At 37.2% G+C, this 54924-nt stretch carries 51 protein-coding genes and 2 other annotated features; of the genes, 44 read left to right on the top strand and 7 right to left on the bottom strand.

Annotated features, from left to right (window positions below; all coding sequences use genetic code 11):
- Positions 1-583 (top strand): IS200/IS605 family accessory protein TnpB-related protein (locus tag KFD70_RS22655; RefSeq protein ID WP_431613421.1); only part of this gene is annotated, 583 nt, incomplete at its 5' end.
- A 305-nt stretch (positions 584-888) separates the two neighbouring features.
- On the opposite strand, the gene KFD70_RS22650 is transcribed toward KFD70_RS22655, so the two are convergent.
- Positions 889-1503: a PH domain-containing protein gene (locus KFD70_RS22650; protein WP_174098826.1), complete on the bottom strand. Its 615-nt coding sequence runs from the start codon at positions 1501-1503 to the stop codon at positions 889-891.
- A gap of 523 nt (positions 1504-2026) precedes the next feature.
- Here KFD70_RS22650 and KFD70_RS22645 point away from each other — a divergent pair.
- The 7 genes from KFD70_RS22645 (at position 2027) to ysxC (ending at position 11551) form a co-directional block, all read left to right on the top strand.
- A complete protein-coding gene (locus tag KFD70_RS22645) occupies positions 2027-2275 on the top strand; it encodes a hypothetical protein (RefSeq protein ID WP_336450265.1) in 249 nt (82 codons plus the stop codon).
- Between the two features lie 198 nt (positions 2276-2473).
- The gene (locus tag KFD70_RS22640) at positions 2474-3472 is read left to right on the top strand and encodes a hypothetical protein (protein ID WP_336450264.1); all 999 of its coding nucleotides are present in this window, start codon (positions 2474-2476) and stop codon (positions 3470-3472) included.
- A gap of 332 nt (positions 3473-3804) precedes the next feature.
- Positions 3805-5088: a trigger factor gene (tig, locus tag KFD70_RS22635; protein ID WP_336450263.1), complete on the top strand. Its 1284-nt coding sequence runs from the start codon at positions 3805-3807 to the stop codon at positions 5086-5088.
- A 268-nt stretch (positions 5089-5356) separates the two neighbouring features.
- On the top strand, positions 5357-6616 hold the full coding sequence (gene clpX / locus KFD70_RS22630) for an ATP-dependent protease ATP-binding subunit ClpX (RefSeq protein WP_018764399.1): 1260 nt from the start codon (positions 5357-5359) through the stop codon (positions 6614-6616).
- Between the two features lie 106 nt (positions 6617-6722).
- Positions 6723-8393, top strand: coding sequence for an ATP-dependent protease LonB (gene lonB, locus KFD70_RS22625; protein WP_336450262.1), 1671 nt, complete (start codon positions 6723-6725; stop codon positions 8391-8393).
- Between the two features lie 234 nt (positions 8394-8627).
- Complete coding sequence (gene lon, locus KFD70_RS22620; protein ID WP_336450261.1) at positions 8628-10958, top strand: endopeptidase La; 2331 nt, start codon at positions 8628-8630, stop codon at positions 10956-10958.
- The gene (gene ysxC, locus KFD70_RS22615) at positions 10955-11551 is read left to right on the top strand and encodes a ribosome biogenesis GTP-binding protein YsxC (RefSeq protein WP_336450260.1); all 597 of its coding nucleotides are present in this window, start codon (positions 10955-10957) and stop codon (positions 11549-11551) included. The genes lon and ysxC overlap by 4 nt, the downstream gene beginning before the upstream one ends.
- Positions 11552-11650: 99 nt before the next feature.
- Here the strand turns inward: ysxC and KFD70_RS22610 are convergent, their stop codons facing one another.
- Complete coding sequence (locus KFD70_RS22610) at positions 11651-12067, bottom strand: organic hydroperoxide resistance protein (protein WP_336450259.1); 417 nt, start codon at positions 12065-12067, stop codon at positions 11651-11653.
- 2 nt (positions 12068-12069) lie between these two features.
- Positions 12070-12522, bottom strand: coding sequence for a MarR family winged helix-turn-helix transcriptional regulator (locus KFD70_RS22605; protein WP_336450258.1), 453 nt, complete (start codon positions 12520-12522; stop codon positions 12070-12072).
- Between the two features lie 439 nt (positions 12523-12961).
- Here KFD70_RS22605 and hemA point away from each other — a divergent pair, with 439 nt between their 5' ends.
- The 8 genes from hemA (at position 12962) to ysxE (ending at position 21646) form a co-directional block, all read left to right on the top strand.
- A complete protein-coding gene (gene hemA / locus KFD70_RS22600; protein WP_336450257.1) occupies positions 12962-14299 on the top strand; it encodes a glutamyl-tRNA reductase in 1338 nt (445 codons plus the stop codon).
- Between the two features lie 16 nt (positions 14300-14315).
- Positions 14316-15149 (top strand): cytochrome c biogenesis protein, encoded by an 834-nt coding sequence (locus KFD70_RS22595; protein ID WP_336450256.1) that lies wholly within the window; start codon positions 14316-14318, stop codon positions 15147-15149.
- Positions 15150-15164: 15 nt separating this feature from the next.
- Positions 15165-16094 carry a hydroxymethylbilane synthase gene (gene hemC / locus KFD70_RS22590; RefSeq protein ID WP_336450255.1) on the top strand — a complete coding sequence of 310 codons (930 nt, stop codon included), beginning with the start codon at positions 15165-15167 and terminating at the stop codon, positions 16092-16094.
- A gap of 2 nt (positions 16095-16096) precedes the next feature.
- On the top strand, positions 16097-16855 hold the full coding sequence (gene hemD, locus KFD70_RS22585; RefSeq protein WP_336450254.1) for a uroporphyrinogen-III synthase: 759 nt from the start codon (positions 16097-16099) through the stop codon (positions 16853-16855).
- A gap of 30 nt (positions 16856-16885) precedes the next feature.
- Positions 16886-17875 carry a porphobilinogen synthase gene (hemB, locus tag KFD70_RS22580; RefSeq protein WP_336450253.1) on the top strand — a complete coding sequence of 330 codons (990 nt, stop codon included), beginning with the start codon at positions 16886-16888 and terminating at the stop codon, positions 17873-17875.
- A complete protein-coding gene (gene hemL / locus KFD70_RS22575) occupies positions 17875-19164 on the top strand; it encodes a glutamate-1-semialdehyde 2,1-aminomutase (protein ID WP_336450252.1) in 1290 nt (429 codons plus the stop codon). Before hemB ends, hemL begins: the two co-directional genes overlap by 1 nt.
- 172 nt (positions 19165-19336) lie before the next feature.
- Positions 19337-20401: a stage VI sporulation protein D gene (gene spoVID / locus KFD70_RS22570; protein ID WP_336450251.1), complete on the top strand. Its 1065-nt coding sequence runs from the start codon at positions 19337-19339 to the stop codon at positions 20399-20401.
- 219 nt (positions 20402-20620) lie between these two features.
- Complete coding sequence (gene ysxE, locus KFD70_RS22565; RefSeq protein WP_336450250.1) at positions 20621-21646, top strand: spore coat protein YsxE; 1026 nt, start codon at positions 20621-20623, stop codon at positions 21644-21646.
- Between the two features lie 27 nt (positions 21647-21673).
- Here ysxE and KFD70_RS22560 read toward each other — a convergent pair whose 3' ends face one another.
- Positions 21674-21868, bottom strand: a complete 195-nt coding sequence (locus KFD70_RS22560) for a hypothetical protein (protein ID WP_079999563.1) — start codon at positions 21866-21868, stop codon at positions 21674-21676.
- 287 nt (positions 21869-22155) lie between these two features.
- Positions 22156-22387: a binding site (T-box leader), on the top strand.
- Positions 22388-22426: 39 nt separating this feature from the next.
- On the opposite strand from KFD70_RS22560, the gene KFD70_RS22555 reads away from it, so the two are divergent.
- From KFD70_RS22555 to pheA, 24 genes are all read left to right on the top strand, one after another.
- Positions 22427-25072 (top strand): valine--tRNA ligase, encoded by a 2646-nt coding sequence (locus KFD70_RS22555; RefSeq protein WP_336450249.1) that lies wholly within the window; start codon positions 22427-22429, stop codon positions 25070-25072.
- A 115-nt stretch (positions 25073-25187) separates the two neighbouring features.
- A complete protein-coding gene (locus KFD70_RS22550) occupies positions 25188-26489 on the top strand; it encodes a bifunctional folylpolyglutamate synthase/dihydrofolate synthase (RefSeq protein WP_336450624.1) in 1302 nt (433 codons plus the stop codon).
- A 166-nt stretch (positions 26490-26655) separates the two neighbouring features.
- Complete coding sequence (locus KFD70_RS22545) at positions 26656-27615, top strand: stage II sporulation protein B (RefSeq protein ID WP_336450248.1); 960 nt, start codon at positions 26656-26658, stop codon at positions 27613-27615.
- Between the two features lie 200 nt (positions 27616-27815).
- Positions 27816-28391: a Maf family protein gene (locus KFD70_RS22540; RefSeq protein ID WP_336450247.1), complete on the top strand. Its 576-nt coding sequence runs from the start codon at positions 27816-27818 to the stop codon at positions 28389-28391.
- Positions 28392-28438: 47 nt separating this feature from the next.
- A complete protein-coding gene (gene radC, locus KFD70_RS22535; RefSeq protein WP_336450246.1) occupies positions 28439-29116 on the top strand; it encodes a RadC family protein in 678 nt (225 codons plus the stop codon).
- A 159-nt stretch (positions 29117-29275) separates the two neighbouring features.
- Positions 29276-30292: a cell shape-determining protein MreB gene (gene mreB, locus KFD70_RS22530; RefSeq protein WP_336450245.1), complete on the top strand. Its 1017-nt coding sequence runs from the start codon at positions 29276-29278 to the stop codon at positions 30290-30292.
- A gap of 41 nt (positions 30293-30333) precedes the next feature.
- Entirely contained in the window at positions 30334-31188 is an 855-nt protein-coding gene (gene mreC / locus KFD70_RS22525; protein WP_336450244.1) for a rod shape-determining protein MreC, read from the top strand.
- Between the two features lie 12 nt (positions 31189-31200).
- A complete protein-coding gene (gene mreD, locus KFD70_RS22520; RefSeq protein WP_336450243.1) occupies positions 31201-31743 on the top strand; it encodes a rod shape-determining protein MreD in 543 nt (180 codons plus the stop codon).
- A 35-nt stretch (positions 31744-31778) separates the two neighbouring features.
- Positions 31779-32465: a septum site-determining protein MinC gene (gene minC, locus KFD70_RS22515; protein WP_336450242.1), complete on the top strand. Its 687-nt coding sequence runs from the start codon at positions 31779-31781 to the stop codon at positions 32463-32465.
- A 2-nt stretch (positions 32466-32467) separates the two neighbouring features.
- On the top strand, positions 32468-33265 hold the full coding sequence (gene minD / locus KFD70_RS22510) for a septum site-determining protein MinD (RefSeq protein ID WP_336450241.1): 798 nt from the start codon (positions 32468-32470) through the stop codon (positions 33263-33265).
- Between the two features lie 172 nt (positions 33266-33437).
- On the top strand, positions 33438-34181 hold the full coding sequence (locus KFD70_RS22505) for a peptidoglycan DD-metalloendopeptidase family protein (protein ID WP_336450240.1): 744 nt from the start codon (positions 33438-33440) through the stop codon (positions 34179-34181).
- Positions 34174-35034, top strand: coding sequence for a M50 family metallopeptidase (locus KFD70_RS22500; RefSeq protein ID WP_336450239.1), 861 nt, complete (start codon positions 34174-34176; stop codon positions 35032-35034). Before KFD70_RS22505 ends, KFD70_RS22500 begins: the two co-directional genes overlap by 8 nt.
- A 67-nt stretch (positions 35035-35101) precedes the next feature.
- Positions 35102-36490 carry an Rne/Rng family ribonuclease gene (locus KFD70_RS22495; protein WP_336450238.1) on the top strand — a complete coding sequence of 463 codons (1389 nt, stop codon included), beginning with the start codon at positions 35102-35104 and terminating at the stop codon, positions 36488-36490.
- 77 nt (positions 36491-36567) lie between these two features.
- Positions 36568-36645: a sequence feature (ribosomal protein L21 leader region), on the top strand.
- 14 nt (positions 36646-36659) lie between these two features.
- Positions 36660-36968: a 50S ribosomal protein L21 gene (rplU, locus tag KFD70_RS22490; RefSeq protein ID WP_003200848.1), complete on the top strand. Its 309-nt coding sequence runs from the start codon at positions 36660-36662 to the stop codon at positions 36966-36968.
- Between the two features lie 11 nt (positions 36969-36979).
- A complete protein-coding gene (locus KFD70_RS22485; RefSeq protein WP_336450237.1) occupies positions 36980-37324 on the top strand; it encodes a ribosomal-processing cysteine protease Prp in 345 nt (114 codons plus the stop codon).
- A 3-nt stretch (positions 37325-37327) separates the two neighbouring features.
- On the top strand, positions 37328-37618 hold the full coding sequence (rpmA, locus tag KFD70_RS22480) for a 50S ribosomal protein L27 (protein ID WP_017150650.1): 291 nt from the start codon (positions 37328-37330) through the stop codon (positions 37616-37618).
- A 64-nt stretch (positions 37619-37682) separates the two neighbouring features.
- Entirely contained in the window at positions 37683-38231 is a 549-nt protein-coding gene (locus tag KFD70_RS22475; RefSeq protein WP_336450236.1) for a Spo0B C-terminal domain-containing protein, read from the top strand.
- Entirely contained in the window at positions 38231-39517 is a 1287-nt protein-coding gene (obgE, locus tag KFD70_RS22470; RefSeq protein ID WP_336450235.1) for a GTPase ObgE, read from the top strand. The genes KFD70_RS22475 and obgE overlap by 1 nt, the downstream gene beginning before the upstream one ends.
- 141 nt (positions 39518-39658) lie before the next feature.
- Positions 39659-40366, top strand: coding sequence for a response regulator transcription factor (locus tag KFD70_RS22465; protein ID WP_336450234.1), 708 nt, complete (start codon positions 39659-39661; stop codon positions 40364-40366).
- The gene (locus tag KFD70_RS22460; RefSeq protein ID WP_336450233.1) at positions 40356-41438 is read left to right on the top strand and encodes a HAMP domain-containing histidine kinase; all 1083 of its coding nucleotides are present in this window, start codon (positions 40356-40358) and stop codon (positions 41436-41438) included. The genes KFD70_RS22465 and KFD70_RS22460 overlap by 11 nt, the downstream gene beginning before the upstream one ends.
- Before the next feature lie 93 nt (positions 41439-41531).
- Positions 41532-42308 (top strand): ABC transporter ATP-binding protein, encoded by a 777-nt coding sequence (locus KFD70_RS22455; RefSeq protein WP_336450232.1) that lies wholly within the window; start codon positions 41532-41534, stop codon positions 42306-42308.
- Positions 42283-44196 carry an ABC transporter permease gene (locus KFD70_RS22450; protein ID WP_336450231.1) on the top strand — a complete coding sequence of 638 codons (1914 nt, stop codon included), beginning with the start codon at positions 42283-42285 and terminating at the stop codon, positions 44194-44196. Before KFD70_RS22455 ends, KFD70_RS22450 begins: the two co-directional genes overlap by 26 nt.
- 49 nt (positions 44197-44245) lie before the next feature.
- Positions 44246-46159: an ABC transporter permease gene (locus KFD70_RS22445; RefSeq protein ID WP_336450230.1), complete on the top strand. Its 1914-nt coding sequence runs from the start codon at positions 44246-44248 to the stop codon at positions 46157-46159.
- 95 nt (positions 46160-46254) lie between these two features.
- Positions 46255-47106 carry a prephenate dehydratase gene (pheA, locus tag KFD70_RS22440; RefSeq protein ID WP_336450623.1) on the top strand — a complete coding sequence of 284 codons (852 nt, stop codon included), beginning with the start codon at positions 46255-46257 and terminating at the stop codon, positions 47104-47106.
- Positions 47107-47149: 43 nt separating this feature from the next.
- Here the strand turns inward: pheA and KFD70_RS22435 are convergent, their stop codons facing one another.
- The 3 genes from KFD70_RS22435 to KFD70_RS22425 all read right to left on the bottom strand — a co-directional run bounded on the left by KFD70_RS22435 (position 47150) and on the right by KFD70_RS22425 (position 49597).
- Positions 47150-47797, bottom strand: a complete 648-nt coding sequence (locus tag KFD70_RS22435; RefSeq protein WP_336450229.1) for an MOSC domain-containing protein — start codon at positions 47795-47797, stop codon at positions 47150-47152.
- 115 nt (positions 47798-47912) lie between these two features.
- Positions 47913-48455, bottom strand: coding sequence for a transcription repressor NadR (locus KFD70_RS22430; RefSeq protein WP_336450228.1), 543 nt, complete (start codon positions 48453-48455; stop codon positions 47913-47915).
- Positions 48455-49597, bottom strand: a complete 1143-nt coding sequence (locus KFD70_RS22425) for an IscS subfamily cysteine desulfurase (RefSeq protein ID WP_336450622.1) — start codon at positions 49595-49597, stop codon at positions 48455-48457. The genes KFD70_RS22430 and KFD70_RS22425 overlap by 1 nt, the downstream gene beginning before the upstream one ends.
- Positions 49598-49771: 174 nt before the next feature.
- Between KFD70_RS22425 and nadB the strand changes: the two genes are divergently transcribed.
- The 4 genes from nadB to safA all read left to right on the top strand — a co-directional run.
- On the top strand, positions 49772-51298 hold the full coding sequence (gene nadB / locus KFD70_RS22420; protein ID WP_336450227.1) for an L-aspartate oxidase: 1527 nt from the start codon (positions 49772-49774) through the stop codon (positions 51296-51298).
- 19 nt (positions 51299-51317) lie between these two features.
- On the top strand, positions 51318-52151 hold the full coding sequence (nadC, locus tag KFD70_RS22415) for a carboxylating nicotinate-nucleotide diphosphorylase (protein ID WP_336450226.1): 834 nt from the start codon (positions 51318-51320) through the stop codon (positions 52149-52151).
- A gap of 29 nt (positions 52152-52180) precedes the next feature.
- Entirely contained in the window at positions 52181-53287 is a 1107-nt protein-coding gene (gene nadA, locus KFD70_RS22410) for a quinolinate synthase NadA (protein ID WP_336450225.1), read from the top strand.
- Between the two features lie 203 nt (positions 53288-53490).
- Positions 53491-54924, top strand: a 1434-nt coding sequence (safA, locus tag KFD70_RS22405) for a SafA/ExsA family spore coat assembly protein (RefSeq protein ID WP_431613420.1), incomplete at its 3' end; no start/stop codon positions are given.

Here is a 54924-nt window from a genome sequence, read left to right as displayed (position 1 = left end):
CTCCCTTCATTTTTCTATTATGGGTAAATCTACAGGACAAATCACAAAAATCATCGAAGTGGAAGTGATTCGCTTAGTGGACTTAGCGGAGCGGTATAACAAACCAATTGTACTAGAGAAATTAGATACGACCCAATCGAAAACAGGGAATCGATATGGAAATAAACATGTGAATCGGATGAAGAGTATGTTTGCATATGAGAAGATGACAAGTGCCATTCTGAATCGTGCAGATAAAAGGGGCGTGGCTGTCTTTCAAGTGAATCCCGCTTATACTTCAATCTCCGGAAAGATGAAATACATGCGAAAATTCGGGATTTCTATTCATCAATCCGCGGCCTTTATAATTGGTCGTCGTGGATTAGGATATAAAGAAAAAGTGCCTCGGGTTCTGAAATCTTATATTCCAAAGAAAGAAGCGCACCACTGGAGTCATTGGCATCAATTAAACAATCAATTGGATATTCGCACGCATCATTTCTATCAGCTATATGATGTAGATCAACCGCAAGAGGCATTACAAATCGAGCGATTACACTTGTTTGAAAATGAAAAGAAAAAACTAGCAAAACTATCTGTATGATAAAGAAGAACACTTTGTCCCAGATTTTTACGCTTATTACCAGAGCAGATAATAAGTCTAGGAACTGGATGCATGACAAAGTGTTCTAGCCTCGATATAAGAAAAAGTAGTTGTACCTATTTTGTTTGCCTTTCGTCGGAAGATAGAATGGGTCGTCTTACATTCCATATAGACACTACTGAACTCTATATCGTTGTATCCTCTTTGTTGAACGAGAGGAACTGTTTTTGTGAGGACAGAGACAGGAGAATCCCCCACCTCAAGCTCTTGTAGAGGTAGGTGGGGGTAGTTCAATTATCTTTAAATTAGTTATTAATAAATTTCTCAAACACGAATCCATAATCTTTCACGTTATATTGCTTCTTCGTATCAACAAGCCAATTAAACGCAATTTGGTTCATTTCTTTAAATTGCTCTGCTAAATTAACTTGTGCATTTGTAATGCGGCTAAATGTGTTAGAAGCCATGTCTAAGCTTTTATGAGCGTATTGTAATGTAATATCGTTCTCGTATGAAATCTCCTCGATTTTGAGAAGGGCTTTATATAGATCTTTTAATTCTTCGATATGTTTTTTATGAACATCAATGGAGTAATATTCATCACCCATATGGAACTTAATTTCTACATCTAAATCGATTGTGCCAGCAGTTTCTAGCGCTACATTTCTAATTTGATATTTACTGTAGCTAAAGCGACGTAGTGTGCGTTTTTTACTCGCTGCACTCGTGCCATCTAAGTGAATTAAACCTTTGTTTGTAAAGCAATATTCATCTGATTTTGATTTAATGAGAAAATAAATTTTTTCCCCATCTTCATGCATAACATAATCATCGGCATCGACTTTATCATAATCTTTCGGTGTGATTACAGAACCTACATCGCTTAGCCCAAGAACATCAGCAGCTACTTTTTTGAACATATGTATCATCCCCTTTTTGTGTTCTGAATTGTACGAAAATATACTATCATTTTTTGCGGAAAATTTATATGGTTTAAATGAAAATTTTGAAGGAGGGATTGTGAACGAATTACCGAACTTTGTTTAGAGAATAACTTTAATCCGAAATCATTTAGTAAATCAATTAGCTTACGAATAGACCCTCCGAAGAATCAGCAAGAAAAGAACGTTCATTTTGTAGATAACTATAGAGAAATTCCGTAAAAACCACTTTCAATTATGTTAAGTGGTTTTATTTCATATTTGAAATCTTACAATTCTGTAAGGTAGATGTAAGGAAGTTCGATGGTAACAAATGGTCAGTTCTTTATAATGGAGGTAACAAAGATGAAACGAGGAGGAATAAAAAATGAAAGGGTTAGTTGTAACAGCTTTAACAGTAGCTTTTGGATTTGTTGCATATGAGAAATTAATAGATGTAATTGATATCGTAAAACATTTAGTAGCATAGATAGAATCGTTATGAGAGGGAATGGGTAGATGAATGGAATGGTTATTCGGAATTATAGGTGTCTGTAGTGTTATACTATTGTTATTTGTCCCAAGTGGAATACTGAGCCCCACTACAAGTTTATTTTTTATGTGTTTACTTGCCTGTATTATGCTTATTATTATGTTTCTGATGAAACAAAGTAAGTCAATCTTCTTTTTTAGCATGATTGTTGTTACAATTATTGTTCTCCAAATCATTACTCTTTTCGTATATCCTACAATTATAAAAGCTTTCCATTGATTAGAAAATCCTCTGCGTTATTTGCTGAGGTTTTTTACTGTGTATAAAGAGGTTTTTTTGATGTAACTTTTTCATTTTAATTATAAAAGTTAAATATTTTCATATTTCAAATAAATGTATTTGGAATGTTGTTTTCTTAACAGTCATTTGTTATATTTACTTTGAAGAGATTTAAAATCTAAAAAAAGAGGCGGACGTATGGATAAAAAGGAAAATACGGTCGTATTGTTTCCACAGTTGTCGGATCGTTATATTGATCAAGGGTTTTTGGCGCTGCGGGAGCGAAAGTTCGAAGATGCATTGCGCTGTTTTGAAATATTGCGTCAGTATAATGGAGAAACAGAACAAACAGAATTAGCTTCAGTTATTTGTTTATTAGAATTAAAGCGAATGGAAGAATCGAAAGAACGATGTGAGGAGTTGCTTGAAACAGGGACAGTCTTGTTTGGGGATATTCTTGAAACATACGTTACAATTTTAGTTCAAACAAATGATTATGTAGGTGTAATTGAAACTGTTGAAGAGGTTTTGCAGAAGAAAGAATTGACCGTAGAGCAAAGAGAAAAATTAGCGCAACTTGCCCAGTTTGCTGAGAATATGCTAAGTGGTGAGGAAGCACCACCAATAGAATCAGATTTTGATTTGGAAGAATTCTCGGAGAATCTATTTGTGGAAAGTTTTGGGCAACAATTGCAAGTGATTAATGCTCTATTACTTAAAGATCTTGAAAAAGCTTTGCCAGCTTTACAGAAATTTCTTATTGATGAAACGCGACATCCGTATTTAAAAACTTCCATTATATACAAAATGGTAGAAAAGCGTATGGAAGAAGAAATAGAAGTAGAGAAATTTGGCGAAAGAATAATGATTATCCCAGCTCATTTGGGTCATAATGATGAGTATTCGAAAAAAGTTATACATATATTATCTAATCGATTAGAAAATGATCATCCTGATATATTTGAGGCAATTATTACATATTGGAGAGAAATGCAAACTAGTATTTTCCCGTTCCCGTTATTAATGGATAAGCATGAAGTATGGGCTGCTGTTTTAGAGAGAATCGGAAGAAAACGTTTTGGATTGATAATCGATGAAGAGGAACTGATGGCAGCGTATAATATTACGGTTGAGGAGTTTCATATTGCTTATCAATGGTTTTTACGTGTGGAAAGAGAAGGGCATTTACCAGTATAATTACGAAAAAGAATCGTTCAGTTATTGAAACGAGAATATTCTATGTTATAATGTAAGGGTTGCAAAAGGCTGAATTATGCCTGTTTGTAAGAGGAGAGAAGTATAATTCTCTTACTTAATATGTTTCATATTATTCTCGAACAAAATATACCGTGTTTGTCTTATAGACAAATAATAGATTGAGAATTACGTGGTTTAAAGCTTGTTGCTAGAAGGTTGAAAAACCTGAAACAATAGGCTTTCGCGCTTTTGTTGTTTCTAAAAAAGAAATAATGAAAGCTCAATCTGTAGAGGTATGTGCATACATTATTATAGTTGGAGGGAAAGAATAAATGGCTGCAAAATGGGAAAAATTAGAAGGTAACGTTGGCGTTTTAACAATCGAAGTTGATGCTAAAGAAGTAAACAACTCTATCGACGCTGCGTTCAAAAAAGTAGTAAAAACAATTAACGTACCTGGTTTCCGTAAAGGGAAAATGCCTCGTCCGTTATTCGAACAACGCTTTGGTGTTGAATCTTTATACCAAGATGCTTTAGATATTATCTTACCAAAAGCATACGGTGAAGCAATCGATGAAACTGGTATCTTCCCAGTTGCTCATCCTGAAATCGACATCGAGAAATTCGAGAAAAATGAAAACTTAATCTTCACTGCAAAAGTTACGGTAAAACCTGAAGTTAAATTAGGTGAATACAAAGGATTAGCAGTAGAAAAAGTTGAAACAACTGTAACTGACGAAGATGTAGAGAATGAATTAAAATCTTTACAAGAGCGTCAAGCTGAACTAGTTGTTAAAGAAGACGGTACTGCTGAAAACGGCGATACAGCTGTAATCGACTTTGAAGGTTTCGTTGATGGCGAAGCATTCGAAGGCGGAAAAGGCGAGAACTACTCTCTAGCAATCGGTTCTGGTACATTCATCCCAGGTTTTGAAGAGCAATTAATTGGTCTAAAAGCTGGCGAATCAAAAGACGTTGAAGTATCATTCCCAGAAGAGTACCATGCAGAAGAACTTGCTGGTAAACCAGCAACATTTAAAGTAACAGTTCATGAAATTAAAGCAAAAGAACTTCCTGAGTTAAACGATGAGTTCGCTAAAGATGCAGACGAAGAAGTTGCAACTCTTGATGAGTTAAAAGCAAAACTTCGTACAAACTTAGAAGAAGGCAAAAAGCACGAAGCTGAGCACAAAGTTCGTGACGAAGTAGTAGAAAAAGCTGCTGCTAACGCTGAAATCGAAATTCCAGAAGCTATGATCGAAACTGAGTTAGATCGTATGGTTCGTGAGTTCGAACAACGCTTAAGCCAACAAGGTATGAACCTTGAGCTTTACTACCAATTCACAGGTACTGACGCTGACAAGTTAAAAGAACAAATGAAAGAAGATGCACAAAAACGTGTAAGAATCAACCTTGTTCTTGAAGCGATCATTGAAGCTGAAAACATCGAAGTTACTGAAGAAGAAGTAACTGCAGAAGTTGAAAAAATGGCTGCAATGTACAACATGCCAGTTGACGCTATCACACAAGCTCTTGGAAGCTTAGATGCTTTATCTGAAGACCTTAAAGTTCGTAAAGCTGTAGACTTCTTAGTAGACAACAGCAAAGCTGCATAATAAAATAACAAGGCGCGATTTTAATCGTGCCTTGTTTTATAAATATAGATATAAATATATTTATAAAACTTTTCGATGAAGAAGGAAATGAGCCTTCTAAAGTCGAATATACATATTTCAAAAGTTTTAAAAAATTTTTATTTGTACATAACTAGTCATATTATTTGTATTTCTCGCCACGTAGTGACATAATATGTATTTACATACGATACATTTATCGTGTACATACGAAGGCAAGAGATTAGCACTTTGTAAGGGGTGTGAAAATATGTTTAAATTTAATGATGAAAAAGGGCAATTAAAATGTTCTTTCTGTGGTAAAACACAAACGCAAGTCCGAAAGCTTGTTGCTGGTCCAGGTGTTTACATTTGTGATGAGTGTATTGAGCTTTGTACAGAGATTGTGCAAGAGGAGCTTGCAAAAGACGAAGAAGTAGAATTCAAAGATGTACCGAAACCGGTAGAAATTCGTGAAATCTTAGATGAGTATGTCATCGGACAAGATAATGCGAAAAAAGCACTAGCGGTTGCGGTATATAATCATTACAAACGCATCAATTCTAACAGCAAAATCGATGATGTAGAATTGGCGAAAAGTAATATCGCGCTTATTGGGCCGACAGGTAGTGGTAAAACACTATTGGCACAAACATTAGCACGTATTTTAAATGTTCCATTTGCAATCGCAGACGCAACATCTTTAACAGAAGCTGGATATGTAGGTGAAGATGTAGAAAACATTTTACTAAAACTTATCCAAGCAGCTGATTATGATGTAGAGAAAGCGGAAAAAGGAATCATTTATATTGATGAGATTGATAAAGTGGCGCGTAAGTCAGAAAATCCATCAATTACACGTGATGTATCTGGTGAAGGTGTACAGCAGGCCCTTCTGAAAATTTTAGAAGGTACTGTGGCAAGCGTTCCACCTCAAGGTGGTCGTAAACATCCGCATCAAGAGTTTATTCAAATTGATACAACGAACATCCTATTCATTTGTGGTGGTGCGTTTGATGGCATTGAGCCAATTATTAAACGCCGCCTTGGTGAAAAAGTAATTGGATTTGGTTCAGAGAAGAAAAATGCTGATGTAAATGAAAAGCATGTTTTATCTCACGTGTTACCAGAAGACCTTTTACGATTCGGTTTAATTCCAGAGTTTATTGGTCGTCTTCCAGTTATTGCGAACCTAGAGCCACTTGATGAAGGTGCTCTTGTTGATATTTTAACAAAACCGAAAAATGCACTTGTGAAACAGTTCCAAAAATTATTGGAGCTTGACGATGTCGAGCTTGAATTTGAAGAAGGAGCACTGATTGAAATTGCTAAAAAAGCAATTGAACGTAAAACAGGTGCTCGTGGACTTCGCTCTATTATTGAAGGCTTAATGCTAGATGTAATGTTCGAACTTCCATCTCGTAAAGATATCGAGAAGTGTATTCTTTCAAAAGAAACAGTAGCGGACAATGCACCACCAAAGTTGGTGCTGCAAGACGGTACTGTGCTTGATACAAAAACATCTGCATAGTATAAGTGAGAAACAGCAATTTTTATAATTGCTGTTTCTTATTATGTTTAGCACGATTCCTCCCAGGAAATACTGAATGGTAAAACATAGCGGGAGGAAATGAATTATGAGCTGGACAAATATATTCTTACTTGTTCAACTTGTTTTTGGCGTAATTGTCGGATTGTATTTCTGGCATTTGCTTCGAAACCAGCGAACACAAAAAGTTTCAATTGATCGAGAATCAAAAAAAGAATTAGAACAACTTCGCAAAATGCGTGAAATCTCTTTAACAGAACCGCTTGCTGAAAAGGTACGCCCTACATCTTTTTTAGATATTGTTGGGCAAGAGGACGGAATTAAATCATTACAGGCGGCGCTTTGTGGACCGAATCCGCAGCATGTCATTATATATGGCCCTCCTGGAGTAGGAAAAACGGCAGCGGCGCGTCTTGTGTTAGAAGAAGCGAAGAAAAATCAAAAATCACCATTTCGTATGAACGCAACATTTATTGAACTGGATGCAACAACGGCTCGCTTTGATGAGCGTGGAATTGCTGATCCGTTAATTGGCTCGGTGCATGATCCGATTTATCAAGGTGCAGGTGCAATGGGACAGGCGGGGATTCCGCAGCCGAAAAAAGGTGCTGTAACAGATGCGCATGGAGGTATTTTATTTATTGATGAAATTGGTGAATTGCATCCAATCCAGATGAATAAAATGCTAAAAGTATTAGAAGATCGTAAAGTATTTCTAGAAAGTGCATACTATAGCGAAGAAAATTCAATGATTCCAACATACATACATGATATTTTTCAAAAAGGCTTACCAGCAGATTTTCGCTTAGTTGGAGCGACAACTCGTTCTCCAGATGAAATTCCTCCGGCTATTCGCTCTCGTTGTCTAGAAGTTTTCTTCCGTGAACTCGATACGGAAGAAATTCAAAAAGTAGCGAAGAATGCAGCAGAAAAAGTAAAGATGGAAATCGGGGAACAAGGTATTGAATTAATTGGAATGTATGCAAGGAATGGAAGAGAAGCCATTAATCTTGTGCAAATTTCTGCTGGAATGGCAATTAATGAGGAACGCTCATTTATTAAAGATGAGGATATTGAATGGGTCGTTCATTCTAGTCAGCTTACTCCAAAATATGAAAAGCGTATTTATCCAATTCCGAAGGTTGGTCTTGTGAATGGACTTGCAGTATATGGACCGAATACAGGAGCACTATTAGAAATTGAAGTAACAGCAATACCAGCTACGGAAAAAGGTACGATAAATGTTACAGGGATTGTGGAAGAAGAGAGCATTGGTAGTCAAACGAAATCAATCCGACGCAAAAGTATGGCAAAAGGCTCAGTTGATAATGTGTTGACAGTGCTGCGTTCTCTTGATTTGTTGCCAGAAGGATATGATATACATATTAATTTCCCAGGCGGCGTTCCAATTGATGGGCCTTCAGCAGGAATCGCAATGGCAACAGGGGTATACTCTGCTCTCCATCAAGTTTATGTGAATAATGAAATCGCGATGACAGGAGAAATAAGTATTCATGGTGAAGTAAAGCCAGTAGGTGGCGTATATGCAAAAGTGAAAGCAGCAAAAAAGGCGGGAGCAAAAAAGGTAATTATCCCTGCTGAAAATATGCAACCATTTTTATATACGATAAAGGGTATTGAAATTATACCTGTTCGAAAATTGAAGGAAGTTTTTGAGTTAACATTCGTACAGGAAAACTTGCATCGTGAAATCAATGTGCGTCATCAGGTTGATGAAGGTGACGTACAATCCATGTAATATGAAACCGAATAAGGTTGTAATAGACGATTTCATCTAAGGTGAGCAGCAACTAGAATATAATAATATTTGCCAGACTTCGTTTAAGTTTGTATGCTTAAGCGGGGTCCCTTTTTCTTTTTTGGAGAAAGAAAAAGTAGGGGATTTGCAATTGCAAGGAATCTCTGCAATTGCATCAAGATGTATTGTAATATAAAATAGTTGAACAGGAGTTTAATTTATTATGGAGGTGCTATGTCTAGTATGAATACGAACGAAAGAATTGTGCCCCTCCTACCATTAAGAGGCGTTCTCGTATATCCAACGATGGTTCTGCATCTTGATGTAGGACGTGATAAATCAATACAAGCACTAGAGCAGGCAGCAATGGATGAAAATATCATCTTTTTAGCAATGCAAAAAGAAATGAATATCGATGATCCAAAAGAAGATGACATATATAGTGTGGGTACAGTAGCGAAAGTAAAGCAGATGTTAAAACTGCCGAACGGCACGCTTCGTGTCCTTGTAGAAGGTTTACATAGAGCAGAAATAGTTGAGTTTATTGAAGAAGAAGATGTAGTAAAAGTTTCGATTCAAACGGTAACAGAAGAAGAAGAGGGCACTCTAGAGGAAAAAGCCCTTATGCGCACGTTGCTAGAACATTTCGAGCAATACATTAAAGTTTCGAAAAAAGTATCGAATGAAACATTTGCAACAGTAGTGGATGTAGAAGAACCGGGTCGCTTAGCTGATTTAATCTCTTCTCATTTACCGATTAAAACAAAACAAAAGCAAGAGATTTTAGAAATCTTATCTGTAAAAGAAAGATTACATACACTCATTTCTATCATTCAAGACGAACAAGAGCTACTGAGCTTAGAAAAGAAAATTGGTCAAAAAGTGAAACGTTCGATGGAACGGACGCAAAAAGAATATTTCTTGCGCGAACAAATGAAGGCGATTCAAACAGAACTTGGTGATAAAGAAGGTAAAGGCGGCGAAGTTGAAGGGCTTCGTGAAAAAATCGAAGAGGCAGGAATGCCAGAAGAAACGAAGAAGGCTGCTTTAAAAGAATTAGATCGTTATGAAAAGTTACCAGTAAGCTCTGCGGAGAGCGGTGTAATTCGTAATTATCTTGATTGGTTATTAGCGCTTCCGTGGACAGAAGCAACAGAAGATATGATCGATTTAGCGCATTCTGAAACAATCTTAAATAGAGATCATTACGGTCTTGAGAAAGTGAAAGAACGTGTGCTAGAATATTTAGCTGTTCAAAAGCTAACAAATTCTTTAAAAGGACCGATCCTTTGTTTAGTTGGCCCGCCAGGTGTGGGGAAAACATCTTTAGCGCGTTCGATTGCAACATCGTTAAATCGTAATTTTGTTCGTGTTTCCCTTGGTGGTGTTCGTGACGAATCTGAAATTCGTGGTCACCGTCGTACATATGTTGGAGCAATGCCAGGTCGTATTATTCAAGGAATGAAAAAGGCCAAGACAATAAATCCAGTCTTTTTATTAGATGAGATTGATAAGATGTCTAATGATTTCCGTGGTGATCCATCGGCGGCGTTACTTGAAGTATTAGATCCAGAACAAAACCATAACTTTAGCGATCATTATATCGAGGAGCCGTATGATTTATCAAAGGTAATGTTTGTTGCAACTGCAAATACACTTGTCAGCATCCCAGGTCCACTTCTTGATCGTATGGAAATTATTTCAATTGCTGGTTACACAGAGATTGAAAAGGTACATATTGCTCGTGAACATTTATTACCGAAGCAATTAACAGAACATGGCTTGCGAAAAGGAAATCTACAAGTGCGCGATGATGCGTTGCTTGAGATTATTCGCTACTATACGCGTGAGGCTGGTGTTCGTACACTAGAACGTCAAATTGCAAAGATTTGTCGTAAAGCAGCAAAAATCATCGTTACAGAAGAGCGTAAACGTATTATTGTAACGGAAAAAAATATTACAGATTTACTTGGTAAACATATATTCCGTTATGGACAAGCTGAAACGACAGACCAAGTTGGGATGGCAACTGGTTTAGCGTATACGGCTGCTGGTGGTGATACGCTTGCAATTGAAGTGTCTGTAGCACCAGGAAAAGGAAAATTAATTTTAACAGGGAAACTTGGGGATGTTATGAAAGAATCTGCACAAGCTGCATTTAGCTATATTCGTTCTCGTGCAGAAGAGCTTCATATTGATCCAGATTTCCACGAAAAGAATGATATCCATATTCACGTTCCAGAAGGGGCGGTTCCAAAGGATGGCCCATCAGCTGGTATTACGATGGCGACGGCGCTTATTTCCGCACTGACAGGTGTACCTGTAAGCAAAGAAGTAGGGATGACAGGTGAAATTACACTTCGTGGTCGTGTATTACCAATCGGTGGTTTAAAAGAAAAAACATTAAGTGCTCACCGCGCGGGCTTAACAAAAATTATTTTGCCAGCCGAAAATGAAAAAGATTTAGATGATATTCCAGAAAGCGTAAAAGAAAATCTTACGTTTGTGCTTGTGTCTCATTTAGATGAAGTATTGGAGCATGCATTAGTAGGAGTGAAACAATGAAAGTAACAAAAGCAGATATTGTTATTAGTGCTGTTAAACCAGAACAATATCCAGATGGTGACTTACCAGAAATTGCATTAGCAGGTCGTTCTAATGTTGGGAAGTCTTCCTTTATTAATAAAATTTTAAACCGTAAAAAGTTAGTACGTATTTCTTCTAAACCAGGAAAAACGCAAACGTTGAATTTTTTCTTAATTAATGAAATGATGCACTTTGTCGATGTTCCTGGTTATGGTTATGCGAAAGTATCAAAATCAGAGCGAGCGGCATGGGGCAAAATGATTGAAACTTACTTTACAACGCGTGAGCAATTAGACGCGGCTGTATTAGTAGTTGATTTACGTCATCCACCAACAAACGATGACGTGATGATGTACGATTTCTTAAAGCATTATGAAATTCCAACGATTATCATTGCAACGAAAGCTGATAAAATTCCGAAAGGGAAATGGCAAAAGCATTTGAAGGTTGTAAAAGAAACGCTTGATGTCGAGGTTGGCGATGAGGTTGTTCTATTTTCATCAGAAACAGGGCTTGGAAAAGAAGAAGCTTGGAAAGCCATTCATAAGTTTACGAAAACAAAAAACGTGTGACAATTCGTCGCACGTTTTTTGTTTCTTATTATAGTACAAATGCAAAGAGGGGATAAAGAAATAAGACAACTATCTTTACCGGACCTTATGAACACCTCTTTACAGTACATTTAATGTAACTTCAATATTCCCTCTAGTCGCTTTTGAATACGGACATACGCCATGTGCAGCTTCTACAAGTTCTTGTGCTTCAGCATGAGATACGCCAACTACACGTACATCAAGTACAACAGATAATCCAAAACCACCATCTGTATCTTTTCCAATGGAAACGTGGGCTGTTACTTCTGTACTTTCTACTTTTACACGTTTTGTACGAATAACTAGCTGCAGAGCACTATCAAAGCAAGCTGAATAGCCAGCTGCAAATAATTGTTCTGGATTCGTTGCTTCACCGCCCATACCGCCTAATGCTTTTGGCATCTTCACATCAAGGTTTAGAATGCCGTCTTCAGAAACAACTTTCCCATTTCTTCCACCTGTTGCAGTTACAGTTGCTGTATATAATTTTTCCATGTTTATTCCCCTTTTCTATCATTGATTGTTTTCATGGTTTCAATTAATTGATTTAATTGAATTAATAATGATCGATATTCTTGTTCTGTAATTCCTAAATTGGTAGCCATAGTTTCTGGCAATGAACAAGCTTTTTCTTTTAAAGCGTATCCTCTTTCTGTTAGTTCAATACACACTTTGCGTTCATCTTCCTTAGAGCGAACACGTGTAACTAATTCTAATGTTTCCATGCGTTTTAACATAGGTGTTAATGTACCAGAATCTAAAAATAGACGTTCGCCAATTTCTTTTACAGTTAATCCATCTTGTTCCCAAAGTACTAATAATGTAATGTACTGTGGATACGTAATACCCATTTCTTCTAAATAAGGCCGATAAAAGCGTGTTACCTCTTTAGAACAGGCATAAATAGAAAAACAAAGTTGATTATCGAGATGTAAAGAATTCTCTTTCATAAACATCCCCCCTTTTTAAAATTGTGCACAATTTAATTTTGTAAAATAAATATAACGAAAAAGAAATGAGATGTCAAATACATTGCAACGAAAAAATGTTGAGTAATGTGTCACATGAAAGAAATTGTTACATTTTGGAACAATCATACATATTTTTCTGTATGATGAAAGAAGATAAAAAAGATAGCCTTCCAATCCTTATGGAATAGTTTCCATCACTTGATTCTGACAGTTTTTTTTGGTAACGTACAAATAGAGTTATTATTTTATAATGATTATAAAGTAAGGGATTTATGCAGATGGGTAACGTATTTCCTGCTAGGTGTGAAAATCAGCAAGAAATAATTTGTCGATGTTCACACGATTGTCAGATTCATAACAGGAAAGTTGTATTATGATAGTAGATAGGTGATAAAACGGTTGAAGGGGGACATGCTGCGTGCATATTCTTGTTGTTGGTGTAAATTATCGAACAGCCCCTGTAGAATTTCGTGAGAAACTCACATTTCAGGCAGCAGAGTTAGAGCAGGCAATGACAACGTTACAAAATCAAAAGAGCGTGTTAGAAAATGTCATTGTATCAACGTGCAACCGCACAGAAATCTATGCTGTCGTCGATCAATTACACACGGGACGATATTACATTAAGAAGTTTTTAGCTGATTGGTTTCAGCTTGAGATAGAAGAAGTGTCGCCATACTTGTCTATTTTTGAACAAGATGGTGCGATTGAACATTTATTCCGTGTAACGTGCGGATTAGATTCTATGGTAGTTGGTGAAACGCAAATTTTAGGTCAAATTCGAAATAGCTTCTTAGAGGCGCAAGAAGTGAAAGCAACTGGTACAATTTTTAATGAATTGTTTAAACAAGTCATTACGTTAGCGAAGCGTGCTCATTCAGAAACAACAATTGGTGAAAGTGCAATGTCGGTTAGTTATGCAGCTGTTGAGCTTGGAAAGAAAATTTTCGGTGATTTAACAGATTGTCACGTTTTAATTCTTGGCGCTGGAAAAATGGGCGAACTTGCATTGCAAAACTTGTACGGAAGCGGAGCGCGTAAAGTAACCGTTATGAACCGTACGTTTACGAAAGCGGAAACAATGGCTGAGAAATATATGGGACATGCGAAACCGTTAAGTGAATTGCAATGTGCGCTTTTAGAAGCGGATATTTTAATTAGTTCAACTGGCGCTTCAGATTATGTGATTACGAAAGAAATGATGACAAGAGTGGAACGGATGCGCTGTGGTCGCCCGTTATTTATGGTAGATATTGCAGTACCGCGTGATATTGATCCAGCAATTGATGAGCTAGAGGGTTCTTTCTTGTACGATATTGATGATCTGCAAGGCGTAGTAGAAGCAAATCGTGCGGAGCGTTTGAAAGAAGCAGAAAAAATTGAACTTATGATTGAAGAGGAAATCGTTATATTTAAAGCGTGGTTAAATACGCTGGGTGTTGTTCCATTAATATCAGCTCTTCGTGATAAAGCATTGGCAATTCAAAGTGAGACGATGCAAAGTCTTGAACGAAAAATTCCAACGCTTAGTGATCGTGAGAGAAAAGTGATTAGTAAGCATACGAAAAGCATTATCAATCAATTGCTAAAGGATCCAATTTTAGTAGCGAAAGAGTTGGCAGCTGAAGGGGAAGCTGCGGAAAAGCTCGCTTTATTCGCGAAGATTTTTGATTTAGAAGTGCAAGAAGAGGCTGTGAAACAAACGGAAGAACGAGAACATAAACGAGCGTGGACATCATCCGTTCCATCTTTATAACTGGAAGGATGATCGGATGGGCTTTTTAAATAATAGTATTATTTATCATATCGCAATTATTTTATATGCTTGTAGCATTAGTTTATATTTTATAGATTATTTTCAAAGTAACCGAAAGGCGAATCGAATTGCTTTTTGGTTACTTGCAATTGTATGGATATTGCAGTCTATTTTTATGTTACTTCGGGCTACGGAATCAGAGACGCATCCGATTTTAACGTTATTGTCGGGAATTTATTTCTATGTGTGGTTATTAATTACAATGTCGCTCGTAATCAATCGATTTATGCGCATTGACTTTTTAGTCTTTTTTACAAATGTCATTGCGTTTGGCGTAAGCGCTTTTTCTATTTTTACTCCGCTTGGAAAAATGTCGCCGGTACTTGCGCATCAATTAGTTTCAGAACTTGTATACGTACATGTAGGAATGGCGATTATTTCCTATGCGGCGTTTACAGTATCGTTTATCTTTTCGATTATGTATTTATTGCAATATCGATTATTAAAACAAAAGAAATGGAATGCAAGATTAAGAAGGTTAGGAAATTTACCGAAACTTGAGTCAATGTCTTATGGACTAAATCTATTTTCTGTTCCTTTTTTCTTGTTAGCTATTTTACTGGGATGTATATGGGGATATACAAAGTTAGATAATTTCCATTGGTATGACACGAAAGTAATCGGGTCTTTTGTTGTTTTATTTGTATATTGCATGGGGTTATATTTACGAGGATCAGATATATTGCAAGGTAAGAAGATTATAAATTGGAATATTGCTGCCTTTCTCGTTATGCTAATTAATATTTTCCTATTAAGCAGTTTATCCAACTTCCACTTTTGGTATTTATAATGAGGAGAGAAAATTATGCGCAAAATTATTGTCGGTTCGAGAAAGAGTAAGCTAGCGTTAACGCAAACAAATTGGTTTATTGATCAGTTAAAAGCGCTTGGTTTACCATATGAATTTGAAGTGAAAGAAATTGTTACAAAAGGCGATGTTATTTTAGATGTAACACTTTCAAAAGTAGGCGGTAAAGGTTTATTTGTAAAAGAAATTGAGCATGCATTGCTTACGAAAGAAATCGATATGGCTGTACATAGCATGAAGGATATGCCAGCTGTGCTTCCAGATGGATTAACAATTGGATGTATACCAAAGCGTGTTGATCCACGTGACGCGTTCATTTCAAAAAACGGGGCATCATTTGAGGATTTAGCGGAAGGTGCAATTCTTGGTACGAGTAGTTTAAGACGTAGTGCACAGCTATTAGCTGCTAGACCAGACTTACAAGTGAAATGGATTCGTGGGAATATTGATACGAGATTACGTAAATTAAAAGAAGAAAACTATGATGCAATCATTTTAGCGACAGCTGGATTACAAAGAATGGGCTGGGATGATGATGTGATTACTGAGCATTTAGATGAAACATTATGTGTACCAGCTGTAGGACAAGGAGCTTTAGCAATTGAGTGCCGTGAGAATGATGAAGATTTATTGCAATTATTATCACATATCAATGATGCTGTAACAGAACGAACAGTGGCGGCTGAACGAGTGTTCCTTCACAAACTTGAAGGTGGCTGCCAAGTACCGATTGCTGGCTATGCAACACTTGCGGAGAATAATGAAATTGAATTAACAGCTCTTGTCGGCTCGATGGACGGTTCTGTTTTGTTAAAAGAAACAGTTACAGGTATGGATTCAGAGCGAGTTGGCCAAGAAGCAGCTGAGCGGTTAATTCAGCAAGGAGCAAAAGAGCTCATCCTCGCTGCAACTAAGGAGCAACAGTAATCATGGAAGCTCTTGCTGGTAAAACAGTACTGATTACGCGTGCAAAGCATCAAGTAAGACAAATGAGTGCAGCAGTGAAAAAAGAGAGCGGAATTCCAGTGGAAATTCCGCTTTTGCGTATGGAAGGTGTATCTCAGCAAGTGTTTCAAAGTGTATCGCAGCAGATACACTTATATGACTGGATTATTTTTACGAGTAAAAACGGGGTAAAGTTCTTTTTAGATGGTTTAGGAGAGAAAATTCCCTCTACTGTTCACATCGCTGCAGTAGGTGTGAAAACAGGTCAAGAATTAGAAAAGCGGGGTTATGAGGTTCGTTTTGTTCCAACATCGTTTGTTGCTGAAACCTTTGCAGAAGAATTTGTAAGAGAATTAAGCGGGAAGGAACGCATTTTATTTCCAAAAGGGAATTTAGCTAGAGATGTGATTCCGACTAAACTCCAAGAATTAGGAGTACTCTTAGAGGAACTTATTGTATATGAAACAAAAACAAATGATAAGAAACAACAAGATCTTATCGCAGCTTTAGAATCTGGTAAGATAGACGTGGTTACATTTACGAGTCCATCTACTGTTATAAGCTTTGTGAAATTACTCGAGGGTACAAACTGGAGAGAATGGACAAAAAAATGTACAATTGCTTGTATAGGACCGATAACAGAGCAGGAGGCAAGGCGTTATTTTGCCGATGTAATCGTTCCAAAAGAATATACAATAGAAGCGTTAATACAGTGCATTTCAAAATATAATCAAAATGCATAATCTAAATAAAAGAATGGGAGATAGAAATCTATGAGTTCTTTACAATTCAATCGTCACCGTCGTTTAAGACAAAGTGGAAATATGCGTGCGCTTGTGCGTGAAACATTTTTACATACAGAAGATTTTATTTATCCTATTTTTGTATTAGAAGGAGAAAATGTTCGTAACGAAGTTCCTTCTATGCCAGATGTATATCAAATCTCTTTAGATCTTCTGCAAGCTGAAATGCAAGAAGTTGTAGATCTAGGTATTCGTTCTGTTATCGTATTTGGCTTACCTGCTGAAAAAGATGAAGTTGGATCTTCTGCATTTTGTGAGCATGGCATTGTACAACGTGCAATTAAACAAATTAAAGAACAGTTTCCAGAGTTAGTAGTAGTTGCGGATACATGTTTATGTCAATATACAAGCCATGGACATTGTGGCGTTATTGAGAATGGAATCATTTTAAATGATGAATCATTAGAAGTTCTTGCGAAAACAGCGGTAAGCCAAGCGAAAGCGGGGGCAGATATTATCGCACCATCTAACATGATGGACGGATTTGTAACTGCGATTCGTCATGCTTTAGATGAGAATGGCTTTGCACATGTACCGGTTATGTCATATGCGGTGAAATATTCATCTGCATTTTACGGTCCATTCCGCGATGCAGCACACGGTGCACCACAATTTGGGGATCGTAAAACGTACCAAATGGATCCAGCAAACCGTATGGAAGCATTCCGTGAAGCTGAATCAGATGTAATGGAAGGAGCAGATTTCTTAATCGTAAAACCAGCTCTTTCTTACTTAGATATTATTCGCGATGTGAAAAATAATTTTAATTTACCGATTGTTGCGTATAACGTGAGCGGAGAATATTCCATGATTAAAGCAGCGGCGCAAAATGGTTGGATTAATGAAAAAGACATTGTACTTGAGAAATTATTAAGTATGAAACGTGCAGGAGCAGATTTAATTATTACGTATCATGCGAAAGATGCAGCACGATGGTTACAAGAAGGAGGCGCACAATAATGAAAAAGTTCGATAAATCGATTGAAGCATTTACAAAAGCGCAAGATTTAATGCCTGGTGGTGTAAATAGTCCAGTTCGTGCATTTAAATCCGTTGGCATGAATCCGCTCTTTATGGAACGCGGAAAAGGCTCTAAAGTGTACGATATTGATGGGAATGAATACATCGACTACGTATTATCATGGGGACCTCTTATTCACGGACATGCAAATGACCGTGTTGTAGAATCATTAAAAGCTGTTGCTGAAAAAGGAACGAGCTTTGGTGCGCCAACAGAAATTGAAAATAAATTAGCACAGCTTGTGATTGAGCGTGTGCCATCGATTGAAATTGTACGTATGGTAAACTCTGGAACAGAAGCGACAATGAGTGCACTTCGCTTAGCACGTGGTTACACAGGTCGTAATAAAATTTTGAAATTTATCGGTTGTTACCATGGTCATGGCGATTCTCTATTAATTAAAGCTGGTTCTGGTGTTGCAACGCTTGGTTTACCAGATAGTCCTGGAGTACCTGAAGGTGTAGCGAAAAACACAATTACAGTAGCATATAACGATTTAGAAAGTGTAAAATATGCTTTCGAACAATTCGGTGACGATATTGCTTGTGTAATTGTAGAGCCAGTAGCAGGAAATATGGGTGTTGTACCACCTCAGCCAGGATTTTTAGAAGGACTTCGTGAAGTAACAGAGCAAAATGGTGCTCTGCTTATCTTCGACGAAGTAATGACAGGATTCCGTGTTGCTTACAACTGTGGACAAGGCTATTACGGTGTGACGCCTGATTTAACTTGTTTAGGAAAAGTAATTGGTGGTGGATTGCCAGTAGGAGCATATGGTGGTAAAGCAGAAATTATGCGCCAAGTTGCACCGAGCGGACCAATTTATCAAGCGGGTACATTATCCGGTAACCCTCTTGCAATGACAGCAGGTTATGAAACATTAGTACAATTAACACCAGAATGTTATCAAGAGTTTGAACGTAAAGCGGAAATGTTAGAAAATGGCCTACGTAAAGCAGCTGAAAAACATGGCATTCCGCATTATATAAACCGTGCAGGTTCTATGATTGGTATTTTCTTCACGAATGAACCAGTTATTAACTACGATGCAGCGAAAACATCAAATTTAGAATTCTTTGCAGCTTACTATCGTGAAATGGTAGAACAAGGTGTATTCTTACCACCTTCTCAATTTGAAGGATTATTCTTATCAACAGCGCATAGTGATGCAGATATTGAAGCAACGATTGCAGCGGCAGAAATTGCAATGTCAAAATTAAAAGCGTAAAGAAAAAAAGGTTGTCAGGAGATTTCTGACAACCTTTTTTTGTTATGTCACATATTGTTGAAGCTCCGATAAGTGGTGCCTGCTGGTTGATATATGAAAAAATCGATAGGAGGTTCACATGTGCAGTTCGATTTTTTACTCATAAAATGACTCCCAGACACATAAATCTGTAATGACATACAGTTTGGGAGGGGGAAAAGAAGTGGCAACAGATCATTCATTACGTTTTTCATTAAAAGAATCGGTTTGGTTCCAAAAAGGACAGGAAGTCGAAGAACTTTTGTCAATTTCGTTAGATCCAGACGTTGAGATAGAAGAGCTTGAATATGAAGTAATTGTGAGAGGGCAGTTAGATTTGACAGGGGAATACGTCGCAAGGCAAGAGGATTCTACGTTTTCATTACGAGATTCATCTCCAGCGAAATCCATTGATTATGTAGAAACGAGAGAAGATGGTGTGAACGAACTTGTACACTCTTTTCCATTAGAAATTTCGATTCCGCGAAATCGAGTGAAACAAGTTGAAGAATTGTATGTTTCCATTGAGGAATTTGATTATGAATTAAAGGAAAACGGTTGTCTGCAATTATTAGCAGATATATCGATATCTGGATTATGCGAGGACGAGAGAATACAGAATGAAATGCAAGAGGAAGAGATAGGGCATCTAGAAGTTGCTAGAATTGAGGAAGCAAAAGTGGTGGATGAGGATAAAGCACCAGTGGAAGTGGAAGTGGAAGTGGAAGTGGAAGTGGAAGAAGTAACAGTCCATACAGAATCAGATGGATGGGAGGATTATGCATTTGAACCTTTCCAATTAGAGGAGCGTAAAGAACAAGAGTTAGAAGAAGAGGTAGAAGAGGTAGAAGATCTAGAAGAACCGGAAGAGGAAGAACGAGAAGAATTAGCAAAAGAAACTACACCACAGTTTGAATTGTTTGGCCGGAAAGATTTTAAGAAAGAGAAGGAAAAGAAATTAGAGGAAGAAGCCGAAGCGGCCTACTCGCAACGGGATGAAAATGCATTATACTTAACAAAATTGTTTACGAAAGAGCCGGAAGAAGAATTTACGAAATTACGTATGTATTTCGTGCAAGAAGGAGATACAATTGAATCGGTTGCGGAGCGATATGAAACGTCTGTCCAGCATCTACACCGCGTGAATCAAACCGATGAAGTATATTTAACTGCAGGACAGATTATATATATACCTGTGCCAAGAGTGAAGACAAAGTGAGTGAAGGAGCTTCTTCTTCACCTCTTTTCTTTTTATTATGCGATCGTGGGCAGTAAGACCACAACCTCAGGATTTAGAGAGGGGCGAGGAAGTTAGGTAGGAGATAAACCGCCCGTAAAAGCCCGGTTGGTGCAGGCTTATAATCAGTGAGGATGAAGAGATGCATACTGATTAAAGTTTCACTTTATCTTACGTTTTGAATGAGAAAGGATCATTCGTATGGATATAGAATTGAGAGATCGTTATGCACCGATAGTACAGCGGTATCAATTGGACGTCCATCATATGGAAGAGCATGGGAGTGTCATAAAAATTTATACGAATCAAGGTCCATATGCATTGAAGAAATTGCCATCTCATCGATTGAAAAGAAATAATTTAATGTATCATGTTCAATTTTTACGTGAGAAGGGATTTACGCATTATGTCCCGATTTACCATGCGACAGATGGAAATCATATTTTGAGCGACGAAACATATAGTTATTATTTAATGCCTTGGCTAGAGCGAGTAGAAGGAAGCGGAGAGGACAATGATCAATATCATAAAATGTTTCAGACGCTAGCGCTACTTCATCAAAGGACGGTAAAAGAAGAGAAGTATACGGAAGAGGCATTAGAGGAGCATTATACAAATATATCTGATCGTTGGGAGAAAGATGGGGAACTCTTAGAGGGATTCCTTGTAGAGTCTGAGGCAAAATGGTATATGTCTCCGTTTGAACTACAGTACTGTACGTATTTTCATCATGTGATGAGGGCGCGCGAATTTGCAACGAAACAGCTTTCCGAGTGGCATGAAGCGATGAAAGAGAAAGAAAAAACACGCGTTTCTTTTATTCATGGTAATGTTTCGATGAATCATTTTTTATTTGATTATGAACGAAACGGTTATTTTATTAGCTTAGAAAGGTCGGGATTTGCAACACCAGTTCAAGAACTTGTCCGTTTTTATTCCCGCTCATTGAACACGTATCCAATTGCGAGAAGCGATCGCTTTGAATGGTATCAGGTGTATCAAAAGAATTTTCCGTTTACAAAAGAAGAACAACTTCTTATGTTTGCTTATCTAACATATCCGTCCCCATTTATTAGGCAAATTCAATCTTATACAAGTAAACAGCAGAGCCGTGGTGAAAAGAAAGAACTTCAAGGTGTGAAAATGTTACAACAAGCGCATTGGCTTGTAAGTAATATAGAATATTTCATTTCACAATTACAAGCTGCGCAGCAAGGAAATGAATAATAGCCGTAGTCTCAAGTCGCCGTGAGGCTACGGCTGAAAATGTAAACGGATTGTTGCTACAACGAAGATAATAAGAATAATGAAATCTAAGAAGGTTGGAAGTAGTAATGTGCGAATTCCTTGGAAAATAGTAAGTGGAATGGCAAAATCAGAAAATATCGTTTGTAAATTTCTAACCCATGAAGGGGCTGAAAAATTGTAGGTGCGTCGGTAGCGTCGCATAATCAATCATTCCTCCGTATAGAAAGCATTTAATAAACATGAATCTTGAAAAATGAAGATGCAATATTACAGTATGCAGGATAAGTACCTAGGTGCTTGTGCTGCTTTTTTCATTTTTCGTACATAGGTTATAAAAAATGCTTACGCTAATTGATGATTGCACACTGATTTTTAGATGGTGAGAAAATATGGAATCTATCAATTGTAGAAAATTGCTGAAAAATATTTTTATCTTGACGAATATGGTTTCGTTTTTTACACTATTGTATATAATAAATAACAATTATATAAATGCATTGAAGGGGAAGAGTATAACATTAAACGTCTGCAGAGAGGAGAATCATTGGCTGTGAGATTCTCTAGATAGTCATGTTAGAAGGTAGCCCTGGAGCATCTTTTCTGAACAGAGTCATTCTCATTAGGAAAAGACGGATTTGTCCGTTATCAAATTAAGAGTATAAGCAAATTTTGAATTTGTTTGTAAATAAAGGTGGTACCGCGATGTCCCTCGTCCTTTTTTGGATGAGGGACATTTTTTATTTTGAAGGAGGGAAAATAATGTCAAACACGGAAAAGAATTTACCAACTAAATATGATCATATGTCCGTTGAAGAAGGTCGTTATAAATGGTGGCTTGAAGGCAAATATTTCGAAGCAAAAGGAGATGCGGAAAAACAGCCGTATACAATTGTAATCCCGCCTCCAAACGTAACAGGTAAATTGCATTTAGGTCATGCTTGGGATACAACACTTCAAGATATTTTAACACGTACAAAGCGTATGCAAGGATACGATGTATTATGGCTTCCTGGTATGGACCATGCGGGTATCGCAACGCAAGCGAAAGTAGAAGGGAAACTTCGTGAAGAAGGTATTTCACGTTACGATCTTGGTCGTGAGAAATTCCTTGAAAAAGCATGGGAATGGAAAGAAGAATATGCTTCTCACATTCGCGAGCAATGGGGGAAAGTTGGTCTAGGATTAGATTATACTCGTGAGCGCTTCACATTAGACGAAGGCTTATCTGATGCGGTTAACAAAGTATTCGTTCAATTGTACGAAAAAGGTTTAATTTACCGCGGTGAATATATCATTAACTGGGATCCAGCAACACGTACTGCCCTTTCTGATATTGAAGTCATTCATAAAGATGTTCAAGGTGCATTCTACCATATGAATTACCCATTAACAGACGGTTCTGGTCACATTCGTCTTGCGACAACTCGTCCAGAAACAATGCTTGGTGATACAGCAGTAGCAGTTCATCCAGAAGATGATCGTTACAAGCATTTAATCGGAAAAACAGTTACACTTCCAATCGTAGAGCGTGAAATTCCGATTATTGCCGATGAGTATGTAGAGAAAGATTTCGGAACGGGTGTTGTAAAAATCACACCAGCTCATGATCCGAATGACTTTGAAGTAGGTAACCGTCACGACTTACCACGCATTTTAGTAATGAACGAAGATGGAACAATGAACGAAAAAGCTGGTAAGTATAACGGTATGGATCGTTTCGAATGCCGTAAAGAGTTAGTAAAAGACTTGCAAGAAGCTGGCGTATTAGTAGAAATCGAGCCTCATATGCATGCGGTAGGTCATAGTGAGCGTAGCGGAGCAGTTGTTGAGCCTTACTTATCAACACAATGGTTCGTAAAAATGGCACCACTTGCAGAAAAGGCTGTTGCTCTGCAACAAAAAGAAGAAGAAAAAGTAACGTTCGTACCAGATCGTTTCGAGAACACATACTTACGCTGGATGGAAAACATTCATGACTGGTGTATTTCTCGTCAATTATGGTGGGGACACCGAATTCCAGCTTGGTATCATAAAGAAACTGGTGAAGTATACGTAGGTACAGAAGCACCAGCAGATATCGAAAACTGGAATCAAGATAACGATGTGCTTGATACATGGTTTAGCTCAGCGTTATGGCCATTCTCAACACTTGGTTGGCCAAATGAAGATGCAGAAGACTTCAAACGTTACTATTCAACAGATGCTCTAGTAACTGGTTATGATATCATCTTCTTCTGGGTATCTCGTATGATTTTCCAAGGTTTAGAGTTTACAGGAGAGCGTCCATTTAAAGATGTATTAATTCACGGTTTAGTTCGTGATGAGCAAGGGCGTAAAATGAGTAAATCTCTTGGTAACGGTATTGATCCAATGGATGTCATCGACAAATATGGTGCGGATGCAATGCGTTTCTTCTTATCAACAGGAAGTGCACCAGGACAAGATTTACGCTTCAGCATGGAGAAAGTAGAATCTACTTGGAACTTTATTAATAAAATTTGGAATGCATCTCGTTTCGTATTAATGAACATGGATGATATGAAATATGAAGATATTGATTTAACTGGTGAAAAATCAGTTGCAGATAAGTGGATTTTAACTCGCTTAAATGAAACGATTGAAAGTGTTACTCGTAATATGGATAAATATGAATTCGGTGAAGCTGGCCGTGCTTTATACAACTTCATTTGGGATGACTTCTGTGACTGGTATATTGAAATGGCAAAAATTCCATTATACGGTGAAGATGAAGCAGCGAAGAAAACGACTCGTTCTATTCTAGCTTATGTATTAGATCAAACGATGCGTCTATTACACCCATTCATGCCGTTCGTGACAGAGAAAATCTGGCAGCATTTACCTCATGAAGGTGAGTCTATTACAGTAGCTGCATGGCCAACAGTTCGCGAAGATTTACAAGATGAAGAAGCAGCGGCAGAAATGCATCTTCTAGTTGATATCATTCGCTCTGTTCGTAACATTCGTGCTGAAGTAAATACGCCAATGAGCAAAAAAGTTCAATTGCAAATTAAAGCAAAAGACGAAGCAGTATTAGCACAACTTACGAAAAACAGCTCTTACATTGAGCGTTTCTGTAATCCAAGTGAATTAACAATTCAAACAGATTTACAAGCACCAGAAAAAGCGATGACTGCGATCGTATCAGGTGCAGAGTTATTCTTACCGTTAGCTGATCTAATCAATCTTGATGAAGAGAAAGCACGCCTTGAAAAAGAACTTGAGAAGTTCGATAAAGAGGTAGAGCGCGTACAGAAAAAACTTGCAAACCAAGGTTTCGTAGCAAAAGCTCCAGCAGCAGTTATTGAAGGAGAGCGTGCAAAAGAGCAAGATTATCTAGAAAAACGTGAGGCAGTTCGCCAACGTTTAGCTGATCTTCAAAAATAAAAGTTGTTCCAAAGAGACTCACCATATTGGTGAGTCTCTTTTAATTGCGTATAATAGAGTTAAGGTAATTTGTTAAATTAGTTCTTTTTGTTGATTTGAAAGGGGAATGGCAGGCGTGGTACATACATACGAAGAAGCGATAGACTGGATTCATAGCCGATTAAAGTTTGGCATTAAACCAGGATTAGAAAGAATGCAGTGGATGCTTGAGGAACTTGGAAATCCTGAGCGTCATATAAAGTGTGTTCATCTTGCAGGAACAAATGGAAAAGGTTCAACTTTAACATATATGCGTTATATGCTAGAAGCGGGAAAATATAAGATCGGGACATTTACCTCTCCATACATTGAAACATTCAATGAACGAATTGGTGTGAATGGAAAACCAATTGCAGACACAGACATTGTTGAACTTGTAAATATGGTCAAACCAGTTGTAGAAAAATTAGATGAAACAAATTTAGGAGAAGCAACGGAGTTTGAAATTATTACAGTAATGGCAATCTGCTATTTTGGTAAAATAAACTTCTGCGATATTGTCTTGTTTGAAACAGGACTTGGAGGTCGTTTTGATTCTACAAATGTCGTTCATCCAGTTCTTACAATGATTACAAATATCGGCCATGACCATATGCATATTCTAGGGAATACACTAGCAGAAATTGCGTATGAAAAAGCGGGCATTATTAAATCTGGTGTTCCTGTTATTACAGGTGTGCAGGATGAAGAAGCACTTGAGGTGATTCAAAAGATTGCCAAAGAAAAAAATGCAAACCTTTATGAACTTGGAAAGCAATTTAAAGCAATTCACCAGCGTTCCGATGAAGATGGAGAACACTTTGATTTCTCTTGTCCGTTCGCTTCGTTTGAGGAAGTTCGGATTTCAATGAAAGGAAATCATCAAGTAGGAAATGCAGCACTAGCATTGATGGGGGTTATGTATCTTAAAACATACTTATCATTCTTACTGGAGGAAGAGGATATTCGAATAGGATTAAGTGAAGCATATTGGATTGGCCGATTTGAACGACTACAAAGTAATCCAGACGTAATTATAGATGGTGCCCATAATCCAGAAGGAATTGCAAGTCTTGTGAAAACGGTGAAGGCTCATTATAGCGATAAAAATGTTATCGTTTTATTTACAGCTCTTGGTGATAAGCAATTAGACAACATGGTTGGTACGCTTGAAACCGTAGCAGATGAAATAATTTTTACAACATTTATATTTGATCGAGCGATTTCCGCTAAGGACCTTGCTACTCATTCAAATAAGGAATCAAAACAAGTTTTTGAGAATTGGAAAGAAGCGATTGATACGAAAATGAGCAAGCTACAAGAAAAGGATGTTTTCATCATAACAGGCTCCCTTTACTTCATTTCAGAAGTTCGAAAATACGTTCGTGAAAAAAACTAGGATAGCAACTGCTGTCCTAGTTTTTTGTTCTACAAATGAAGTCAAATGCATACATATAGGATAACTATATGGGACAATTTGACGAACCTCTCCGACAAATATCTCGTTTTTTTGTGAAGTGAATATGTTATGATGCGGACAATGATAAGAGGTGAGGTGTGAGGGTATGGACAAGCAATCACGAACAATCTCGGTTAAAGTAAATGGAACGGAAGCAAAGTATGAGGAAAAGAAGAAAGAAAAAGAAGAATTTGATTGGATGGTAGTGGATGGTGAAACATCGAAAAATGTAGTGCCGTTTCAAAAAAATAAGTTATCATCTATTCGGCAACGCCGAAAGAAATGGAGTAATATACTAATTTTTACAGTTACTACCGCAATTGTTATTGGCACAGTGTTAGGGATGGGAATGCTTCACTTGTTAACGGGACAAGGTACGGTTCGGGAAGCTACGGTAACAAGTGGAGAAAAGAATAATGGAGCAGAGCAAAAAGAAATAACGCCTGAAGAGAAAAAAGCAGAAAAACCGAAAGTGGGAAATAGCGCTGCTTTAGAACCAATCACCTTATATTTCGTACAAGGTGGTCTTTATTCTTCTGAAGAAAAAGGACAGGCAGCTATTCAGGAGTGGAAAGATAATGGGAGCGTGGCAGCTATTAAACCAAATAATGATAAGTATTCACTTGTAGTTGGAATTTCTAGTAATGAGCAATCCGTAGATCAATTAGTCGGACAATATAAAAAAGATGGCGTATCAGTTTTGAAAAAGAAATGGGAAATTACAGATCAAGCATTATTGAAAAATGATAAAGAATCTGGTCCGTTGTTAAGTAAGTTGCAGCCTTTATACATGCATTTTGTAAAATACTTGACTAGTATACAATCTGGAAGTAAAAGTAATCAAAAAGAAATAGAGGCTATTGAAAAGGAATGGAAGGCAATTGAAAAAGAAGGGAAATTAATTAAGCGTGAGGATGTAAAAAAAATATATACGTATGCATCAGTAGCTATGCATACAATAAAAGAAGGAAAGACTGATAAAGAAGCAGTAGGTAAATTGAATCAAGTTATCATTGATGGTTTACTTTCTTATGAAAAAGTGGTTTCGAAAAAAGCAAAAGAGTAGGATAATGGAGTAAGAGGGAAGAAGTGTGTATACTTCTTTCTTTTCTTTTGGATGATATATCTATAGAAATGTTTTCTCGCTATATAGTGAGAAAGCATCATTTCCTAAAAAGAAAATGATGTTTTTACAATTTGTAGGAAAGATATTTGTTTGATACGATTAAGTTATATTTTTCTGCTGTATGTAAGAAAGGAGAACATATGAAGAAACTTATTTTAGCATCTGGGTCACCGCGCCGAAAGGAATTACTTGAACTAGCAGGTGTACCATTTGAAATTGTTGTAAGTGAAATAGAAGAAACAATCGGTGCATATTCATCACCTGCTGATATTGTAATGTCACTTGCTTTGCAAAAAGCGTCTGCTGTAGCAGAAAATTATGGTGATTGTGTGGTATTAGGTGCAGATACAATTGTCACATATGAATCGCGTATTCTTGGTAAGCCTTCTGATGAGAATGAGGCAAAAGAAATGCTACAACTATTATCAGGAAAAACACATGAAGTATATACAGGTGTTGCACTTATTGAAAAAGAAAAAACAGTCACTTTTTATGAGCGTACAGAAGTTACATTTTGGGAGTTAACAGAAGCAGAAATTGATACGTATATTGCATCGAAAGAACCGCTTGATAAGGCCGGAAGTTACGGTATTCAAGGAAAAGGTTCCATCTTTGTTCAACATATTCAAGGAGATTATTACAGTGTGGTTGGATTACCAATTGCACGTCTTGTTCGTGAATTAAAACAGTTCGATAGTGATGCATCCCATGCGTGAAATTGCATGGGGTTTTCTTTGCGAAAAATTGAAAAAGGAGTGAAAATATGAACGGCATTCGTGATGTTTTGAAAGAAGAACAACCACGGGAACGTTTATTAGTAGAAGGAGCAAACAATTTATCGAATCGGGAACTTCTTGCAGTGTTACTTAGAACGGGGTCTAAGGAAGGGTCTGTTCTAACATTAGCGGATCAAATTTTATATCATTTTGACGGATTACGAATGTTGAAAGATGCTACAATAGAAGAAATGACAAGCATTCATGGTGTAGGAGTAGCAAAGGCGTCTCAGTTAATCGCTGCTTTTGAACTAGGAAGAAGAATGGTGCGTTTAGAGTATCAAAACAGGTATAGTATTCGGAGTCCAGAAGATTGCGCTAGTTATATGATGGAAGAGATGCGTTTTTTACAACAAGAGCACTTTGTTTGTTTATACTTAAATACGAAAAATCAAGTTATGCATCGGCAAACTGTGTTTATTGGGAGTCTAAATGCCTCAATTGTGCATCCGCGCGAGGTCTTCAAAGAAGCTTTTCGCCGTGCAGCAGCCTCTATTATATGTCTGCATAACCACCCTTCAGGAGATCCTACGCCGAGTCGTGAAGATATCGAAGTGACAAAACGATTGGTAGAATGTGGGAGAATCATTGGGATTGAAGTCCTTGACCACATTATTATAGGTGACCATAAATTCGTGAGTTTAAAAGAAAAAGGTCATATTTAAGACTATTCTTTTTACTTATTTTGTTTTATAATGTGATTTATGAGTTTTTTGTAGGCATTCGCTTACAATAAAGGATAGAAAATATAAAAACGTACTGTTTTATTATAAATATAAAGTAAGAAAATGAGTCCGTGAAAATGAGAAAGGAAGATAGATGACATGTTTGGATTTGGTGGTTTTACTCGTGATCTTGGGATTGATTTAGGAACAGCGAATACGCTTGTATATGTGAAAGGAAAAGGTGTAGTTTTACGTGAGCCTTCAGTTGTAGCTCTGCAAACAGACACAAAACAAATCGTAGCAGTTGGTGGCGATGCGAAACAAATGATTGGTCGTACACCAGGAAACGTAGTGGCTCTTCGCCCTATGAAAGATGGTGTAATTGCTGATTATGAAACAACAGCGACAATGATGAAATACTATATTCAACAAGCGCAAAAATCAAATGGATTTTTCTCTCGTAAGCCCTATGTAATGGTATGTGTACCATCTGGTATTACGGCTGTAGAAAGACGTGCAGTAATCGATGCAACTCGCCAAGCAGGTGCGCGCGATGCATATCCAATTGAAGAACCATTTGCAGCAGCAATCGGTGCAAACTTACCTGTTTGGGAACCAACTGGTAGTATGGTTGTTGATATCGGTGGTGGTACAACAGAAGTTGCAATTATTTCTTTAGGTGGGATTGTAACAAGTCAATCTGTTCGTGTTGCTGGTGATGACATGGATGATTCAATCATTCAATACATTAAGAAGAGCTACAACTTAATGATCGGGGAAAGAACAGCAGAGGCATTAAAGATGGAAATTGGGTCTGCTGGCGAGCCAGAAGGTGTTGAACCAATGGAAATCCGTGGTCGTGATTTAGTAAGTGGTTTACCAAAAACGGTATTAATTAAACCTGAAGAGATTGCAGATGCATTAAAAGACACAGTAGAGGCAATCGTTGAATCAGTGAAAAATACATTAGAAAAAACGCCACCTGAATTAGCTGCGGATATTATGGACCGTGGAATTGTGTTAACAGGCGGTGGTGCATTGCTTCGTAACTTGGATAAAGTAATTAGTGAAGAAACGAAAATGCCAGTTCTTGTTGCAGAAAATCCACTTGACTGTGTAGCAATTGGAACAGGTAAAGCTTTAGATAATATCGACCTTTTCAAAACTGCTCGATAATATTTCAAAATAAAAATCAATGAAATTAAGAGGGTGTGAACGTGCCACAGTTTTTCTTAAACAAAAGATTAATTGTTTTGCTAGTTAGTATTATTCTTCTCGTGGCATTGATTGGAATCTCATTGAAAGAACGAAAAAGTCTAACATGGCCAGAGCAGTTTGTAAAAGATACTGTCGGTGTTGTAGAGCGTGTATTCCAAAAGCCAGCGAATTATGTTGCCGGATTCTTTGAGAACGTAGAAGATGTAAAGCGCACGTATGAAGAAAATAAAACATTAAAAGAAAAATTAGACAAGTATGCTGAATTATCTGTTGAAGTAAAAGATTTAAAAAAAGAAAATGCGACGCTTCGTGAAACGATTGATAAAAAAGATTCTCTTCGTGACTATAAGCCAATTCAAGCTACAGTGATTGCACGCAATCCGGACAAGTGGTATGACTTAATCGGGATCGATAGAGGTGAACAGCAAGGAATCCAGAAGGATATGGCTGTTATGACATCAAAAGGTTTAGTAGGACGAGTGAAAAGTGTATCTCAATTTACATCAACTGTAGAATTATTGAGCTCACTAAATCGAACAAATCGTATTTCTGCTGTAGTAGAAGGGCAAGAGCGTATTTTTGGATTGATTGAAGGCTACGACAAAGAAAAACAAACTCTTGTTTTCACAAAGATTCCATCTGATGTAAAAGTAGAGAAAGATCAAACAGTTGTAACATCAGGATTAAGTGATATTTTCCCGAAAGGGTTAGTAATTGGGAAAATTGTAGATGTTGCACCGGATGAATATGGATTAACACAAACAGCTTACGTAAAACCTGCTGCGGATTTAAATGATGTAGACCATGTTATGGTTACAAAAAGAGTTATGCCCTCAGCAGCGTTAGAACAGTAAGGGGGAGAGGATATGGCTATTTTGAAAAGAGCAATTCTTCCTCTGCTGCTTCTTTTTGTGTTTTTATTCGAAAATATGTTTTCTACTGTAGTTCCAACGGAATTGTTTTGGAAAGATAGTATTGCAGCTCCGCATTTCTTTATGATTGTACTATGTTTTATTACCGTTTATTTTAGTCCTTTGCAAGGTATTTATTACGGACTATTATTTGGTTTTTTATTTGATACTGTATATACAGAACTTGTTGGTGTGTATATATTTGCTTATCCGATTTTAGCGTATCTTGTGTATAGTGCAATGAGAGTATTGCAATTGAATTTATTCATTGTTTCTTTTATTGTATTAGCGGGTATTGCGGCATTAGAATATTATGTATATGGATTTTTAACGTTGCTAGGACGTATTCATATACCAGCGCATATCTTTTTCTCAGATCGTCTCCTTGCTACTTTATTGTTAAATGGAATTTTCTTATTGCTAGTTTGTTTCCCACTGAGACGATATCTTGTGCGTCTTTCAAAAGCGATGGAAGAAAAAGAAAAAAGGATTTTCTGATTTTATGTCGAATTGAATCGTTGGGGTGAACTTTAGTGGAAGAAAAAAAGCAACAGAATGTAACGATAAAAGGGACAAAAGATGGACTGACATTACATTTAGATGATTGCTGTTCATTTTCTGAATTACTGAAAGAACTGGATGAAAAACTTTCTACTCACTATTATGATGGTGATGGACGTTCATTAATCGAAGTACATGTTAAAGTTGGCAATCGCTATTTGACAGATGTACAGCAAGAAGAAATTCGTACTTTGATTCGCAATAAAAAAAATCTTGTTGTCGATTCAATTGAGAGTGATGTTATCACGAAAGCTGAAGCAATAGCGTGGAAAGAAGAAACAGAAATTGTCCCTGTTTCCAAAATTGTTCGCTCAGGTCAAGTATTGCAAGTAAAAGGAAATCTATTATTAATTGGAGATGTTAATCCAGGCGGAACGGTTATCGCTGGGGGAAATATTTTTGTCATTGGATCATTACGAGGTATTGCACATGCAGGATATTATGGGGATACAGATGCTGTAATCGCGGCATCTGTTATGAATCCGATGCAACTTCGAATTAGTGATTTGACAATGCGGGCTCCGGAAGAGAAAGAAGACGGAGCAGAGACGGCAGAATGTGCGTATATTAATGAGAACAATCACATTGTTGTCGATCGCCTGCAACTTCTCACTCATCTTAGACCTAATTTAACAAAGTTAGAAAGGGGAATTGTATAGCTGTGGGAGAGGCAATAGTAATTACATCTGGAAAAGGCGGAGTAGGCAAAACTACAACGTCTGCAAACATTGGTACAGCCCTAGCATTATCCGGGAAAAAGGTTTGTTTAATCGACACGGATATTGGTCTAAGAAATTTAGACGTAGTAATGGGGCTAGAAAACCGTATTGTATTTGATCTTGTTGATGTCGTCGAAGGTCGTTGTCGTTTATCTCAGGCTCTGATTAAAGATAAGCGCTTTGATGAGCTTTATTTATTACCTGCAGCACAAACGAGTGATAAATCAGCGGTAACACCTGAACAAATGGATGAATTAATACAGGTATTACGTCAAGATTATGATTACATATTAATTGATTGCCCTGCCGGTATTGAGCAGGGATTCAAAAATGCGGTGGCAGGTGCAGATAAAGCAATTGTTGTAACGACACCTGAAGTATCTTCTATGCGTGATGCAGACCGTATTATCGGGCTTTTAGAAAAAGAAGATATCGAACCACCAAAACTTGTTATTAACCGTGTGCGTAGCCACATGTTGCATGAGCAAGATATGTTAGATGTAGATGAGATTGTACGTACGCTTTCGATTGATTTACTTGGAGTTGTCGAAGACGATGATGAGGTCATTCGTGCCACAAATACAGGAGAACCTGTAGCGTTGCAGCCAAATGGAAAAGCATCATTAGCTTATCGGAATATTGCAAGACGTTTGTTAGGCGAATCTGTACCTTTACAAGCCTTTGAACAAGAAAAAGTATCTGTTTTTACAAAAGTAAAGAATTTCTTTGGAATTCGTTAAAAGCACTTCGCATGTATGCGAGGTGCTTTCTTTTTTCTTCTCATGAATATCTTCTCTTCAGAGTTCATACATATGTACAAACTGTATTTTGGTAAATAGAGAACTTTTATTTACTGGAAGTTTTACTTTACTTGCCTCTTGCAAGAAGAGGTGGAAAAAGGAAGGGGACAAGATGAAGAATAGACGTGTAGAAGAGATTAAAAAGCGGATTGCAAAGAGAAAAGAAGAACAAGAGAGGCTCGAGGAAGAACAGTATTTTTCAGAAGGTAACTTTGATGGAGAAACGATGTTCATTGAAGAAGGTGAAAAAGAGGTGCATCCTCTTTTTCGAAAAGAAGTATTTTTATTTAAATTTTTATTAGCAGCAATTCTCGTTCTCTCGGTAGCTATTTTATTTAAAAATGCACCGGCTTCTTTTGATGGAGCAAAAACGGTTGTAAAACAAATTATGCAAGAAGAATTTCAGTTTGCTACTGTATCTAAATGGTACGAAGATCAATTTGGAAAACCGCTTGCCTTTCTACCTGCAAATGAAAAGAAACAATCAGCGCAGCAAAAAGATTATGCAGTTCCAGCTTTAGGGAAAGTCATGCAAAGTTTTCAAAAAGATGGTCAGGGGGTATTTGTACAAACAGCTGCGAATACAGCTGTTGAATCTGTAAATGAAGGAGTTGTCATTTTCGCTGGTAAGAAAGAGGAATATGGAAATATAGTTGAGATCCAACATGCAGATGGTACGGAATCTTGGTATGGAAATTTAGGTGAGACATCTGTAAAATTATATGATTATGTTGAAAAGAAACAAAAGATTGGAACAGTTGGGAGCAGTGCAGATAACAAGAATGGTAAGTTCTATTTTGCAATCAAAAAGAATGAAAAATTTATCGATCCGATTCAGGTGATTTCATTTGAATAAATATAGTGAAGTATTGTCAAAAATTACAGTGCACCCACTGTTTTGGGGAATTATAGCGATTGGGATTTTTACAGCGCGTTTTAAAGAAATACTACTTTTATTTTGTATCGTTTTGATTCATGAACTTGGGCACGCCTTCGCAGCAGCTTATTATAAATGGAGAATTAAGGAAATAAAACTTTTGCCGTTTGGCGGTGTGGCGGAGCTTGAGGAGCATGGGAATAAGCCGTTAAAGGAAGAATTAGTCGTTGTAATAGCGGGACCTATTCAACATGTATGGATGATTGGGGTAGCGTATGTCTTGGTTAGGACAGGGTGGGTTAGTGAGGAACTGTATCATTTTTTTGTATGGAACAATTTAATTATTCTAGGGTTTAATTTATTACCAATCTGGCCACTAGATGGTGGGAAAGTATTGTTTAATGTTTTATCACATCAATTCCCTTATTTACAGGCGCATGAGAAGATGATGAAAATATCATGTGTTTTTTTTAGTGCGATATTAGGATGGCAACTCTTTTGGAATAGTAATAATATTATGATGTGGGCGCTTCTTCTGTTTTTAGCTATTTCTTTATATCAAGAATGGAAGCAACGGCGCTATGCATTTATGCGTTTTTTACTAGAACGTTATTATGGAAACAAGCGAGATATTGAAAAAATTGCTCCAATCGAGGTGCGAACGGACGACCGGTTGTATACGATTTTTACAAAGTTTCGGAGAGGGTATAAACACTCGATTATCGTTCAGGGCCAATATAAAGAGCACTATACATTAGATGAAAATGAATTGCTTTATGCATATTTTACTGAAAAACGAACAACTTCATCTGTAGCAGAATTAATCGGTTAGTGTTGACGATGACACTAACCTTTTATATTGTAAGAGGAAAAGAAAATAAAAAAGTGAGGAAAGTATTTTGAAGACGTTATACATCAACTATACTGGTTCGGAAAAGAGAGTTGCCGTCGAAGAAGAACAAGAGATTGTCGAACTACTATGGAAAAGAAACGAAGAACAAGAAATTGTCGGACATATTTACTTAGGACGCGTAGTACGTACAATTGCGGGGATGAATGCAGCTTTTGTAAATATAGGTTTAGAAAAACATGCATATCTTTCCTACGACGATGTTCCATCATCATATCGAATACATGAAGGGCAAGCGCTGCTCGTACAAGTTGTGAAAGAAGCAATTGATACAAAAGGTCCAAAGCTAACAGCTAATATAGAATTTACCGGGAAATATGTCGTTTATATGCCGTATGATGAGATGCGTGCTGTTTCCCGGAAAATAAAAAATTATAAGAAACGACAACAATTAATGGAAATTCAAGTAGGGGGAACTGGAGGTTTTATTTTTCGCTCAGCATGTGAAAAAGGTTCCGTGGATAAAGTTCAGAGTGAAATGAAACATTTTCAGGAGATGTTTGAAGAGTTAAAAAGAAAAGAGGGAAAAGGGAAGGCTCCTCTATTGCTTCATCGTCCTGAGACGTTTTTAGATCGTGTGTTTCAAGAAAACCCAGTTGAATCCATTTCAAAAGTAATAATAGACTCGCACAGTATTTTAAATGAAGTAGAAGATAAAGTAGGAAAAGAAAAAGTTATGCTTTATAATGAAAAAACTTCTATGTTTGGTCATTATGGTGTTGAGCGTGAAATTGAAAAAGCACTGCAAAAAATAGTGTGGCTTCCAAACGGCTCTTACTTAATCATAGAACAAATGGAGACAATGACTGTAATTGATGTGAATACCGGTAAATTTACTGGGAAACAGAACTTGCAAGATACAGTATTACGAACAAATGAAATAGCTGCGGAAGAAATTGCTCGTCAATTAAGATTACGTGATATTGGTGGTATGATTTTAATTGACTTCATTAATATGAAAAAACAAGAAGATAAAGAGAAGGTAAGAGAGAAACTCGTTTCTTCTTTACAAAAAGATCGTACATATACACGTGTTCTCGGATTTACAGAGCTCGGTATTTTAGAAATGACACGTAAGCGTAAGAAACATTCATTACGTGACGTATTACTAGAAGATTGTTTACATTGCAAAACGACAGGATATGTCATTTCAAATGAAACGATTGCATATGAGCTAGAAAGAGAGCTTATTACGTACAATCATGCAGAAGATGAAGCGGTGTTAATTGCAGCGCCCAAAGAAGTGCAAAAAATATTTTTACAAAAAGAATTGCAGAAAAATATACTACTTCAAATTTATTTCACAGATGAAGAAACTGAGAAGTATGCGATTATTCGATTTGGAACGAAGAAAGAAATCATGAATCGGAAAAAATAGTTAGCAGAACATTTATTGACAATGGTCTATGTTTCATGATAACATCTCTATGTTATAGTTTATAGCACCTAAACTGCTATATGCTACAACCGCACAAGACAGGTTCCTAAAAGACATGCTATGTCTACCTCGTTTTGGCGAGTCTTAGTAATTATGAGGAGGTGCAAGTATGTACGCAATTATCGAAACAGGTGGAAAACAAATCAAAGTTGAAGCTGGTCAAGAAATCTACATTGAAAAATTAGATGCTGAAGCTGGTGAAACTGTTACTTTTGACAAAGTTCTTTTCGTTGGTGGCGAAAACGTGAAAGTTGGTAGCCCAGTTGTAGAAGGTGCAACAGTTACTGCGAAAGTTGAAAAACAAGGTCGCGCTAAGAAAATCATCGTTTTCAAATACAAAGCGAAAAAGAACAATCGTAAAAAGCAAGGTCATCGTCAACCTTACACTAAGCTAGTGATTGAAGCAATCAACGCTTAATTCTGGTTAAGATGATTAAAATTACGATAAGTCGCACGAAGTTAGGAAGTATCCAATCATTTAAAATGACTGGACATGCCGATTATGCGCCGCATGGACAAGATCTTGTTTGTGCTGGAACAACTGCGGTTGTGTTTGGTTCTATAAATGCAGTGGAAGTACTTTGTAATGTGCAGGCAACTATTGAACTCGGAAGTGACGGCGGATTCTTAACGTATGAATTGCCTAATGATTTAGACGCTCATGCGATGGAAAAAGCACAAACACTTTTAGAAGGATTAGTTGTTTCGCTTAAGACGATTGAACTTGATTACGGAAAGTATATCCGTTTAATAGAAAAAGTGCAGGAGGTGTAACGTATGTTAAGATTAGATCTTCAGTTTTTCGCATCTAAGAAAGGTGTAGGTAGTACAAAGAACGGTCGTGACTCTCAGTCAAAACGTCTTGGTGCTAAACGCGCAGATGGTCAAATGGTTTCAGGTGGTTCAATTCTTTACCGTCAACGCGGTACAAAAATTTATCCAGGTGTTAACGTTGGTCGTGGTGGCGATGACACTTTATACGCGAAAGTTGACGGCGTAGTACGCTTCGAGCGTCTTGGCCGTGACCGCAAACAAGTGAGCGTATATCCTGTTGCTCAAGAAGCATAAGAAACTCACGGAAAACTCTAACCTGAGTGCAGGTTAGAGTTTTTCTATATTAAGGAGTATCTGGATGAATAAAAAATGGACAATTATAGATGCATTGCGCCATTCAAGACATGATTGGCTGAATCGTATGCAGATGATTAAAGGAAACCTTTCACTTGGAAGAGTGGAAGAGATTCATGGGCTCATCGAGCGTTTTGTCCAAGAAGCGAGACAAGAATCCTATTTGATGGAGCTATCAATGCCTCTATTTTCAGAATGGATTTTAACATATAATTGGAAACAGCAACCGTGCTTATTGGAGTACGAAGTATTAGGAGAACTACATAACTTATCTCATGTTGATGAGACTGTATATACATGGACGAGTCAATTTTTCTCAATACTTCAGCATAGTTTAGACGTTTATGTTGAAAATTATGTTTGTATCACAATTGAATGTAACGCGGAGAATGCTCGTTTCTTTTTTGATTTTCGTGGCAAGCTAACAAATGTAGAAGAACTGCAAACGTGGCTTACAAACCAAAACAATAAATGGTATTCCATTTCTTATACAATGCGAGATAACGAAGTCTCGGTTATATTACAACCAATTGAAAAAAGTGTGGTGAAATAATGTTTGTAGATCAGGTCAAGATATATGTAAAAGGTGGCGACGGTGGAAACGGAATGGTTGCGTACCGTCGTGAGAAGTATGTTCCAAAAGGTGGCCCAGCAGGTGGCGATGGTGGTAAAGGTGCAGATGTTGTTTTCGTTGTTGACGAAGGCTTACGTACATTAATGGACTTCCGCTACCAACGTCATTTCAAAGCTGATCGTGGTCAGCACGGAATGAGTAAAGGGCAGCATGGTCGTAAAGCTGACGATTTAATCGTAAAGGTTCCACCAGGAACAGTTGTAAAAGATGAAAAAACTGGTCAAATTCTTGCTGATTTAGTAACGCATGAGCAATCAGCAGTTATCGCAAGAGGTGGTCGTGGTGGTCGTGGTAACTCACGTTTTGCAACACCGACGAACCCAGCACCAGAAATTGCTGAGAATGGGGAACCAGGTCAAGAACGTGATGTAATCTTAGAACTAAAAGTATTAGCGGATGTTGGACTTGTTGGATTCCCAAGCGTAGGTAAATCAACATTATTATCTGTTGTATCATCAGCACGTCCGAAAATTGCAGAATATCACTTTACAACAATCGTTCCGAACCTAGGTGTTGTTGAAACAGGTGATAACCGTAGCTTCGTTATGGCTGACCTTCCTGGATTAATTGAAGGAGCACATGCCGGCGTTGGACTTGGACACCAATTCTTACGTCATATCGAACGTACACGTGTTATCGTGCATGTAATTGATATGTCTGGTTTAGAAGGCCGTGATCCATATGAGGATTATGTGACAATCAATGCTGAATTAAAAGAGTACAATCTGCGTTTAACAGAACGTCCACAAGTTGTTGTTGCAAACAAAATGGATATGCCAGATGCAGAAGAAAACTTACAAGCGTTTAAAGAGAAAGTAGGAGACGAAGTTCCAATCTTCCCAATCTCTGCAGTAACAAAACAAGGTGTTCGTGATCTATTATTTGAAGTAGCAAACTTAGTGGAAACAACACCAGAATTCCCAGTACATGATGTTGTAGACGAATCTGAAGCAAGTGTAATGTACAAATTTGAAACTGAAGGTGTTAAATTTGAAATTACACGTGAAAGCGACGGTACGTTTGTTATCTCTGGTTATGACATTGAGAAAACATTCAAGATGACAGACTTCTCGCGTGATGAATCTGTACGTCGTTTCGCTCGTCAAATGCGTGGTATGGGTATTGATGAAGCCCTTCGTGCACGCGGTGCAAAAGACGGGGATATTGTAAAAATTCTTGAATATGAGTTTGAATTTATCGATTAAGACTGCCAAAATACGGCAGTCTTTTTTTATATCGCAATAGTTAGATTGATATAGGAAAAAATCCCCACTAATTTAATTTTCAATTTATAATGGAAAAAAGGAGTAATTTTAAAAGAATTTTTTCATGGGGAGAAAAAGAACATGTATAAAATATTAATTGTAGAAGATGATGAGAAAATTGCGGGAATATTAGAAGAGCATTTAGAAAGGTACGGCTATCAAGCATTTAGAGCGAGCGATTTACGTCATATAAAAGATGAGTTTGTAAAAGTAAATCCTCATCTCGTGCTACTGGATATTAATTTACCGTATTTTGATGGTTTCTATTGGTGTCGTCAAATTCGTACTGTATCGAATGCGCCCATTATTTTTGTTTCTGCAAGAACAGGAGAAATGGATCAAGTAATGGCGATTGAAAATGGCGGAGATGATTACATTACGAAGCCATTCCATTTAGATATCGTAATGGCAAAGGTGAAAAGCGCACTTCGCCGTGGGTATGGTGAGTATGCTTCTGCGGCAGAGAGTGATTGTTTAGGTGTAAATGGACTGTTGTTATTTCCGTCCCAGCATATTGTTGAGTGGCAGGGGCAACAAACAGAACTGACAAAAAATGAGTTTTACTTATTAGAGTGTTTAATGAAACAGGCAAACCAATATGTAACGCGTGAAGAGCTGTTAGAAGCTCTATGGGATGAAGTAGCTTTTGTTGATGATAATACATTAACCGTAAATGTAAAGCGCGTAAGGAAGAAATTAGAGGAGTTAGGCATAAAAAATGCAATTGTAACGAAACGTGGATACGGTTACGCGCTCCTGACAGAGTGGGGCGAAGGGCATGAAGGTTAAAACGTACCTTATAGACCGCTTTTCTTTAATTTTATCTTATATTGTAAGCCTTTGTTTATTTGGACTCGTATTGCAGTTGCAAAGTATCTTAGAAAAAAGATCAATTGATTGGAGTGCGTGGTTATACGGGCTTTTATTAGGGACAGTTGTGTTTACTGTATACCTCATTTATGATTACCGAAAACGAAGTGTATTTTTAAATAGAATCGAAAAATATGTTGCTGGTGGAAATACATTACATGATTCTTTACTTATTGATGAATCTTATACACCAGAGCAAGAGATGGTCGTTGAGGCTTTCACTTTGCTAAGACAGCAATATATGAATGAAGTTCATAAACAGCATGCGAGAGAGCAACAGCAAATGATATTTATGAACCAATGGATTCACCAAATGAAAACACCAGTATCTGTTATTGAATTATTGTTGCAGAAGTTTGGTAAAGAGCATCGTGAAGCGAGAGTAACAGTTGAAAGTATTCGCGAAGAAAACAACCGCATACTAAATGGTTTAGATTTAGCATTACATATGGCAAGATTAGAGCAATTTGCAAAGGATTATAAAGTAGAAGTAGTAAATGTTATAGAGATTATTCGAGGTATTATTAATGAAAATCGAAAATCTTTCATTCAATCGTCAGTGTTTCCGAAAGTGATGTTTGAAGAAGATACTTGTATGGTTGCATCTGATAAAAAATGGCTAAGTATTGCTATAGGTCAAATTGTTGTAAATGCAATTAAGTATACAAAAATTTCAGAAGCAGAGAAAAAAGAAATTCAATTTCAAATTGAAGAGAAAGACAAAAAGGTGTTGCTACATATTAAGGACAATGGAGTTGGTATTCCAGAGCAAGATGTCAAGCGTATATTTGATCCGTTCTTTACGGGAATAAACGGCCGTAAAACGAGGGAAGCGACTGGGATGGGTTTATATATTACGAAGGAAATTTGCGATAATTTACATCATGGAATGTATGCCCAATCAGTTGTAGGAGAAGGAACGACATTCACGTTCCAATTTGCAAAAGATGAAGAATATCATACATTGATGAGAAAAATGACAAAATTGTAAGATAACAAATGGTTTTGTAAGAGAAATCACTCGTTTCTTTTTCTCATTTTTTTTATAGTAAATGTAAGAAGAAAACACATAGGGGGATTAGAAATGAGTGTTCTTGAAGTAAAAGGGTTAACGAAGGTGTACCAATCAAAAGGTTCAGTGGCAACGACCGCTTTACATGATATAAATTTTAAAATTGAGGAAGGCGAATTTGTTGGAATTATGGGGCCTTCAGGAAGCGGGAAAACAACGCTTCTGAATTTGTTAGCAACAATTGATAAACAAACATCAGGTCATGTTTACGTAAATGACGAGGAGATTAGCCAAATGCGTGCTAAAAAACTAGCGGAATTTCGTCGTACGCACTTAGGATTTATCTTTCAAGACTTTAATTTGCTTGATACGTTATCCATTAAAGAAAATATTATTTTGCCGCTTGTAATGGCAAAACGTTCTGTAAAAGAAATTGATACGAAGGTACTTGAGATTGCAAAGTTCTTAAATATTGAAGAAATCTTAAACAAAAAAGTATATGAAGTATCAGGTGGACAGCAACAACGTGCAGCAGCTGCACGAGCAATTATTCATGAACCAACATTAATTTTAGCAGACGAACCGACGGGGAACTTAGATTCTAAGTCTGCAAAATCGTTAATGGGTGCTCTGCAAGATTTACATGAACAGAAAAAAGTAACGATTGCAATGGTAACGCATGATCCAGTAGCAGCGAGTTATTGCGAACGAATTCTCTTTATACGCGATGGAGAAATTTTCTCAGAAATTCATAAAGGAAAAACAAAGCAAGCCTTTTTCCAAGAAATTTTAGATGTACTTGCGATGCTAGGAGGGGAATATCATGAACTTTCGCCAGCTCGCGCTTAATAATGTAAAAGGAAATTGGCGTAATTATAAAGCATTTCTTATTAGTAGTTGTTTATCGATTTTAGTATTTTTTATGTATGCTTCTTTTATCTATCATCCAGATGTAGTAAGCGGGAACATTAGCATGAAGGTGATGATTACAAAAGGATTAGAATCTATGAACTATATTGTTGTCATCTTCTCAGCACTCTTTATTCTATATGCTAACTCAACGTTTTTACGAGCAAGAAAGAAAGAGTTTGGTTTATTAACATTAATAGGTGGGACAAAAGTACAGCTTGGCCGTATGATTATACTAGAGCAAATGATTTTAGGTGTAATCGCAATTGTAGTAGGGATCGCTCTTGGTATGCTTTGTTCAAAGTTGTTTTTTCAAGCTTTAAGTGTATTGCTAGGTATAGATAAAACCCTTCCACTCGTTTGGAATGGAAAAGCAGTTTTGATTACAGCTAGTATATACTTCATTCTCTTTTTTATCTTATCATTGTTTGGTGTTTGGACAGTGGGACGCTTGCAAATTATTGATTTGTTAAGAGAAGCGAGAAAACAAAAAGTAGAGCCTTTTGCATTTACATGGTTATGTATCATCGGCGTATTATGCATTATTGTAGCGTATGTGCTTTGTTTCCAAGTTACATTGATGAATTTTTTGATGTATTTCTTACCAATTGTGGGACTCACAATTGCAGGGACGTATCTATTATTCACGCAAGGTAGCACTGTCGTATTAAAGGCGTTACAAAAACGAAAAAAATCTTTTTATACTTATCCAAATATGTTTGTACTTAGTAATCTCATCTATAAAATGAAAGACAATGCTCGCTTTCTCTTTGTTATTTCAATTATTACAGCTGTTGTTTCTTCCGCAATCGGTACGCTTTATGTATTCTTTCAAGATATGAGTTATAAAACAGTGGCTAGTACCCCTCATGCGATTTCATATGAGGAAAAGGGCGTAAATACGCATAATGTCATTAGTGACGAGAAAATGCAAGAGTTATTGAAAAAACACGGGTTTGAAGACGCGAGAAAAGTAACATATGTAAAACTTCCTGGAAAACAAAAATTGGCGATGTTTAATGGTGAGCATGAGATGCCTTTAAGTATTATTTCAGAAAAAGAATATAATGAAGAAGCACGTAAGCAAAAGAAAGAGGAAGTTCATAATGCACCAGGAAGCGCAACGATGGTTTTAATTGATATGATGAATGACTTTGTGAAGATAGATAGTACGAAGCCATTTGAGTTTACGCTGAACGGACAAAAACAGTCTATTAAGCTAAAGGATCCAATTTCGCAATCTGTTTTTAATGATGAAGGCTATCTCATTGTGAATGACCAAGACTTTGTGAAATATGCACAGCTCGTATCAGATGAAGAAAAGACGAAATATTACGGCTATTATATTGGAGATTGGAAAGGAACAGAGGATCTTGTAGTAGACTTGAAAAAAGAAATTGCACCAGAACAACAAGAGAATTTCCATAATTCTGTTCTTGCGTATAAAGCGATGAAGGAACAAGGGGCAATTACAATGTTCATCGGTTTCTTTGTAGCAGTACTCTTCTTCTTCTTTGCTTGTAGCATGACATACTTTAAATGGTTTAACGATAAAGAACAAGATCGTATTCAATTTAAATCATTAAAGCGAATTGGTATGACAGATAAAGAAATTCGTAAAATTGCAATTCGTCAAATGGGAGTTATATTCTTTATCCCAATTCTCATTGGTGCTATTCATAGCGGATTTGCTCTTCATACATTAGGGAAAATGCTTTATTTAGATCTATGGAAATCAGGTACGATTGTAATTGGAGCATACATTTTAGCTTCTGCGATTTACTTTATGATCGCGCAAAGAGGATATTTAAAACACGTGAAAAGCTAGGGAAACCTCTAGCTTTTTACGTATGTAGTATGTTACAGGAGGGCGATAGATGAATATTCGGCAACTAGCGATGCAAAATATAAAGGGGAATTGGCGTAATTATAAAGTGTTTTTCTTAAGCAGTTGTTTTGCGATATTTGCTTCTTATGCATATATGTCTGTCATTGTACATCCATACATGCAAGAAACGATGTGGTATCAAAACGTACGCTGGGGACTTATCATATGTAATGTTATAATTATTTCTTTTTTCGTTATATTTATTTTGTATTCTACTTCTATTTTTATAGAAGCACGTAAGAAAGAATTAGGATTATATATGTTAATGGGAGCGACGAAGTCTAACGTAATAGGAGTGATTATGACCGAGCAAATATTAATTGGAATTTTTGCTAATATTTTCGGTATTGGGCTTGGTATGATCTTTTTGAAACTCTTTTTTATGGTATTTAGTATGTTACTTCGCCTTCCGAAAGAACTCCCTGTCATATTTGACGTGAGAGCGATTGGTGTAACGTTTGTTACATATATGGTCGTTTTTATTCTGTTATCTTTTATAAGTGCTTTACGTATATGGAATATAAAAATCATTCGGTTATTGAAAGAATTTCGAACAGATAAAAAAGAGAAGAAAACTTCAAGGTGGCTTTGTTTATTCGGTTTTGCTTGTTTAGGAACGGGATATGCGTTAGCGCTACAAGTGACGATGGCAACGATAGCGTTATACTTTTTTCCTATATCTATACTTATCTTTTTTGGAACGTATTTTTCTTTTACACACGGTATTAGCCAATTGTTAGAAATGATAAAACGAAATAAAAAGATTATGTATACATATCCGTATTTATTTATAGTGAATCAATTGTCACATCGAATGAAGGAAAATGGTCGATTTTTCTTTATATTGTCCATGGCAACGACGTTTGTAGTTACGGCAACAGGTACGGTGTTCTTATATTTTTCAGGGATGCAAGATATGTGGCGAGATGGAGGAGTACACTCATTTTCTTATCTAGAAAAAGGTACTTCTTCTCATGAAGTCTTTGAGGAAGGTGCGGTTGAAAAATTATTGCATCAATATGGGTATGATGATTTTCAATATATGAGTTTTGTTGGAGTGTATGCATCTTTTCAGTCCAATAAAGGAGAAACAGAAGTTGCACCGCTTATAAAGGAAAGTGAATACAATCAAGAGGCGAGAAAACAAAAACAGAAAACGTATCATCCTAAAAAAGGAACAGTGACACTTGTTTATTATAATAAACGCAATCATCCGAATGTATATAATCAAAAAGATATTCAATTACAAGTAATGAATCAAACGTATCAATTCGCATTTAACGGTCAGAAAGAAGGGGTACAATTTAACTATCACCCTTCGCATATTAATGGTCTGTTTTTCGTCATGAATGATGAAGATTTTGCTAGTATTGCAAATAAGGTTCCGGATTCTGAAAAAATGATATATAGAGGTTATATATTATCAAATATTGAAAGTTCAAAGGAATTAAATGCAGATTTACGGAAACATATGAAACAAGATACAAATGATACATTTCGAAATAATATGGAGTTATATGTGAATATGAAAGAGTTCGGCGATATTACTCTATTTGTAGGCTCGTTCATTAGTATATTATTCTTCCTTACTTCATGTAGTATCGTATATTTTAAATGGTTTCATAATATTGCATCGGATCGTAAACAGTATGGGGCGCTCTCTAAACTTGGAATGACGAAAGAAGAAGTGTGGAAAATTTCTCGTTGGCAATTATGTATGCTATTTTTTGCGCCAATTATAGTAGGGAGTATGCACAGTGCAGTTGCGTTATATACGTTTCATAATACTGTCTTTATGGGCGGATCCTTAAGAAAAGTAGGCTTATTTATTCTGTTTTACATTGCGGCATGTATCGTTTATTTCTTCTTCGCTCAAAGAGAATATAGGAAACATTTAGACTAGCAAATGCTAGTCTTTTTTAAATATTCGAAATTTATATAGAGGAATATAAATATTTATGGTATAACAGTAAGAAAACGAAAAAGAGGGGAAAGATGATGATTCGAGTTGGCTATTTAGGACCAGAAGCAACATTTACAAATATGGCGGTGAGTCGTTTTTTTCCGGAAGCAGAGCATGTACCGTATCGAACGATTCCTGATTGTATGGATGCTGCGGCAAATGGAAATGTAGATTTTGCGGTTGTACCACTAGAAAATGCAATAGAAGGGTCAGTAAATATTACTGTCGATTATCTTGTACATGAGCAGCCGCTCTGTATTGTAGGAGAAATTACAGTACCTATTCAGCAACATTTGCTTGTGCATCCACAATATGAAGAAATGTGGAAAGAAGTATACGCTGTACATTCTCATCCGCATGCGATTGCGCAGTGCCATAAATTTTTAAATGAAGAATTAAAAGGTGTAACAGTCCGTGATATGACATCGACAAGTGCGGCAGCGCAGTATGTGAAAGAACATCCAGAAGAAAGGATCGCAGCAATTGCAAATGAAGCGGCAGCGGAAAAGTATGGGTTAGCAATTGTGCAGCGTGATATTCATACGCATAAAAACAATCATACGCGTTTCCTAGTGTTACATAAAAAGAAGCAAGCGTTATTGCCGAAAAATGGTGAGAACCGCGGAGAGAAAACGACACTTATGATAACGTTACCTGCTGATTATGCGGGGGCACTTTATCAAGTGTTATCAGCTTTCGCATGGAGAAAATTAAATTTATCAAAAATTGAATCTCGTCCGATGAAAACGGGCCTTGGAAATTACTTTTTCTTAATCGATGTTGATAAGGAGTATGATGATGTATTATTGCCAGGCGTGACGATGGAGCTTGAGGCGCTTGGTTTTTCTGTTACGGTGCTAGGGAGTTATTCTTCGTATTGGTTGTAGACATAAATAAGTCCCACCAGATGATAAGGTGGGATTTTTTATGTTATTTCAATTTCGCTAAACGATCTGTTAATTGCTCACGCCAAACTTCTGCCAGCTCTGAAACGCCAAGGATTTTCTCCATCGCCTCTTTATCTTTCCGTCTATGAAAATATACTTCGTTAGAAAATAGAATAGAAACTTGACTTGGATGGCGCTCTAGTAGTTGAATCGGTGAGTCTTTCCGAACAACACCTTCTTGAAGAACACGACATAAATAGCCAGTATAACCCGTTTCTACAATGCGAGGTAAGATTCCAGGGATACCGAGACGTTTGGAAATGGTACTACATGGCACTCTACCTTGTGTGACTTGGATAATTGCTTCACCTAATTGATATGTATCACCGATGAAAACATCACGTTCTAACATATTTGTAACAGTAATATTTTCGCCAAATGTAGAGGGTGGGAGCGCTGTTTGGAATTCTTGTTCCCATAGTGCGTAATGTTCATGTGGGTAGACACAAACAGCGCGATCAGGTCCACCGTGGAATCTGAGGTCAGCTACACCATCTCCGCGAAAGCCATCTTTTGATAAAAAAGCCTCTTCTGTAAGGACTTTACAGATGCCCGTTGTCATTTCTTTATTTTCTCCATATTGCATTTGCTTCGGTTTGCCGGTACTAAAGTGAATGAGTTCGATCCCCATATGTTATCCCCCTTTATAATTGATTTCAATATTATATCACTTCATATGAAAAAGCACAGAGAGTAATATCGTTCTCTGTGTTTTTTCATCTATTCATGTACGATTGGTGTAAATGTTAATAAACAAGAAATCCGGCGCGATCCAGCGCTTCGCAGGCAGCGTTTAATTTTTCAGTGGAATCTGCTTCAATTGTATGTAAGTGGATCCCATCTGTTAATTGAGATAGATAGGATGCCTTTGTTTCTTCGATCTTTTGTAAATATTGTTCAACATCAAAGCGGTTGCTGACCATAATAGAAGCTGTTAAGTCACCGTATACAGGATGTTCTACTTTCACATCTTTAATCGTAACACCATGATCGACAAGCATTGTTAGTTCCTGGCGGACTTCATTTGGTTTATGTTGACAGACGATAACACGTTCAAAAGCTTGTTGTTTTGCTTGTGGTTTTAAATATAAATACCCTTGTGCAGTTGCAATAATTGGTTCATTTCGTGCTTTTAGTAAGGAAATATCTTGCACAATGACTTGTCTGCTGACATTTGTTTTCTTGGATAACTCACTTCCAGATAACGGTTCGTTAGCTGCAAGGAGCCACTGCAGGATGAGCTGTCTTCTTTCTTCTCCTAAAATTTTTTTTCGATCATTTTGTTTCATTATAATTTAACACCTCTATAAAATTGATTTCCAATTGTGTGTAGTGCATGAATGGTTGCATCGATATGTTCTTTTGTTGTATGACGTCCAAATGAAAAGCGGACGTATTGTTTTGCCTCTTCATACGTTTTTCCAATTGCAAGCATTGTTTTTGAAGGTTCTTGTTTGCCGACTTGACATGCGCTACCTGTTGAAATAGCGATGCCATGGCGATTACATTGTAACATTGTGTACTGACCTTCTATTCCCTTTATTGTAACCCCAATAATATGAGGTAAACAAGAAGTAGAATGACCTTCTACTTGAATTTCAAGAGGAATTGCTTGTAATTGTTCCGTAAAATAAGATCGTAATTGTTCAAAACGAGTTCCTTCTTCTTCTCGGTCATCTAATATATGTTCTGCCGCTGTTAGAAAGGAAGCAATGCCAGGCACATTAACTGTACCAGGACGAAATCCTTTTTCATGAGAGGTCCCTGGGAAGACTTGTCCCCAACGAACTTGTGGGTTTATATAGCAAGCACCTACACCTTTTGGTCCATATATTTTATGTGCAGAAACAGAAAGGCTATCAATATGCATCGCTGTAACATCAACTGGGAGTTTACCAAACGTTTGTACACAATCTGTATGAAATAAAATATGGTGTTTTTTTAGTAGGGCTCCAATTTTTGAGATAGGCTGAACGGTACCAATTTCAGAGTTACCGTGTTGAATACTTGCCAAAACTGTATCGTCTGTAATCGCTGCTTCTAAAGCTTCAAGATTAATAAGCCCGTATGAATCTACAGGAATTTCTGTAATTGTATAACCTTGGTTTGTTAATGACTGAAAGTAGCTGCGAATGGATGCGTGTTCCATTGGTGTCGTAAGAATATGTTTGCCGCTTTTTGCATTTAAGAGTGATTGGATTGCAAGATAATTAGATTCAGAACCACCGCTTGTGAAAAATACTCCTTGTTCTTTGCCTCCAATCATTTCTGCAAATGCTGCCCTGCAAACTTGTAGTAAAGATGAAGCTGTTCCTCCGATGTCGTGTAAGCTTTGTTCATTACCGAAGTATTGCTCTGCTGCTTTCGTATATGTGTCGAGCGCTCCTTTGCTCATTGGTGTTGTAGCCGCATAGTCAAGATATATCATAATGTGTAGTCCTCTCTATAGTAGAGTTACATTCGTTTTTATTTTAAAGTAGTATGAAAAATTCGTTAAACTCCTTGGTAAAAATATTACTTTCTAAAAAACTCTTGTCATTATTTTAAATCTATGTAAATATAGGTGTCAAGACAGTTGAAAAGTGTAAAGTAGGAGGCAATGATCATGCCAAGTGCAGATGTCTTAATTATTGGAAGTGGTGTTGCAGCACTTAGTGTTGCGAAAGAGATTTGTCACGAAAAGAATGTGATGATTATCACAAAAAAAACAGGGCGAAATAACAATACGCATTTAGCACAGGGCGGAATTGCAGCAGCTGTAGCTACCTATGACAATGTGAATGATCATTATGAAGATACGGTAGCGGCTGGTTGTGACTATAACAACGAGGAAGCTGCTCGATATTTAGTTGAAGAAGGACCGAAAGAGATTCGAAAGCTTATTGCAAATGGGATGAAATTTGATGGGGATGAAAAAGGGCCTCATCTTGGAAAAGAAGGCGCGCATCGAAAACGACGTATTTTACACGCTGGGGGAGATGCAACAGGAAAAAACTTATTAGAGCATTTGATTCAGGAAGTAGCTCCTTACGTTACAGTAGTGGAGCAAGAAATGGTGCTCGATTTAATAATAGAAAATGATACATGTAAGGGTGTTTTGACCCGTGATAGTGAAGGACATATACATCGTTACTATGCTGAACACACTGTATTAGCTACAGGTGGTATTGGAGGCGTGTATGCATTTACGTCTAACGATGAGACGATTACAGGTGACGGACTAGCAATCGTGTACCGAGCTGGTGGAGAGTTGGTTGATTTAGAGTTTATTCAATTTCATCCAACGATGCTCTATGTAGGTGGTCGTTGCTGCGGACTTGTTTCAGAAGCTGTACGGGGTGAAGGGGCTGTTCTGGTAAATGAAAAAGGACATCGTTTTATGCTGGACGTACATCCGCAGCACGACCTTGCACCGCGTGACGTAGTGGCACGTGCGATTCATGAACAGCTTCTTTCAGGTGAAAGTGTATACTTGGATATTTCTTCTATTCAAAACTTTGAAGAGCGTTTTCCTACTGTATCTGCATTATGCAAAAAGAATGGGATAGATGTAAAACAAAATAGAATACCAGTTGTACCTGGTGCTCATTTTCATATGGGTGGTGTGAAAACGAATTGTGACGGAGAAACATCAATTGCACGATTATATGCCGTTGGTGAAGTAGCTTGTAACGGTGTTCATGGTGCAAACCGTTTAGCGAGTAATTCGTTGCTAGAGGGACTTGTGTTCGGAAGACGAATTGGAGCGCATATTTTAGCTCATCCAGTACAAGGAAAAGAAAACGGTTATGAAAGAATTCATGAAGTATCTACAATTCCTCAATTACCAGCGAAAAAAGAGATACAAGAACAGATGATGAAATACGTAGGGATTGTACGAACAGAAACGAGCTTATTATGTGCGAAGCAATGGTTTGAACAGTATGGTGTGCACAGCATTCAACTGCAATATGGAGCTTTTACAAATGAAGATATAACAATTATGAATATGCTAACAGTTTGCCAGCTCATTACAGAAGCGGCATTGCAAAGAAAAGAGAGCATAGGTGGTCATTATCGTGGTGATTATCCAAGCAAAAATAAAATAACAAAAGAAATTATTCTTGCTAATAAAAAATTACAGCTTGTGTAATGAGGGGAAGAGGGGTCTTATGAACGCGTTAAAGGTAAGAAAAGCATTAGAAAGTTTTTTTCTAGAAGACATTGGGGAAAGAGATGTAACATCTCAGCTCATTTTTCCTGACAATTTAAAGGCAAAGGGAACATTTCTTGTAAAAGATACAGGGATATTCGCAGGGACAGCGGTAATTGAACAAGGTTTTCGATTATTAGATGAAAGTATTCAAATTGAGCTTCATAAAAAAGATGGAGATCTCGTAGAAAAAGGAGAAATTTTAGCCACTGTACAAGGCCCGATTACCTCTCTATTAACAGCAGAGCGTGTAATTTTAAATGTCATTCAAAGAATGAGCGGTATAGCAACGATGACACAAAGAGCAGTTCGGGCGTTAGAAAGTGACCATACACGTATTTGTGATACAAGAAAAACAATGCCAGGGCTTCGCATGTTTGATAAACACGCAGTCGTTTGCGGAGGAGGGTATAACCATCGCTTCGGGTTATACGATGGTGTCATGATTAAAGATAATCACATTGCTTTTGCAGGGTCTATTACAAACGCAGTCACATCTGTAAAAGAAAAACTTGGGCATATGGTGAAGGTTGAAGTGGAGACAGAGACAGAAGAACAAGTCCGAGAAGCCGTAGCTGCAGGAGCAGACATTATTATGTTCGACAACCGTACACCAGAAGAAGTGCGTGAGTTTTCTAAAATGGTTCCAAGTGCAATTGTAACAGAAGCATCAGGTGGGATTACAATTGAAAGTTTATCAAAATATGGAAAAACAGGGGTGGATTACATTTCACTCGGATTATTAACACATTCTGCAGGAGCATTAGATATTAGCTTTAATATTGAGGTTTAAGGCGAGAGGGTTAGAGGGGGAGATTATTGATGAGTATTTTAGAGAGGGTTCAACCAATCGAAACGATGTTACCAGAGCGTTATCAAACAATGTCAGTACAACAGATGGAAGAGCGTGTTCGTGAAATTAAAGAAAAACTAGGGGAAACGTTATTTATTCCAGGGCATCATTATCAAAAGGATGAGGTCGTTCAATTCTCAGATGCTGCAGGAGATTCATTGCAACTTGCACAAGTAGCGGCTAGCAATAAAGCGGCAAAATATATCGTATTTTGTGGTGTGCATTTTATGGCCGAAACAGCAGATATGTTAACGACAGATGAACAAGTCGTTATCTTACCAGATATGCGTGCTGGCTGTTCGATGGCAGATATGGCAGATATTGAACAAACAGAGCGAGCTTGGAAAGAACTTACGCAGTTATTTGGAGGTACGATGATTCCATTGACATATGTCAATTCTACAGCAGCTATTAAAGCATTTTGCGGTCGTAATGGCGGTGCCACAGTAACATCTTCTAATGCTAAAAAAATGGTGTCTTGGGCATTTACGCAAAAAGAGCGTCTTGTCTTTTTACCGGACCAGCATTTAGGAAGAAATACAGCGTATGACTTAGGGATTCCATTAGATAAAATGGCGGTTTGGGATCCGCATACAGATTCATTAGAGTACGATGGGGATATAGAAGATGTAAAGGTAATTTTATGGAAAGGGCATTGTTCGGTTCATCAAAATTTCACTGTCAAAAACATTGAAAGTGTACGGAAAAACCATCCTGATATGAATATTATTGTTCATCCAGAATGTTGTTATGAAGTGGTAGCAGCTTCTGATTATGCAGGATCGACAAAATATATTATCGATATGATTGAACAAGCACCGTCTGGGAGCAAATGGGCGATTGGTACAGAGATGAATTTAGTCAATCGAATTATTCATCAGCACCCAGATAAAGAAATCATTTCGCTAAACCCTTTTATGTGTCCTTGTTTAACGATGAATCGCATTGACTTACCACATTTATTATGGGTGTTAGAAACGATAGAAAGAGGAGAGGAAATCAATGTTATTCAGGTAGACAAACAGGTGACAAAAGAAGCAGTCCTTGCTCTAAATCGTATGTTAGAGCGTGTGTAAAAGCGACGGATTTCCGTCGCTTTTTTATTAAACATAATTAGCCAATCGTAGTCATACATTGTGTTGAGGGAATCATTGTATTTTTCATATTCGTGCAATATTGTGTATGACTAAATGGTAAGAGCAACAGTGTTAAACCATAGAGGATAGTTTCATTTTATATTATTTTTGTTTATAGATAAGTAATACAGGAGGGGGAAAATTTGAAAATTCATATCGTGCAAAAAGGGGATACCCTTTGGAAAATTGCGAAAAAGTACGGAGTAGACCTTGAAACGTTAAAAAAGGCGAATACGCAGCTTAGCAATCCCGATTTGATTATGCCAGGTATGAAAATAAAAGTACCATCTAGCAGTGTGCATGTGAAAAAAAATATGGGTGCTGGCTCAGCTCCTCCAAAAGAATATGTAAAAGAGGTACAACAAAAAGAATTTGCAGCGACACCTACGCCGCTTGGGATAGAAGATGAAGAAGAAGCACCATATCAATCTGCGCCAATTACGCAGCAACCGGCTATGCAACAAACACAAAAAGAAATACAAGTAAAGCCGCAAAAAGAAATGCCGATTCAGAAAGAAGTGCCGATTCAGAAAGAAGTGCCGATTCAGAAAGAAGTGCCGATTCAGAAAGAAATGCCAATACAAAAAGAAAAACCAATTCAGAAAGAAGTACCTATTCAAAAGCCGCCAGTTGTGGAAAAACCAGCTGTAATTGAAAAGCCGCCAGTCGTGGAAAAACCAGCTGTAATTGAAAAGCCACCAGTTGTAGAAAAAGTAGAGAAACCCGCGGAAAAAGAAAGTACAAAGTTTTCAGTAAATATATTACCACAGCCACCCCAACCACCAATGAAACCTAAAAAAGACTATAAAATTTCAGATGTAATAAAAAAAGGAAGCGAGTTAATTGCTCCACAAATTCATAAGATGAAGCCTAACAATATAGTGTCGCCACAAACGAAAAAAGAAAATGTAGGAAACATAGTATCACCGCAAACAAAAAAAGAAAATGTAGGAAACATAGTATCGCCGCAAACAAAAAAAGAAAATGTAAGTAATGTTGTTTCGCCACAAGTGCAAAAGAAAAATGTAGGAAACATAGTGTCACCACAGACGAAAAAAGAAAATGTAAGTAATATTGTTTCGCCACAGGTACAAAAAGAAAATGTGGGTAATATAATGTCACCGGATGTAACAAAAGAAAAACTGGTTATTCCACAAGTAACACCACCAAATATTACGATGCCAATGATGGATAATAATCAACCGCCGAATATGATGCCGAATATGGATAATGACCAAATGCCGAACATGATGCCGAATATGGATAATAATCAAATGCCGAACATGATGCCGAATATGGATAATAACCAAATGCCGAACATGATGCCGAATATGGATAATAACCAAATGCCGAACATGATGCCGATAATGGATAATAACCCAATGCCGAACATGATGCCGATAATGGATAATAACCCAATGCCGAATATAATGCCGATAATGGATAATAACCAAATGCCGAACATGATGCCGATAATGGATAATAACCAAATGCCGAACATGATGCCGAATATGGATAATGACCAAATGCCGAACATGATGCCGATAATGGATAATAACCAAATGCCGAACATGATG

This window comes from Bacillus pfraonensis (genome assembly GCF_050768835.1).
Taxonomy (GTDB): Bacteria; Bacillota; Bacilli; order Bacillales; family Bacillaceae_G; genus Bacillus_A; species Bacillus_A pfraonensis.
Note: the sequence above shows the minus strand (reverse complement) of the source record. Positions and strands in the feature narration are given on the sequence as shown.

Bases quoted from the DNA above. Each gene is read 5' to 3' on its own strand.
- ysxC (WP_336450260.1), top strand. From the start codon at position 10,955: ATGAAAGTAACAAAAGCAGATATTGTTATTAGTGCTGTTAAACCAGAA.
- KFD70_RS22435 (WP_336450229.1), bottom strand. From the start codon at position 47,797: ATGGGGATCGAACTCATTCACTTTAGTACCGGCAAACCGAAGCAAATG.
- pheA (WP_336450623.1), top strand. From the start codon at position 46,255: ATGATTCGAGTTGGCTATTTAGGACCAGAAGCAACATTTACAAATATG.
- clpX (WP_018764399.1), top strand. From the start codon at position 5,357: ATGTTTAAATTTAATGATGAAAAAGGGCAATTAAAATGTTCTTTCTGT.
- KFD70_RS22505 (WP_336450240.1), top strand. From the start codon at position 33,438: ATGAAGAATAGACGTGTAGAAGAGATTAAAAAGCGGATTGCAAAGAGA.
- KFD70_RS22465 (WP_336450234.1), top strand. From the start codon at position 39,659: ATGTATAAAATATTAATTGTAGAAGATGATGAGAAAATTGCGGGAATA.
- KFD70_RS22555 (WP_336450249.1), top strand. From the start codon at position 22,427: ATGTCAAACACGGAAAAGAATTTACCAACTAAATATGATCATATGTCC.
- KFD70_RS22645 (WP_336450265.1), top strand. From the start codon at position 2,027: ATGGAATGGTTATTCGGAATTATAGGTGTCTGTAGTGTTATACTATTG.
- radC (WP_336450246.1), top strand. From the start codon at position 28,439: ATGAACGGCATTCGTGATGTTTTGAAAGAAGAACAACCACGGGAACGT.
- KFD70_RS22540 (WP_336450247.1), top strand. From the start codon at position 27,816: ATGAAGAAACTTATTTTAGCATCTGGGTCACCGCGCCGAAAGGAATTA.
- lonB (WP_336450262.1), top strand. From the start codon at position 6,723: ATGAGCTGGACAAATATATTCTTACTTGTTCAACTTGTTTTTGGCGTA.
- KFD70_RS22450 (WP_336450231.1), top strand. From the start codon at position 42,283: ATGAACTTTCGCCAGCTCGCGCTTAATAATGTAAAAGGAAATTGGCGT.
- KFD70_RS22430 (WP_336450228.1), bottom strand. From the start codon at position 48,455: ATGAAACAAAATGATCGAAAAAAAATTTTAGGAGAAGAAAGAAGACAG.
- hemD (WP_336450254.1), top strand. From the start codon at position 16,097: ATGGAAGCTCTTGCTGGTAAAACAGTACTGATTACGCGTGCAAAGCAT.
- hemC (WP_336450255.1), top strand. From the start codon at position 15,165: ATGCGCAAAATTATTGTCGGTTCGAGAAAGAGTAAGCTAGCGTTAACG.
- obgE (WP_336450235.1), top strand. From the start codon at position 38,231: ATGTTTGTAGATCAGGTCAAGATATATGTAAAAGGTGGCGACGGTGGA.
- nadB (WP_336450227.1), top strand. From the start codon at position 49,772: ATGCCAAGTGCAGATGTCTTAATTATTGGAAGTGGTGTTGCAGCACTT.
- KFD70_RS22640 (WP_336450264.1), top strand. From the start codon at position 2,474: ATGGATAAAAAGGAAAATACGGTCGTATTGTTTCCACAGTTGTCGGAT.
- rplU (WP_003200848.1), top strand. From the start codon at position 36,660: ATGTACGCAATTATCGAAACAGGTGGAAAACAAATCAAAGTTGAAGCT.
- tig (WP_336450263.1), top strand. From the start codon at position 3,805: ATGGCTGCAAAATGGGAAAAATTAGAAGGTAACGTTGGCGTTTTAACA.
- spoVID (WP_336450251.1), top strand. From the start codon at position 19,337: ATGACATACAGTTTGGGAGGGGGAAAAGAAGTGGCAACAGATCATTCA.
- nadA (WP_336450225.1), top strand. From the start codon at position 52,181: ATGAGTATTTTAGAGAGGGTTCAACCAATCGAAACGATGTTACCAGAG.
- hemB (WP_336450253.1), top strand. From the start codon at position 16,886: ATGAGTTCTTTACAATTCAATCGTCACCGTCGTTTAAGACAAAGTGGA.
- ysxE (WP_336450250.1), top strand. From the start codon at position 20,621: ATGGATATAGAATTGAGAGATCGTTATGCACCGATAGTACAGCGGTAT.
- KFD70_RS22460 (WP_336450233.1), top strand. From the start codon at position 40,356: ATGAAGGTTAAAACGTACCTTATAGACCGCTTTTCTTTAATTTTATCT.
- hemL (WP_336450252.1), top strand. From the start codon at position 17,875: ATGAAAAAGTTCGATAAATCGATTGAAGCATTTACAAAAGCGCAAGAT.
- KFD70_RS22605 (WP_336450258.1), bottom strand. From the start codon at position 12,522: ATGAAAGAGAATTCTTTACATCTCGATAATCAACTTTGTTTTTCTATT.
- KFD70_RS22455 (WP_336450232.1), top strand. From the start codon at position 41,532: ATGAGTGTTCTTGAAGTAAAAGGGTTAACGAAGGTGTACCAATCAAAA.
- rpmA (WP_017150650.1), top strand. From the start codon at position 37,328: ATGTTAAGATTAGATCTTCAGTTTTTCGCATCTAAGAAAGGTGTAGGT.
- mreB (WP_336450245.1), top strand. From the start codon at position 29,276: ATGTTTGGATTTGGTGGTTTTACTCGTGATCTTGGGATTGATTTAGGA.
- mreD (WP_336450243.1), top strand. From the start codon at position 31,201: ATGGCTATTTTGAAAAGAGCAATTCTTCCTCTGCTGCTTCTTTTTGTG.
- KFD70_RS22560 (WP_079999563.1), bottom strand. From the start codon at position 21,868: ATGCGACGCTACCGACGCACCTACAATTTTTCAGCCCCTTCATGGGTT.
- KFD70_RS22545 (WP_336450248.1), top strand. From the start codon at position 26,656: ATGGACAAGCAATCACGAACAATCTCGGTTAAAGTAAATGGAACGGAA.
- KFD70_RS22445 (WP_336450230.1), top strand. From the start codon at position 44,246: ATGAATATTCGGCAACTAGCGATGCAAAATATAAAGGGGAATTGGCGT.
- lon (WP_336450261.1), top strand. From the start codon at position 8,628: ATGTCTAGTATGAATACGAACGAAAGAATTGTGCCCCTCCTACCATTA.
- KFD70_RS22595 (WP_336450256.1), top strand. From the start codon at position 14,316: ATGGGCTTTTTAAATAATAGTATTATTTATCATATCGCAATTATTTTA.
- KFD70_RS22650 (WP_174098826.1), bottom strand. From the start codon at position 1,503: ATGTTCAAAAAAGTAGCTGCTGATGTTCTTGGGCTAAGCGATGTAGGT.
- KFD70_RS22475 (WP_336450236.1), top strand. From the start codon at position 37,683: ATGAATAAAAAATGGACAATTATAGATGCATTGCGCCATTCAAGACAT.
- KFD70_RS22485 (WP_336450237.1), top strand. From the start codon at position 36,980: ATGATTAAAATTACGATAAGTCGCACGAAGTTAGGAAGTATCCAATCA.
- KFD70_RS22610 (WP_336450259.1), bottom strand. From the start codon at position 12,067: ATGGAAAAATTATATACAGCAACTGTAACTGCAACAGGTGGAAGAAAT.
- nadC (WP_336450226.1), top strand. From the start codon at position 51,318: ATGAACGCGTTAAAGGTAAGAAAAGCATTAGAAAGTTTTTTTCTAGAA.